Raw genomic sequence first — 41,035 nt, 5'->3', positions numbered from 1 at the left:
CGGCTCGATCCGGCGCATCTGCGCCTTGGACAGCAACAGCAGGTCATTCATCCCGGCACCTCCGCCGACAGTGAATCAATCCGCCGCCAATCACGCAACCATTTAATAGGTCCTGATCCTAGAAACATAGCCAGATTGCCCAGATCCTCACGCTGCATATCAGGTCGCCACCAAGGGTTTCATGACGTCATATCATAGACCCAAGTGATTTACCCTGTCTAATCCCCGAGAATGCTTCAACCTAGATAGAGGTCGCCGTCGTGCCGACGCTTGATCGTCATTCACGGGCTGATGTTGGGGCATCCGCGTGCCCCCTACTAACTTCGCGCAGGAGCAGTTGTGATGGACACTCGGTCGATACAGGGAATGAAGCGGCTTTGCCTACTGGGCGCGGTCGCCCTCTCGGTGCTGCCCGTGCAGCCCTTGCTCGCGCAACAAACGCCGGCACCGCCCACCGAGACGATCAGGACGGCCGCAACGCATACCCCGACCGAGCAGCAGGTCATCGACCTGTCGAAGACCAAATGGGACTGGATGGCGGACAAGAAGGTCGACTCCCTCGCGACGCTCTTCGACGACCGGGCCATGTTCACCCATATGGGCGGAACGTGGGGCAAGACCCAGGAACTCGCCACCATCCAGAGCGGCGGCATCTGGTACAAGAAGGCGTCGATCTACGCGGTTGATGTGCGGGTGTTCGGCAACACCGCAATCGTGCTGGAAGACCTCGACCTAAAGGCCGTCGTCGGTGGTCGCACCGTCACCAATCCCTTCATGGTCACGGAAGTCTACAACAGGCAGGCTGGCAAATGGCGTCTGGCACAGCTCACCTTCTCGCGCCTCGTTCGGCCGGTGAAGACGAGCGCTGGCGGCGATTGATCCCAACCGGGATCAGGATGGGAGACGAGACGATGAAGGTAACAACCGCAACCGCTGCCGCGCTGGCGATGGCCGTGCCGGTCGAGGCGCAGGATCGTCCGTCGGTTGCGCCCAGGAACATGCAGGCAATCGCGCCAGCGCTGGCCGGCTATACCGATCGAGTGCTGTTCGGTGACGTGTGGGTGCGTCCCGAACTGGCCCCGCGCGACCGCAGCATCGTTACCCTGTCGGTACTGATCGCGACCGGCAAGACTGCGCAAATGACGAGCCATCTCAATCTTGGCCTCGATAACGGCGTCAAGCCGTCCGAGGTGGCCGGCATGGTGACGCAACTCGCCTTCTATACCGGATGGCCGAACGCAGTGTCAGCCTTGAACGAGGTCGAGAAAGTATTTGCCGCGCGCCACGTCGACCTGACGCCGCTTGCAGCGGTGCCTCCGGCCACCGCGCCACTGCCCGGCTCCGATCCCGCGCGTGCTTCGACCGTCAACCGGACGCTCGCTCCGATCGCACCCAAGCTCGCGCAGCTTACCAACGACGTCGTGTTCGCCGACTTGTGGCGACGCACCGACCTGTCGCCGCGTGACCGCAGCCTCGTCACCATCGCCGCGCTCGCCGCAGGCGGTGATGGCGACCAGCTCGCCTTCCATGTCCAGCGTGGCATCGAAAACGGGCTGACGCAGCCGCAGATCGTCGAGGCGCTGACCCATCTCACTTTCTACGCTGGGTGGCCGAAGGCGAACGCCGCCATCTTTGTCGCGGGCAAAATATTCGCCAAGCAGGAGGTTGCCGCCATGCCGAACGTTCAGGTCATCCGTCCCGGTCAGGAGCCGAAATCCGGTCCCGCCGACTATTTCACCGGCAGCGTGTCGGTCGCATCGCCCTTTAAAGGCACCGGCGATGCGCGCCTCGGCGGCGCGACGGTGACGTTCCAGCCGGGCGCGCATACGAACTGGCACACGCATCCGCTGGGGCAATTGCTGATCGTCACCGCTGGACACGGATGGGTGCAGGTCGACGGCGAGGCCGCGCAGCCGATCGCGACCGGCGACACCGTCTTCATCTCGCCGGGCGTCAAGCACTGGCATGGTGCGGCTCGCGATAGCGCATTGACCCATGTGGCGGTGTCGGAAGCGCTCGACGGTACGTCCGTGACGTGGCTCGAACCGGTCGCCGACGATCTATACAACAAGCTGTAACGGGAGCGACGGCGATGATGACCGAGATGGAGATGTCGAGGCGAGGTGTTCTCGCCGGCAGCGCCGCAGCGGCTGCGCTGGCCGCGGCCCCGCAAGTGGAGGCACAGCCCGCAAAAGCGGCTGCTCCCGCGACCATGCCGGTATCGCTCACCGTCAACGGCAAGCGTCGTGACCTCAACCTCGACACACGCACGACGCTGCTCGATGCGCTGCGCGAGCATCTGAAGCTCACCGGCACGAAGAAGGGCTGCGATCACGGGCAGTGCGGAGCCTGCACCGTCATCGTCAACGGGGAGCGGATCAATTCCTGCCTGAGCCTCGCCGTCCAGCATCAGGGCGACGAGGTGAGGACGATCGAAGGGCTAGGCACCCCGGACAAGCTCCACCCGATGCAAGCCGCGTTCGTTCGTCATGACGGCTATCAGTGCGGCTATTGCACGCCGGGCCAGATTTGTTCGGCCGTCGCGGTGCTGGACGAGATCAAGCGCGGTGTGCCGAGCAATGTCCAGGCCGATCTTTCCGCGCGACCGCAGCTGACCAACGCCGAAATGCGGGAGCGGATGAGCGGCAATATCTGCCGTTGCGGTGCCTATTCCAACATCGCCGAGGCGATGGCGGAAGTCGCGGGAGCAAAGGCATGAAGCCCTTCACCTATGAGCGCGCAAGGACCCCGGCCGAAGCCGCTGCCGCTGTTGCCCGTCAGCCCGGAGCAAAGTTCCTTGCCGGGGGCACCAACCTGCTCGACCTGATGAAGCTGGAGATCGAGACGCCCCGGCATCTGGTCGACGTCCAGGACCTGAAGCTCGATCGGATCGAGCCGACAACGGATGGCGGCTTGCGGATCGGCGCGCTGGTCACGAACACCGCGCTCGCTGCCGACACCCGCGTCCGTCGCGATTATGGCGTGTTGACCCGCGCGATCGTGGCAGGAGCTTCCGGCCAGCTTCGCAACAAGGCGACCACGGCGGGCAACCTGCTTCAGCGGACCCGGTGTCCGTATTTCTATGACCCCAACATGCCCTGCAACAAGCGCAAGCCTGGGTCGGGCTGCGCCGCGATCGGCGGCTATTCGCGCCAGCTCGCCGTGATCGGTTCGAGCGACCAGTGCATTGCCACCTATCCCGGCGATATGGCCGTGGCGATGCGCGTGCTGGATGCGACCGTGGAGACGGTCAAGGCGGATGGCACGACCCGCGCTATCCCGATCGCCGATTTCCACCGTCTGCCCGCGACAAGCCCCACCTCGACAACAACCTCGAAGCCGGTGAGCTGATTACGGCGGTGACGCTGCCCCGGCCGCTGGGCGGCACGCACCATTATGAGAAGGTTCGCGACCGGGCCTCCTATGCCTTCGCGCTCGTCTCGGTCGCGGCCGTCATCCAGAAGGACGGCAGTGGACGTGCAGCGTTCGGCGGGGTCGCGCACAAGCCGTGGCGGATCGACGCGGCCGACGCTTTGATGACTCAGGGGGTCGCAGTCGTGACGGCCAAGGCGTTCGCGAACGCCCGACCGACAGAGGACAATGCGTTCAAGATACCGCTCGCGACGCGAGCGCTTGCAGCCACCATCGCGGAAGGCAAGTCAGCATGAAGTTCGACACGCCAGCAGGCACCAACCCGATCGATCGGGCAAAGGTTGTCGGCAAACCGCACCCGCGTATCGAGGGGCCGCTGAAGACGACCGGACGCGCCGTCTATTCCTACGAGAACCACGAGGCCGCGCCGAACGCCGCCTATGGCTATGTCGTCGGTTCGGGCATCGCCAAGGGCCGCATATCATCGATGGATATGCGCGAGGCCAAGGCCGCGCCGGGTGTCCTCGCCATCGTGACGGCCGATAATGCCGGCCCGATCAAGAAGCAGGGGTTCTACGTCGCCAAGCCGCTCGCGGGGCCGGAAGTCGAGCATTACCATCAGGCTATCGCGCTGGTCGTCGCCGAGACGTTCGAGCAGGCGCGTCATGCCGCATCGCTGATCCGCGTCGATTATGCGCGCGAGCAGGGCGCGTTCGATCTTGCCGCTGCACGGGCTGGCGCAAAGCCGCATCAGCGTCAGCCGGACGTTCGCATCGGCGACTTCGACACGGCTTTCGCATCAGCTCCCGTGAAGGTGGATGCGACCTACACCACCCCCGACCACAGCCACATGATGCTGGAGCCGCACGCCACGATCGCGCGCTGGGACGGCGATCACCTGACGATCTGGTCGGCGCAGCAGATCGTCGGTTGGGCGCGGCGCGACCTGGGTAAAAAGCTCGGCATCCCGCAGGACAGGATCCGCGTCGTCGCGACCTACATCGGTGGCGGATTCGGTGGAAAGGGTAGCGTCTGTTCGGACGCGATCCTCGCGGCGCTGGGCGCTCGCGCGGTCGGCCGGGCGGTGAAGGTGACGTTGCCGCGCCCGCTGATGCCGAACAATACGTCGCATCGTCCGGCCACGATCCAGCGCGTCCGTCTGGCGGCGGGTCGCGACGGCAAGCTGGTCGCGGTCGGTCACGAAACCCTATCGGGCAATCTGCCGGGAGGCGGCCCGGAGATTGCGGCTGCGCAGACGCAGTTGCTCTATTCAGGGACCAACCGTCTCAACCTCACCCGGCTCGCAACGCTCGACCTGCCCGAAGGCAATGCCATGCGCGCACCGGGCGAAGCGTCGGGCCTGATGGCGCTCGAAGTGGCGATGGACGAGCTGGCCGAAAAGCTGGGGATGGACCCGGTGGAGCTACGCGTCATCAACGATACCCAGGTCGTACCCGGCGAGGAAGGCCAAACGCCGCGCCCCTTCTCGATCCGTCAGCTCGTCCCCTGCCTGCGCACGGGTGCCGAGCGGTTCGGGTGGAAGGACCGTCCGGCTAGGCCCGGCAGTCGCCGTGAAGGCCGCTGGCTGATCGGCATGGGGATGGCATCCGCTATTCGCAGCGCGCCGATCATTCCGGCCAGCGGGCGTGTCACGCTCGACGGCAACGGCATCGTGACCGTCGAAAGCAACATGACCGACATGGGGACCGGCAGCTACACCATCATCGGCCAGACGGTCGCGGAGATGATTGGCCTGCCGCTCGATCGCGTCGTGGTAAAGCTCGCCGACTCGAATTATCCCGAAGCCTTCGGGGGTGGCGGACAGGGTGGTGCCGCATCCGCCACGGCCGGTGCCTATGCCGCATGCGTCAAGCTGCGCGAGGCTGTGGCGACAAAGCTCGGGTTCAACTCCGCCGACGCTGAGTTCGTCGACGGCGAGGTACGTGCCGGCAATCGGCGGGCGCCGCTCGCCCAGGCCGCGAAAGACGGTGCGATCATCGCTGAAGACAGGATGGAATATGGCGACCTGTCGCAGCGGTTCTCGCAGCAGACCTTCGGCGCGCATTTCTGCGAGGTTGCGGTCGACGCCTATACCGGCGAAATTCGGATCCGGCGGATGCTGGCCGTCTGCGCGGCGGGACGCATCCTCAACCCCATTACTGCCCGCAGCCAAGTGATTGGCGGCATGGTCGGCGGTGCGGGCGCGGCGCTGATGGAAGAGCTGGCCGTCGACAAGCGCTTCGGCTTCTTCGTCAATCACGACCTCGCCGGATACGAAGTGCCGGTCCACGCCGATATTCCGCATCAGGAGGTGATATTCCTGGAGGAAACCGATCCCACCATGTCGCCGGTGAAGGCGAAGGGCGTGGGCGAGCTTGGTATTTCCGGCGTCGCCCCGGCGATCGCCAATGCGGTCTATAACGCCACCGGTGTGCGGATACGGGAATACCCGATGACGCTCGACAAGCATCTGACGAAGCTGCCGGAGATCGTGTGATGCAGGGCGCGGAGCGGTTCTCCCGTCGCGCCGTGCTAGCGATGGCGGCTCCGGCAATGCTGTCATTGGTTGGCACAGCATGTATCGGGGAGCCAAAGCAGCCGGACGCCCGCGTCGGCAAGACAATGGTCGCGTATCTCACCCGCTCGGTCCATCCGGCGTGATCGCACTGGCTGTTCGGGATGACGCCAGCCGATGCACCATCTCAGTTCCTTTGGATCGGACACCAGGCTATCTGATTGCCCCGAAGGGGATCGGCGACTGCGCTGACCGTCTGCTGAATCGCTGCCGAGCGAGGCTGCAAACTCCCGGCCAATTGTTGCAATATGTGTCCGCCTGGAAATCTTCCGGCCACCGCGCTTCCGTTGATACCTACCATGCCACAGCCAGCCAAGGACACCGTGCATCCGACCACCACCCTGCTGATCGTCGATGACGATCCCGGCATACGCGAACTGACCGCGGCGTTCCTGCACGGTCATGGGTATCGGGTCGATACCGCCGCCGATGGAGCGACGATGCGCGCTGCGATGGCGACGCGGAAGTACGACCTGATCGTCCTCGACGTGATGATGCCCGGCGAGGATGGGCTTTCGATCCTGCGGTCGATGGACAGGTCGCAGGGGCCGGCAGTGATTATGCAGTCGGTTATCGGGACCGACATCGACCGGATCGTCGGATTGGAGATGGGCGCCGACGACTATATCGCCAAGCCTGCCAACCCGCGAGAGTTGCTGGCGCGAATCCGGTCGGTCCTGCGCCGCGCGACGGGCGGCGAGACGGCAGAGGCAGCTGTTCCGGTTCGCCACTATCACCGGTTCGCCGGATGGCGGCTCGATGCCACCGGTCGGCAGTTGTTCGATCCAGACGATGTCGCGATCAACCTTTCCGACGGTGAATTCCGCCTGTTGCTGGCGTTGATCGAACATCCTCGGCGGGTGCTGAGCCGGGACCAGTTGCTCGATCTGTCACGGGGGGTAAATGCCGAGCATTTCGACCGCGCGATCGACGTGCAGATGAGCCGCCTGCGTCGCAAACTCGCTCGCGATGGTAGGGAAGAACTCATCCGCACCATTCGCAACGAAGGTTATCTGTTCACCGCCGAAGTCGCATACGGATGAGCAAGCCGCGCGCTGCGCCGTCGATCGCGCTACCGATTTTTCTGCTGGTCATCGCTGCGATCTTCGCCGCGACGGCGGTGACGTTCGCCATCACGTTCGCCGGCCCCCCGCCCCGCCCCGCCCCGGTCGCGCTGCGCGATGTCGCCGCCGCGTTGCGCGGCGAACCGCTGGCGGACGCAACGCAGGCTGATCTCATCCTATCGACTGGCAGCGCTCCCACCGCCCGCGCGAACGAACGGCCGGACCGGAACCGCGACGCGCGGTTGCGGGCGATGATCGGCGGCGGCCAATTGCGCGGCTATTATGCCGAACCGGCATTGGGGAGCAGCGGTGCGTTGCGCGGCGGCTTCACGTTGGGCTGGCACGACGGGGAGCGTTGGCGGGTGGTGCGCAGCGCTCCCGACCGGCTGTTCCGACACTGGCTGTTGGTGACGCTCGGCGGGATGGCGGCGGCGATGCTGGCCATGGCGCTGATCGCATGGTGGATCGTCCGTGCGATCGCCCGGCCGCTGCGCGAACTGGCGGCGGGCGCGCGGGCGGCGCGGCCCGGTATCGCCCCGCCGCAGGTTGACGGACCGCGAGAGGTGCGCGCGTTGAGCGCAGCGCTGAACGCGATGCACGACCGCCTTGCCGGTCATGCCGACAACCGGACCGCCATGCTTGCGGCAATTGCGCACGATCTGGGCACTCCGCTGTCACGCATCGCCTATTGGATCGAGCAACTGCCCGAACCGGCCCGGCTGCGCGCGGTCGCGGATATCGAGGAGATGCGCGCGATGCTGGGCGACGTGCTGCGCTTCGCCCGTGACGAACGCCATGCCGGCCATGTAACCGTCGATCTTGGTAGCGTCCTCGATGCACTGATCGACGATCTGGCCAGCGCAGGTGCGCCTGTGACGATCGAGCTTGGCGCACGGGCGCTTGTCCGGGGGGACCCTGCCGGGCTACGGCGGCTGTTCGCCAATCTCGTCGAGAATGCGATACGCTATGGCCATTGCGCGCGGGTCGACTGGCAGGTCGGCGATGCCCAGGTGACGATACGCATCGACGATGACGGACCCGGATTCGATCCGACGCTCGGCGACCGGCTGTTCGAACCGTTCGTCCGCGGCGATCCGTCACGCAACCGCAAGACCGGCGGAGCGGGCCTTGGCCTCGCCATCGTCCGGTCGCTGGCCGAGGCGCATGGCGGCAGCGTGACGCTGTGCTACGGTACGCGCGGCGGGCGGGTCGAGGTTATATTGCCGCGCGTCTGATCCCCGTTGCAACATGCTGCAACATTGGGGCGACACGGCGAAATATGGCGGTGCGGTTGGAGTGTCAGTGTCCAGACACGGACAAGGAGACGCCACATGCCCCAGAAAGACGCCGCAGAAGACCATGACCTCGGGCTCGTCCATGACCTAAAGGTGATCGCTGCGATGGCGGATCGCCGCAGCACGCTGCGTCTGTTCGCCGGCGTCGGCACCGCCGCGCTTCTGGGCGGCTGCGGCAGTGATTCAAGCGGTAGCAGCAGCGGCACCGTTACGACCACCGCCACCCCGACCCCAACGCCGACACCCACCCCGACCGCGACTGCCACCACAACGCCGACCGGTGCCTGTCTGGTCGATCCGACCGAAACCGCCGGCCCCTATCCGGCGGACGGCACCAACACGTCGAGCGGATCGACCTCGAACGTCCTGACCGCCAGCGGTGTGGTACGCAGCGACATCCGGTCCAGCTTCCTGAACGGATCGACCACGACCGCATCCGGTGTCGCGCTCAAGCTGACGCTGACCGTGGTCAATGTGAACGCCGCCTGCGCACCGTTGGCCGGCTATCTGGTGTATTTGTGGCATTGCGATGCGCAGGGCCGATATTCGCTCTACGATATGTCGAGCGAAAGCTGGCTGCGCGGGGCATTGGTCACCGACGCAAATGGGCAGGTGACCTTCACCACCATCTTCCCGGGCTGCTACGCCGGACGCTTCCCGCACATGCATTTCGAAGTGTTTTCGAGCGCGGCGGTCGCGACCGGCGGACGCTATGCTTCGCTTACCTCGCAACTTGCCATGCCGACTGCGGCCTGTAGCGCGATCTACAGCGGGTCGGCACTCTACAGCAGCAGCGTTGCCAACTATTCGCGGGTCTCGACCGCGAGCGACAACGTCTTCGGCGACAACACAACGGCCCAGATCGCGCAGCAGACGCCGACGCTGACGGGATCTGCTGCGGAGGGTTATGTAGGAACCGCTATCATCGGTTTGGCGCGGTGACCCCGATACGGACGGGGCCTTTCACTCCTGTCCCGATGAAAGCGGCAGCGTTCGGCGGGGACAGCGACTACTGATCCGGGATCGGCAGCGTCCCCCGGCCCTCAATGTGCCGCCCCCGGTGCCGGCGCCCGTTTGGGTCGCGGGGCCAGCCAGATGATGAGCGCCGCACCGGCAAAGATGATCGCCGACAGCAGGAACATGTGGTTGATCGCCAGCGTGCTGCTTTCCTGCGTCACCGTCATTTCGATCGCACCGCGCGCCTGTTCGGCCGATAAACCCTGCGCCTGCAACGCCTGCGCGGTCGGATCGGCGTTCAGCCGGGACACGATCTCGCTGCGCGCGACGGTCATGTTGTCGCCATAGAGCGTCATCGACACCGATGTCCCGATCGCGCCCGCCATGGTGCGCAGGAAGCTCATTACGCCCGCCGCCGATGCTGTTTCCTTCGGCTCGACCGCGCCGAGCGCAATGGTAGTGAGCGGAATGAAGAAGAACGGCATTCCGAACCCCTGCACGATCTGGGGAAAGGCGAGCGTCCAGAAATCCGCGCCCGTCGTCCACTGGACCCGCAACAGATTGACCGCCGCGATCCAGAAGATGCCGAAACACACCAGCGCACGCGGATCATGCTTCTTCAGCATCCTGGCGACGAAGGGCGACATGATGACCGCGCCCACGCCGTTGAACGCGGTGGCATAACCGGCATAGGTCGAGGTGTAGCCAAGGCTTGCCTGCAACCATTGCGGGATCAGCACGACCGAAGCGAAGAAGGTCCCGAAAGCAAACGACAAGGCCGCGACCGCGACCGTGAACCCGCGATGGCGGAACACGCGCAGGTCGACGATCGGCTGCCGCTCGGTCAACTCCCACACCACGAACACCGCCGCGCCGACCGCCGCGACCAGCGCGAGGATGACGATGGTCGGGTCCTCGAACCAGTCATGCTCGCGGCCGATGTCGAGCATGATCTGCAGCGCGCCGATCCACAGGACCAGCAGGGCGAGGCCGATCTTGTCGACCTTCAGCTTCTCGCGCTTCGTCTCAGCGGTCTTCAGCAGGCGGAGCGCGCCGAATACGCAGAAGATCGCGACCGGAATATTGATGAAGAAGATCCAGTGCCACGACCAGCTATCGCTGATCGTCCCGCCCAGGATCGGCCCAAGGATCGGCGCGGTGACGGTGGTCATCGCCCACATCCCCATTGCCTGTCCGTGCTTTTCCCGGGGAAAGATGCGCAGCAGCATCGTCTGCGTCAGCGGCATCAGCGGCCCGCCGCACAGCCCCTGACCGATCCGCGCGACGACGATCATCGCCAGGCTGGACGACAGCCCGCACAGGATCGAGAAGACGCCGAAGCCGATCATCCCGAACACGAACGTCCTGACCGTCCCGAACCGCCCGGCCAACCATCCGGTTAGTGGCACGCAGATCGCCTCCGCCACCGCATAGGAGGTGATGATCCACGTCCCCTGACTGGTCGAGATGCCGAGCGACCCGGCGATATGTCCGACCGAGACATTGGCGATGGTCGTGTCGAGCACCACCATGAAGTTGGTGAGCGCCAGTACCAGCCCGGCGAACAGCAGCTTTGGCCCGGTAAAGGGTTTGAAATCGTCCTGGCCGGTCATGCCGACTGCTCCCCTGTGCGCTTCTTCGACCCGAACCGTTCGTCCTGAGCAGCCATTGAGCTTGTCGAAATGGCGTATCGAAAGACCCGTGCCACAGGTGCTTCGATACGGGTCTTCGACTGCGCTCAGCCCCTACTCAGCACGAACGGACGAATTGCGAAGCAGCCGTTCACCGCCCCGAAACATTCACCTCGGCGGTCATCGACAGCCCGACCCTGAGCGGATGTACCGCCAGTTCCGTGGGGTCCAGCGCGACCCGGACCGGCAGGCGCTGCACGACCTTGATCCAGTTGCCGGTCGCGTTCTGCGCCGGGATCAGCGCGAAGGCCGATCCGGTGCCGCCCGAGAAACCGACTACCCGGCCATGATATTCGACATCGTCGCCATACAGGTCGGAGGTGAGCTTCACCGGTTGGCCGGGCTTCACCTTGGTCAACTGACCTTCCTTGAAGTTGGCATCGACATAGGCGCTGTTGACCGGCACGATCCGCATCACCGTGGTGCCGGCAGCGACGCGCTGGCCGACCTGGATGGTGCGGTTGGCGACGACGCCATCGATCGGCGCGCGGATAACGGTGCGGTCTAGGTCGAGCTGCGCCTGCCGCACGCGCGCTTCCGCCGCCAGCACGTCGGGCGCGTTGTTGGTCGTGGTGCCCTGGATCAGCGCCTGGTTGGCGGCAAGGTTGCCTGCGGCCGCGCTCCGTTGCGACGTCGCTTCCGCCACCGCCGCCCGCGCCTGTTCCAGCGCGCCACGCGCCGATGCCAGCGAATTGGTCGCGGCGGTCAGTTCGTCGCCCGACACCGCGCCATTCGGGGCCAGCTTCTGCCGGCGGTTGAAATCGACCTGCGCCTTGTCGAACGCTGCCTGCGCCGATACCAGCTGGGCGCGGGCACCCAGCACGTCCGCGCCTTTCGCCTGCACCTGCGCCGACAGCGCGCCGCTGGTCGCGGTGGTCTGGCCGAACTGGCGGCGCGCCTTGGCCAGATCGGCCTCGGCCGTCGCCAGCGCGATGCGCGCGTCGCTATCGTCGAGCCGGACCAGCACGTCGCCGCGCTTCACATTCTGCGTTTCCGACGCGCCGATCGCGATCACCTGTCCGGCGACCATCGGCGTGATCTGTGCGGTTTCGGCGCCGACATAGGCATTGTCGGTCTCAACATAATGACTGCCGACCAGCGTGTACCACCCACCATAACTCGCGCCGGCGATCAGCACGACGGCGGCGATGCCGGCCAGCCACTTTTTGCGCTTGGTTGGCGCAGGGGTGTCCGATGCGGCCTTGGCATCGGCGAAGCTGCGGTCGGCGGGATCGGCATCAGCCATGGGTCGGGTCCTTATCATTGCGCTGTGCAGTGGCCGGGGCGGTGAACCCGCCGCCCAACGCCCGGACGAGCGCGACATCGAGGGTAAAGGCGCGGGCCTGCAGTTCGGTGACGGCGCGGCGCGCCTGCAACACGCGGTCCTGTGCGACCAGCACGTCGGTGAAGCGCGACAGCCCGCCTTCGTAACGCAGCCGCGCGACGTCGTACCCGGCCTGCGCATCGGCCAGCGACTGTTGCGATTCGTTCAGCCGCGTGGTCAGCGCCCGCTGGCTGACCACCGCATCGGCGACCGCGCGATAGGCGTCGGTGACGGTGCGGTCATAATCGGCGACCGCCGCGTCGTAGCTGCCGCGCGCCATGCGGTACCGCCCCTGCAACTCGCCGCCGCGAAAGATCGGCAGGTTGAATGCCGGGCCGACGCTACCTGCGGTCGACCCGCCCTTGATAAGGTTGCTCAAACCCAGCGATTGCAGGCCGAACACCGCCGACAGGCTGATCGATGGATAGAAATCGGCCCGTGCGACCTTGATCCGGCTCGCCTCCGCCTCGACCCGCGTCCGTGCCGCGACGATGTCGGGCCGGCGCGCGATCAGGTCGGTGGCGGCGTTGGCGGGCACGCCGCGCGCAGCGATCGTCGCGGCGGGCGGGATAATCGACAGGCCACGATCCGGCCCCTTCCCCAGCAGCGCGGCGATGCGGTTGCGGGTCAGCGCGATTGCCTCATCGGTCGCGGCGAGATCGGCACGCGCGGCGGGAACTGCCGACTGCGCCTGTTTCAGCTCGGCGCGCGTGTCCAGGCCACCGGTCACCCGGTCAGCGGTCAGTGTCGCGGTCTGTTGCCGCACCTCCAGCGCCGACTGCGCCACCGCGCGTTCGGCGAACAACCGCGCGAGGTCGGCATAGGCATCGGCAACATTGGTCGACAGCGTCAGCGCGACCTGCGCCCGGTCGAGTTCCGCCGCAGCCTGGTCCGACCGCGCCGCGGCATAGGCCGCACGGTTACGGCCCCACAGGTCGAGGTCGAAGCCCAACTCGCCCTGTACCCGCCCGGTGTCGTTCCAGCCCTTCGGCACGAAATCGGCGGGGATGCCGTTGTTGTAGCTCTGCTTGGTCGCCGCGACATTGCCGGCGACGCCCAATGTCGGCAACCGCGCGGCCCCGGCCTGCTGTGCATAGCCTTCCGCCTGCGCGACGCGCGCGGTCGCCGCGGCCAGGTCGGGCGATCCGGCCAGCACCTCGGCGATCAGCGCGTCGAGCTGGCCATCGCCATAGCCACGCCACCAGTCCTGTACCGGCCATGCTGCATCGCCGGTCGCGGCGAGGCTGCGGTCGGTGGCGAACGAAGCCGGCGTCGCGACGTCGGGTGCGGTGCCAAGATGCGGCACCGTCGCGCAGGCGGACAGCAGCAAGACCGACAGCGGCGCTATGCGGCGTGCTGCATCCCGGGAGGTAGATCGGATCATGGCGAAAACCGTACTATTGGGTACGCTTCGCCGAATGGTCCTGCACCTTGCACCTGTCAACATTTTTCTGTACCCGGCAGTACAGTTTATGATCGAAGCCGAATGTCGTCCGCTGGGCAAACGCGAAGCCCGCAAACAGGATCGCCGCGACGCGATCGTCGCCGTCGCGCGCCGTTCTTTCCTCGAGGACGGCTATGCCGCGACATCGATGTCGGGCCTGCTCAAGACGCTGGGTGGGTCGAAGGCGACGTTATGGAGCTATTTCCGTTCGAAGGAGGAGTTGTTCGGGGCGGTCATCGCCGATGTCACCGCCGCGTTCCGCCAACAGGTGAAGAGCGAGTTGCTGACGCCGGGTGAGATGCAGGCGACGCTCGTCAATTTCTGCCGCAGTTTCATGAACAAGACCGCGCATCCGGACGCGGTCGCGGCCTGGCGCCTGGTCGTCGCCGAAAGCGGCCGCTTTCCTGAAGTCGGCCAGATTTTCTACCAACAGGCGGCGGGCCATATTGAACGCGCCCTGGCGACCTATATTAGCGAACAGATCACCGCCGGACGCCTCCGTGACGAGGGTGCGACCGACATGGCGCGGGTGCTGATCGGCATGACCGCCGCGCAACAGAACCGCCGGCTGTGGGGTGTCGCAGCGGCCGGATCGGAGGAGATGGACGTGCTGGCCCGCCGGTTCGTCGGCTATTTCCTTCGCCTCTTCGCGCTGCCGCCGGTCACGGTTCCCGTCAATTCCTCTCCCGATTGATCGACGGCAGGCGGTGGACCGGCAAATACTCGTCCGTGAAGGACGACGACCCGTTCGCCCGGACGCCAGGGCGCGACCCGGTACATGATCCGCTCGAACAGATCGGAAGCGAGATGGCCCGCGAGCCATGTTTTCAGCCATGGAAGGGGTTGGGCATCGAACCAGTCACGATCGACCGCAGCGAACTGCCGCACGAACGGCACGATCGCAGCGTCGGCCAAGCCCATCTTGACGCCGCCAAGCTGTCCGGCAGCGCCTATGCGTTGTTCCAATTCGTCCAGAAACAGCAGGCCAAGTCGGCGATGCTCGGTTGGATCGGAACCGTGACGATCGGGATATTTGTACCGGTCGAGGTGGTACTTGAACACGCCGTCGTTGCTGGCGATCAAAGCGGGATCGTCGCCCGCCAGCCAGTTTTGCGTATCGTGCGACTTTAGCGCCCAACGCATGATCGAGAGGCTTTCGTCGATCACTGCGCCATCGGCCGTCTGCAGCACCGGCACGGTGCCTTTCGGCGAAATCGAAAGCATCGCCTCCGGCTTGTCGGCAAGCCGAACCTCGCGAAGTTCGTATCGCACGCCGCTGACGGCCAACGCCCATCGCGCCCGCATCGCATAGGGACAACGACGGAAGCTGTAGAGGACGGGGTCGACCATCGCGCTGCTATGCGTTGCAAGCGGGGCATTTGAAAGGTTCGCGTGCTGTGCGCATCGGCAACCTTGCACGGGTCAGTCTGTTACGGTCGTTCGATATGGGACGTGCCACGCGCAACGCTCGTGGTTATGCTGCAGCCAACGCGGGAGGACGCCTGTGACCGGAAAATGCCGCCAGCCGGGAATCGCATGAAACGGCGCAGCTTGCGTATGGGCTTCGCGGGCCTGTTCGCAGGGCTTGTGGCGGCCTGTTCGCCGCTCGGCACGTTCGACAGGCTGGTACCGAAGGATCGTGGCGGTACAATCGTCGCAAAAGGCCTCGCCTACGGCTCGGACCCACGTCAGCAATTGGACGTCTACGTACCGCGAGGCGGTTGCGGACAACCACGACCGGTCGTGGTGTTCTTCTATGGCGGCGGCTGGAACAGCGGTACGCGGGCAGGATATGCGTTCGTCGGTCGCGCGCTTGCCGCCCAGGGCTTTTTGACCATCATTCCGGATTACCGATTGGTCCCAGAAGTCCATTATCCCGCCTTCGTAGAGGACGGTGCCGCGGCCGTGCGCTGGGCGGCCATGAACGCCGGGAAGTATTGCGGCGATGGCAGGTCTGTCGTGGTGATGGGGCATTCGGCAGGCGCGTATATTGCCGCCATGCTGGCGGTCGACCCTCGCTGGCTGAGGGGCACACGGGCGGCGGTTCGGGGGTTTGTCGGCCTCGCCGGTCCCTATGACTTCGCACCGTTCGACGTCGATGCGAGCCGTGCCGCCTTCGGTCAGGCGTCCGATCCGGCGGAAACGCAACCCGTGACATGGGCCAGCGCGGGCGATCCGCCCGCGCTCCTGCTATACGGTACGGACGATACCGTCGTACTTCCACGCAATAGCATCGCTCTGGCCGCCAGGCTGCGCGCGGGCGGCGTGGCCGTGGAGCAACGTGCGTATCGCAAGCTCGGTCATGTCGGCATCCTGCTCGCGCTCGCCCGGCCGTTTCGTGGACGTGCGCCGGTCTTGGCCGATGTTGCTACGTTCATCCGGTCAACCGCAAATCCGAACGGGACCGCCATCCCGTAAGGTTGGACGAGCGGAGTGTCAGCTGTTCAATAGGCACGATAGATTCTCTCCACCCTTGGTAAAATCGATCATTCCACGACGTCGAAGACGAAAGCGGTGCCAACGAAGTCGCCCTTGAGCGGCGCGCGCAGACCGCGCTCCATCCAATAGGCGCCGCTGGCACGGGCAGGCGTACCTTCCGGCAGCTTGCCGCCACCAAGGATGCGGACGGTATAGGTTCGGGCCGGGTCCAACCCCTGCGGATGCTCGGCGACCGGATTGTCGCGCCACATCGACGAATGCAGCATCTGGAACATCACGCCCTGCCGCCGGTCCTGCCCGACATACATCGTCGCCGACGACGCGTTGTCCTTGGTCGGCGGGTCGATGCGATAGAGTTGCCCGCGCTGCACGGTCTGGCGGATGGTCTTGTAGGCCGCGACCCACCTGGCCGCCGTCGTGAAGTCCTCCGCCTGCCATTTGTCGAGATTGGCGCCGATCCCCAATCCGCCCTGCATGGACGACAGGAAACGATAGTCGAGCGAGGTCGCGCGGGTATTCGCCCAGTTCGGGCTGTCGGTCACCCATGCCATCATCACCGACACCGGATAGGCTTGCGTGAAGCCGTCCTGGATCATCAGCCGGTCGGCAGGATCGGTATTGTCGGACGGCCACACCTCGTCGGAAAAGCCGAGAATGCCGAGGTCGACCCGGCCGCCGCCGCCCGAGCAGCCCTCGATCTCCAGCTTCGGATGACGACGGCGCAGTTCGGACAGGATATGGTACAGGTTGCGGACATAGTCGACATAGACACGCTGCTGATCCTGCACCGGTACCGCCGGCCATCCGGCTTCGGTCCAGTTGCGGTTGTAATCCCATTTCAGGAAAGCGATGTCGTTCTCGCTGACCAGCTTGTCGAGCACGCCGAGCAGGTGATCGCGCACGTCGGTCCGCGCGAGATTGAGCACCAGCTGGTTACGCCCTTCCGTTCGCGGGCGATCGGGGTAGTGCAGCACCCAATCGGGATGGGCACGGTATAGGTCGCTGTCGACGTTGACCATTTCCGGCTCGACCCACAGCCCGAAATCCATGCCGAGCGAATGCACCTTGTCGATCAAGGGCTTCAGGCCGTTGGGAAATTTCGTCCGGTTGACGGTCCAGTCGCCCAGCCCCGCCTTGTCGCTGTTGCGCGCACCGAACCAGCCATCGTCGACCACGAAGCGTTCGACGCCGATCCGGGCTGCCTTTTCCGCCAGGGCTTCCTGGCCCGCCTCGGTCACGTCGAAGGCAGTGGCTTCCCAGCTGTTGTAGACGACCGGGCGCGGCTTGGCGCGGTCGCCGCCCGGCAGGATGTGTGCGTTCTGAAACCGGTGGAAGGTGCGCGACGCGCCGCCCATGCCGCCATCGGAATAGCCGGCGTAGAAGATGGGCGTGTCCAGCGTCTCGCCGGGCTTAAGCGACCACGAGAAGTCATAGGGATTATACCCGCCCATGACGCGGACGCGACCGAGATTGTCCTGCCCCACGCTGATTCGGAACGAACCCGACCATGCCAGTGCGCCGTACCAGACCGGCCCGGCGTCCTCGCTGGTAACGCCCTCGCGTCCGATCGCGAAATAGGGGTTGTTGCCATGACCGGTCGAACCGCGCCGACTTTCCAGCAGCGTCAGCGCCGGGGTGATCGCGACGTCCTTCTTCGTCCATTCGGCAGCATGGCGACCGGTCAGATAATGCAGTCGGTAATCGTCACCGACCGGCAGCGTGAACACCGCCGATGCGATCTGGTCGATCCGCACGGCGCGGCGATCGCCGTTGCGCACCGTTGCCGACCGCGCCAGCACGCCGGTTTCCGGATCGATCGTATAGCGCAGCGTGACCGTCAGCGGTCGGCGAATATCGGCGAGTTCGACCAGCAACGTCTCACCCTGCACGCGGTGTGACTTGTATTTCAGCACGAGGTCGCGGTTGCCGTCGGCAAAGATGGTCTTGATGCCGGGATCGGAAACCAGCCCCTCCCCCTGCCCCGGATATTCCTGCAACGTTACCGATCCTGCTGGATCGAAACCGGACAGTTCACCCGGCGCCTTTACCAGCACCGGATCGCCGGTTTTCACCGGGTCGGTCGATACCAGCGGATCGCCCGCCGCCAGCGATGCCCCCCAGTAGAGCGGTTGCAGATAGCCTTTGTCATCGACTCCCAACGCATAGGTGACGCCGCCGCCATCGAGGCGAAAGACCCGGGCATCCTGTAGAGCCGTTACCTTGGCATAGGCTGGCACCGTCGCGGAAACCCCGATCAGTCCAGTCAGAAACGCGCGGCTCAGCTTCATCGCAACCTCTCCTTCCAACTGCTATTCTGCAATCGTTTGCGAAAAAATATATGATAATTGCCGAGGAGCAAGCGATTTGTGATCCAACCGTATTTTCGTACGCCGATCCTTCGCACGGACCGCTGCCGTCGTCCCGATCGCGACGCCCATCGGGTTGGAGCGGACTGCGGCCGTTCCGCCTTGCACAGCAAGGACGCAAGGCCCCTCGCCCCGTCCGGCATTCGATTGCGATACTGCAGCCTCGAACCTAGGATGGCGGAAATGCGCTCTCAAGCGCGTGAACGCTAGAGGACGCAGGGGTAGGTATGAGCGATCAGGGTTCGGCCATTCGATCCGTTGCGATCGTCGGCGGCGGCACCGCAGGCTGGATGACCGCAGCAGCATTGTCGCACGCACTGGGGTCGCGCTGCGCGATCACGCTGGTCGAATCGGAGGAAATCGGCACGGTCGGTGTCGGCGAGGCGACGATTCCGCCGATCAAGCTGTTCAACGATACGCTGGGCATCCGGGAAGCCGATTTCCTTCGCGAGACGAAAGGTACGTTCAAGCTCGGGATCGAGTTCGTCGACTGGGCACGACGCGGCCATCGCTATTTTCATCCCTTCGGCACGTTCGGCAAGCCGTTCGATCTGGTCGCGGTGCATCAGCATTGGCTGGCGGCGCGAGCCGCTGGATCAACGGTGCCGCTGGACGACTTGTCGATGGCGTGGGGCGCGGCGAAGCGGGGGCGGTTCGCCGGGCCGATGGGCGATCCGCGCAGCGTCGCCTCGACGTTCGACTATGCCTATCATTTCGACGCGGGCCTCTATGCCGCGTTCCTGCGCCGCTACGCCGAGGCGCGCGGCGTCGTCCGCATCGAGGGGAAGGTCGCCGACGTTCCCCTTGATGGCGAGACCGGGAACGTGGCCGCCGTCACGCTGCATGACGGCCGCCGGATCGACGCCGACCTGTTCGTCGACTGCACCGGCTTTCGCGGGCTGCTGATCGAAGGTGCGCTCGCGACAGGATATGAGGACTGGACGCACTGGTTGCCCTGCGACCGCGCGGTCGCGGTGCCGTGTGCGACCGGTGGCGACGGCATGACCCCCTATACCCGGTCGACGGCGCGAGAGGCGGGCTGGCAATGGCGCATTCCGCTGCAACACCGCACCGGCAATGGCTATGTCTATTGCAGCCATCATCTGTCCGACGACGAAGCCGCAGCGACGCTGATGGCGAATCTGGACGGCGCGGCGCTGGCCGAACCGCGCTTCCTGCGGTTCACCACCGGCCGGCGCAGACAGTTCTGGAACCGTAACGTCGTGGCGATCGGCCTGTCGAGCGGGTTCATGGAGCCGCTCGAGTCGACCAGCATCCATTTGATCCAGACCGGGATCGCCAAGCTGCTCGCCTATTTCCCGACGCGCGCATTCGATCCGTTGCCGATCGCCGAATATAATCGCGTCGCGATCACCGAGTATGAGCGTATCCGCGATTTCCTGATCCTGCATTACAAGCTGACGCAGCGCGACGACGCCCCGCTGTGGCGCGACTGTGCCGCGATGCAGATTCCGGAAACGCTGGCGCTGAAGATCGCCCATTTCCGGCATGGCGGGCGATTGGTCACGCGCGACATGGACCTGTTCGGACCTCCTAGCTGGGCGGCGGTGCATCTCGGCCAGCTGAACGATCCGCTGTCGCTCGACCCCCTGCTCGACACGTCCGACGATGCCGCTGCCAGCCGGAGCTTCGTCGATCGCCTTGCCGGCGCGATCGGCGCGATGGCCCAATCGATGCCCGCCCATGCGGCATATCTGCAACAGATCGGCGCAGCCGCAGAGTGAGAACCAAATAATCTATGCAAACCTTTGCATTGCCCGTTGCAAACGATTGCGGGTATGATAATGGCTGAATCGTAGCCCCCGTCAGTGGGGCGTTCAGGAGGGTTTGCCATGAAGATGCCGGTTCTGCTTGCCTGCGCGTCGCCGATCGCCATGTTGGTCGCCACGCCTGCACTTGCGCTCCAGACCGATGCGCCAGCCGCACAGACGGCGGGCGAACAGCCGGGTGCGGCCCCCGATGCGGCAGAGGCAAGCGACGAAATCGTCGTCACCGCCAGCAGCGGCGAACGCTCGCGGTTCCGCAGCTCGATCTCGGTCAGCCAGATCAGCAACGAAGCGATCCAGAATTTTACGCCGCGTTCCGAAGCCGAAGTGCTGCGCAACATCCCCGGCCTTCAGCCGAGCGACACCGCGGGCCCGGGCGGCAACGCCAATATCGGCGTGCGCGGCATTCCGGTGTCGACCGGCGGTTCGGAATATGTCGCGTTGCAGGAAGACGGCTTGCCCACCGTCCTGTTCGGCGACATGAACTTCGGCAACAACGACTACTGGCTGCGGTTCGACCAGAACGTCCAGCGCGTCGAAGCGGTGCGCGGCGGCTCGGCCTCGACCTTCTCCAGCCAGGCACCGGGCGCCGTCATCAACTATCTGAGCAAGACCGGTGACAAGGCCGGTGGTCAGGTCGCGTACAGCAACGGCATCGGTTTCCGCGAACATCGCGTCGATTTCGATTACGGCGCGCCGATCGACGACACGCTGCGCTTCCATGTCGGCGGCTATGCCCGCAACGGCGGCGGCCTGACCAACGAGCGGTTTAACATCCTGCGCGGCTATCAGATAAAGGCGAACATCACCAAGGACCTGCCCGACGGTCGCGGTTTCGTCCGCCTGTATTTCAAGCGTCTGGACGAGCAGGCCCCGACCAACACCACCACCCCGTCGATCGCGACGCTGGACGGCAACAAGGTCACCGGCTTTGCGCCGCTGCCGAACTTCGACGGTCGCGACGGGTCGTCCTATTCGATCTATAATCGCCGTTTCCAGTATCTCGACTATGACGGCGGCGGGGTTCGCTCTGCCGAGGTGCAGGGCATCCACCCGCGCGTCACCGGTCTGGGCGCACAATTCCACTATGACATCGACGACAATCTGACGATCGACAACGTGCTACGGTATCAGTGGATCAGCGGCAATTTCACGACCCAGTTCATCAACGTCGCCACGCGGACCGGTGCCGGTGGCGTGATCGGATCGACGGTCAACGGCCAGCAGGTCGGGTCGATCCGCTATGCCGCTGGCCCGAACCAGGGACAGCTCTACACCGGCACCTATCTGAACAATAATCCGAACATCAATACGTTGATGAAGAACATGAACAACTTCGCCAACAATCTGGCGTTGAACGGCAAGTACGACGTTGGCGGTGGCAAGGCGACGTTCTCGACCGGTGTGTTCGTGATGAAGCAGAACATCGAACAGGACTGGCACGTCAATCGCAACTTCGCCGAGCTGAACGGCGAGAATGCGGCGCCGCTCGACCTGTTCTCGACCACCGGCACGCAGCTTACCGCCGCGGGCCAGGCCGGGTTCAACGACAATTGGGGCAGCTGCTGCGCCCGTCGCGTCGACCTCAGCTACACCGATGTCGCCCCGTTCCTGCAGGTCGGATACGAAACCGGCGGACTGAACCTCGACGCGTCGGTGCGGTACGATAACGTCAGCGGCAAGGGCACGGCACAGGGCGGTGTCGCGGGGCCGACGACGCGGGTCTCGGACGCGCTGGGTTCGGCACTGATCCCGTCGCTGGTGCTCAGCCCCACCGTGGAAAAGATCGACTATAGCGACAACTATGTTAGCTGGTCGGTGGGTGCGCTCTATGCGTTCAGCGGCAATACCAGCGTGTTCGCGCGCGTCAGCCGTGGCGGTCGCTTCAACGCCGATCGCCGCGTGCTGTCGGGCAACTTCAACGCCGACGGGTCGCTGAATGCGCAGGGCAAGTCGACCTCGGTCAACTTCCTCAACCAGCAGGAAATCGGACTGAAGCAGCGCGGCAGCTTTGCCGGGGAAGCGTCCTACACCGTCGAAATCACCGGCTTCCGTTCGACGCTGACCGAGAACAACTACGACTTCACCCGCATCAACAATCCGGCGCCGAACAACGACCCGAACATCTCGAACGGCTATCGTTCGTTCGGTATCGAGTTTTCGAGCCGGGTGAATTACGGCAACTTCCACCTTGCCGCCGATGCGACCTATTCCAATTCGAAGATCGTCAGCAGCGTGACGCCGGCACTGGTCGGCAATCGTCCGGGCGGACTGCCCGAATTCCTCTACGTCATTTCGCCATCCTATGACGCGGGCGTGGTCGCATTAGGTGTCAGCGTTAACGGGCAGACCAGCACGCCGTCGGACGACTTCAACCTTTACTCGATCAAGGGTTCGACCTTCGTCAACGGCTTCCTGACCGTGCGCCCGGTCGATCGCATCGAACTGGGCCTGAACGTCAACAACCTGTTCGACAAGCTCGGTTTCCGTGGTGGTGGCAGCCTGAACCCGATCCTGTCGTCGACCAGTGCCGTGTTCAACAACACCGCCCTGTACGGCCGCACGGTCACCGGTTCGATCCGCTACCGTTTCTGATACTCCCACACCTTGGGGGCGGCATGGTTTCGACCACGCCGCCCTTTTTTTGCGCGGCGCGACATTCGGCCGATTCCCATCGCCGCGCGGTGCTAGGGCAACCAGCGTTGCGACCATAACATCCGCGCCGCGTTCCATATCGAACAGGCGATGGAGCGTCGTGCTGCTGCGGCGAAGGAGGGTCGAAGCATATGTTGAAATGGTTGTTCGGGGGGCGTGATCCAGTCTCCGGCCCGGCTTCCGATTCAACGGGGCCGCTGCCGGCAAGGTTGCCGATCGGCGCGGACGGCAATCCGCTGCACAGGCTGTTCGACGCCTGGCATCTGCCGTGGCGCGAACCTCGCGAGCAGGTCGAAGCGCGCGAAGGGATTCGCCGCGATTCGCTATACGATGACGATGTCATGTTCGTGCGCGATGCCGCGGTGCCACCCGGCGTTTTGCAGCCATGGAACGCGGGCATATTCGAACGCTTTGCCCCGACGCTGCCGATCACGCGCTTCACCGCGATCGCATGGTTCTACGGCGATGCGGCGTCCAACCTGCGACATATGGCAGCCGATATTGCCGCTCTGATCGGCCCTGCACCGATCGGACCGGAATATAATACCGATGTTTGCAGGTGGGAGGCAGGCGCCGCCGGACTGCAACTGATGACATGGCCACCAGAACGCCAGTCACATGGTCTGACGAATAACGCGTTCGACCGCGAACCGCGGCTGCGCACCGCAGTCCACCTTACCGTCACCACCGGCTTCCGCCTGCCATTGTCGTTGCGAGAGGACGCCTGGGTGCGCGCGTTCCAGCCAGTCGCCTTGGTGAATATGCAGCGTACCTTACCACTGGACCGGATCGCCGTTACCGCACCAAGCGAGACCGAGATCGAATATGCCCGCGATCCGGGCGATCACCTGCCGCACATCGGCAACCGCATCGGCTATCCGCCCGACGTCGCCGCGCTGATCTTCTGCACCGACCAGTTGTTCATCGTGCCGCGTGAGGACGTGCTGGGGTTCGCGGTGACGCGGATGCGCCGCGCCAAGGGGGCGGGCGGTTCGTATCTGCAGGTGCGTTGTCGGACGCCGTGTCCGGTCGCCGACAAGACGCTGTTCCTGACGCAGTCGCCAGATCCAGACGGTGTCACCGCGTTGGGTCGATCGCTGGCGGCGACCTTTGATCGTCCTTGCGAGGTCGGTCCACTGCACGACGACATATGAATGTACGTGTTTTGGACCGACGATCCATCCGTCCCAGCGATCCCTGATCTTTCGGGCGCGGCGACCGGGCGACCTGCGGGAAACTGAGAGGTCGCGCCTATTGATGCAAGCGTCTGTGTCGTGATCCCAATCCCATCCGCATGTTCGGCTCGCTCCTTGTAAACGCCTGCGCAATCGGTAAGCCTTTGGCAACGGCGGCATAAAAGCACGGCGATTTTTTAGGAGAACCACCATGCGCATGGCATTCGGCATCGGCGCGGCCCTCGTGCTGCTGGCGTCGTCCGTTCCGGCGCAGCCGGCAAGGGAACGCGTGAACGTCCTGACGGCGCAGGAACGTGCGCAAGGGTGGCGCTTGTTGTTCAACGGACGCGACCTGTCGGGATGGCGCTCGTTCGATGGTACGCCGCCGGCAAGGACTTGGACGGTGCGCGACGGCACGCTGGCCCTGACCAAGGCCGATGGACAGATGAGCGGCACCGATCTGGTGACTGCCGACATGTTCGGCGCGTTCGAACTGACGCTCGACTGGAAGGTAGAGCGCGGCGGCAATAGCGGTATCCTGTATCTCGCGCGCAAGACGCCGGACGCGCCCCTGCTGTACCAGACCGGGCTGGAGATGCAGGTTCTGGACGACGAAGGGCATTCGGACGGAAAGATACCGACCCACCGGGCAGGTGCGCTCTACGACATGACGGTGCCTCCCGCCGGTATCTCGCGTCCAGCGGGAAGCTGGAACCACGCGCGGTTGCTGGTCGAGCGCGGACGCATCCGGCAATGGCTGAACGGTGCGCTTACCGCCGATGTATCCTATGGCGATGACGCATGGCGCAAGCGGGTCGCCGCCTCGAAATTCGCCAAGATGCCGTCGTTCGGCACTTTTTCCAGCGGTGTCGTCGGCTTGCAGGACCATGGCGAACCGGTCGCGTTCCGCAACATCAAGCTGCGCCGGATCGGTGCGTCGGCGATGGGAGCGGGCAAGTGACCATGGCGGCGGCCGACGCCGTGATCGACGTCGTCATCGTCGGATCGGGCGCGGCGGGCGGGATGGCGGCGTACAGCCTGACGAAGTCCGGCCTGCGCTGCCTGATGCTGGAGGCGGGACGGAATTACGATCCGCAGGCCGAGGTCAACATGTTCGCCCCCGAAAGCGACGCGCCGCTGCGCGGCGCGGGCACCCCTGACAAGCCGTTCGGGTATTTCGACGCGACGGTCGACGGTGGCTGGCAGGTCGACGGCGAGCCGTACACCATGAAGGAAGGAACCGACTTCCGCTGGTATCGCCCGCGGATGCTGGGTGGCCGGACCAACCATTGGGGGCGGCACGTCCCGCGCTTCGGACCCTATGATTTCAAACCCTTTTCGCGCGACGGATTGGGGGTCGACTGGCCGATCGGCTATGACGACGTCGCCCCCTTCTACGACCGGGTCGAACGGATGATCGGCGTCAATGGCGGGTCAATCGGGCTGGAGAACCACCCGGATTCGCCGGCGAACTGCCTGATGCCGCCGCCCAAACCACGCGTGCCGGAGATGCTCATTACGGCGGCGGCCGAGAGTCTCGGCATCCCGGTTCGCGCGGCGCATACTGCCGTCCTGACGCGCGACATGCCCGATCCGGTTGCGCCGCGCAGCGCCTGTTTCAACGCGACACCCTGCACGCGCGGCTGCACCATCGGCGCGATGTTCCAGACGACGACCTCGCTGCTGCCGATGGCCAAGGCGACCGGCAAGCTGCGCGTGGTGACCGATGCCATGGTATCGCGGGTGGTGATGGGGTCGGGCACGCGCGCCGCCGGCGTCGAATATGTCGACCGCAATACCGGTATGCGCCACCGGGTAACGGCGCGCGCGGTCGTGCTGGCCGCCGGCACGGGCGAGACCACGCGGCTGTTGCTCAATTCGGGACGGGACGGCCGGGGCCTCGCCAATTCGTCCGGCGAACTCGGGCGCAACCTGACCGATTCGACCGGTGCGTCGTTCCGCGCCTATATTCCGGGGCTGGCGAACCGTCCGCGCTATAACGAGGACGGGATCGGCGGGCAGCATATCTACATCCCGTTCTGGCTGTACGAACAACAGAAGCGCGGCGAGCTGGATTTCGCGCGCGGCTATCATTTCGAGATCAACGGGCGGTTCGGCATCCCGCCCGAAACCGCGCTGCCACGGGTCTGGGGTCAGGCGCTGAAACAGGCGGTCCGTGCGCGATCGGGTGCGACGATCGGACTGGTGCTGCGCGGCGAGATGATCCCCAACAAGGACAGTTATTGTGAGATCGATCCGGGCGTGAAGGATCGCTTCGGCATCCCGGTGCTGCGCTTTGCGTTCAAATGGTCGCAGCATGAGGTCAATCAGGTGGCGCATGGCCGGCGTGCCGCACATTCGGTGTTCCGGCGGCTGAACGGCACGATCCTCGATCCCGATCTTCCACCGGAGAAGATCATGACCGCAGGGGGCGAGATCATCCACGAACTGGGCACCGCGCGGATGGGAGCGGACAGGCGATCGTCGGTGGTCGACGGCTATGGTCAGACCTGGGACGTCGACAATGTCGTGCTGATGGACGGCGCGACATTCGCGTCGGGGCCGCACAAGAACCCCACGCTGACCATCCTCGCGCTGGCGTTGCGGGCATCGGAACGGCTGGCCGCACGCCTGAAGTCGGGAGCGCTCGCATGACCATTACCCGCCGCACGACGCTGCAATGGTTCGCTACGGCTACCACGCTATCGCTTGCGTCGTGGACGCCTGCGTTCGGCACAGTCGCGACCGGAGTCGGAACGCCGCCACCATTCGACGTGGTCGACTGGCCGGCAAAGGTCACCCCCTTGCCGCCGGCCAAGGGCTATGGCCGCGATCCCGACCTGACCGATCCCAAGGTCCCTTGGCCGCTGACCTTTACCAAGGCGCAGCGCGCCGCCATCGACGTGCTCGGTGACATGATTCTGCCGTCCGATGCGGCGTCGCCGGGTGCCGGCAAGCTAGGCGTCGGTGCCTTTATCGACGAATGGATCAGCGCGCCTTATCCGCGCCAGCAGGACGACCGAACCACCGTCCTCGCCGGGCTTACGTGGCTCGACGCGCAGAGCCGGGCGCTCCACGGTGCAACCTTCACCGCGCTGACGGCGGCGCAACGCACCCAACTGCTCGACGCGCTCACCGTCGCCGCACCCGCCCCCGCCATGGCGAAACCCGTCGCGTTCATGGATCGGCTACGCAACCTGTTCGTGCTCGGCTTCTACAGCCTGCCCGAAGGGAAGGCGGATATGGGTTTCATCGGCGACCAGCCGACCGAAGGCCCCTATCCCGGCCCGAGCGATGCGGCACTGACACACTTCAATGCATTGATGAAGGAACTGAAACTGGACGGCAAAGTGCGAGCGTGAGATCGAGCATAATGCGGGTTGATCCAGAAAAGACCGCTCGGAACGCTCTGCGTTGCTCACAGCATCTGCCATTCGTGCTATCCTATTAGTCGAACGCCATGTTGCGTCCTCCGTCCCCAGAGCGCCGGATTGCGAGGGGCAGTCACCGATCTGAGGATCGTAAAGATCGGCGTTCACTTGCCTGACCATGACGTCTTGTTTCTGGAAAGGCCTAGCCCCTATCGCTTGTATCGATGGCTCAGAAATTCAAAGGCTGGGAGCGCTTCTGTCCGGCGATAATCGAACCACGCGGCGTTCTCCCAGTTTGATCCTTTACCCCAGCGCGTTCCGCATCGGGTCGATACCCAATTGGGTTCCCAATAGACGACGCCGATGCCGCCGCCGTCGACGACGGTCTGGGTCAGGTCGATAAGGTAGCGGCGCTGCCCATCCGGGGTCGCCGGATACCCCGCGACCAAGGTGTCGGGGCCGAGCAGGTTCGGCGACGTGTCGGCATTCTCGTTGGTGAACGGATAAGCGGTTTCCACCACGATCACGTCCTTGCCAAAGCGCTGCCGGACACGTGCGATCGTATCGCCTAACTCCTTCATCGAACGCGTCGACCATTTCTTATAGTAGCTGATACCGATCACGTCGAAGTCGCGGACACCAGCCTTCTCGGCGGCATCGAACCATGGTTCGACATTTTCGGGTTGCGCGATGTGAAGCATGATCTGCGGGGCAATCCTTGCGGCCTTGCCGGCATCGCGGACCGCACGCAGACCGGCGTCAAACAATCGTGCATTGCGCGCCCAGTCGATCGCCCGCTCTTTCACACCTCCCATCAGTTCCGGGTTGGTCTCGTTACCGACCTGCACCATCTCGGGCATCAGCCCTTGCCCGTCCAGGCGGGCGAGTACGTCACGCGTATAGGCGTAAAGGGCTTCGGCCTGCGCTGCCGTGTCCTTCCCTGCCCAAGCCATCGGTACACGCTGCTTGTCGCCATCGGCCCAGTCGTCGGAGTAGTGAAAATCGAGCAGGACCTGCATCCCGGCCGCCTTGGCACGCCGGATCGTCTTGGTAACGTCGGCCAAGTCCGAATAACGGGTCCAGCGCGCATCGTTCCAGATGCGCACCCGGACGATGTTGCCCCCCTCGCGCGCGAGCAACGCAAAGGGATCGACCGGCTTGCCCCGGCTCCGATAGACGGCTCCGCAATCCTCCATCTCGTTCACGTAGGAAAGATCGGCGCCCAGATAGAGGCCGCCTTTGGGTGCGGGTACTCGCTCGCCAGCGAATGTCGGCGAGGTGGCGAGGACGGCCAGCGCCGCCGCGAGAAGGGACATGCGCATCAGAACTGATATCCTATGCCGAAAAGAAAGCGACGGCCGAACCGTTCGTGCCGGCCCTGCAAGCGGCGATCGCCATAATAGGTCTCGAACGGTTCGTCCGTCAGGTTGTTCGCCTGAAGCAGCAGCCTGACCCCATCCAGTCGCGATCCCTTGGCAAACTCGTAGCTGGTTTGAAAATCCATGACGGATTCCGGTGCCGTAAAGAGAATGCGATCGGTATCGCCCAGTTCGGTGGCATAGCTTGAGCGATAGCGGAACGCGATCCGGGCTTCGAAACCCGCTTTGCTGTAGTATAGCGTGGCGTTACCGACATGCTTCGACAGGCCGGGCAACTGGATCGCACCGATGGCGTTGTCGTCTTCGCGAACGCTGATGTTGCTGTCGGTATAGCTGTAGTTCAAATATACGCCGAGGCCATCGAACGGGGCGGGAAGGAACGTCAGCGCCTTCTGGAACAGCACCTCGACGCCCTTGATCGTCCCGCCCGATCCGTTGACCGGTTGCCGGAACGTTCCCTCCAGATCGGGACCACCCGCCGGATTGGCGACGGTGATCGGCGTCACCTGCTGCACGATAAAGGTACTCAGGTCCTTGTAGAAGCCGGAGATCGTGAGCGCGCTGTCGCGGTCGAAATACCATTCGACCGTTGCGTCGAGCTGCTTGGCCCGGAACGGCTCGAGCAGCGGGTTCCCGCCGAACGCGGCAGGAGCGCCGAAGGTGAACAGTCCGACACCGGCGCTCAGATCGTCGAGCGGCGGGCGTGAAATCGCCTCGCTCGCGCCGAACCGCAACTGCAGCTTGTCGCTCGGCCTGAACGTGAGATTCAGGTTGGGGAGCCAGTCGGTAAACGCGTTCGCCACGGCGATCGGCGTGACGGTGCTGACGACCGAACCGTCGGGCTGCTGCGTCTGCCGCAAGTCGACGCTCTTCGACAACGTTTCGGTACGGATCACCCGCAACCCAAGGTTGCCGGTAAACGGCAGGCCGAACAGGCTGCCGTCGAGATCGAGCTGCTGATAGCCGGCATAGGTTTTCTCGGCGACCTTCCAGCTCGACCGCCGGTCATCGTCCGACGTCGTCGGCGCGATCGGGCCGAACAATCGTTCGACAGCGGCATTGATGTCGATCGATTGTACGGTCGGCAGCCCGGCAAAGGCTCCCGAAAAGGCGTAGGGTCGGTTGAGCAGCGCGGACGGCGTGGCGGCACGCGCCGCCGGGTCGATGAACCCGAACTGCGTGCGTTGGGTATAGTCCTTGCTACGATCGGTGTACCGGGCGCCGAACCGCAGCCCGGCGAGCGGCCCCCGCGCGATCTTGCGGTCGGCATCCACGCTGCCCGTCCACAACGAATCGTTGATGCGTGGAGCACCCCCGCCGTTCGACGGGATCTGGAAGTCGGCGACCCGGAACACCGACGGATCGGAAAGATCGGCGCTCACCCGCATCTGCGGAACCGAATTGCGCCTCGACGTGAAACTGGTCGTGGGGATGACGCCGAACGGCTCGGTACGCAGCGTCAGGAACTGCTGGTCGCGGTGGGTCGTCGAATATCCGAGGTCGCCGGTGATCGTCCACCCACCGGGCCGCCACGTCGCGTTCAGCCCGCCCGCATAGAGATCGTCCTTGAAGAAGAATGATTCGTTCACGCCCCGCACGACCTGGCCGAAACTGGTGTTCGCGTTGGTCGTGGTGATGCCGGTGACATAGTCCTGGCTGCTGCCGCTGGTGTCGAGCGTCACGCCGCTCCCGCCCGACAGCGTGTTGCCGAAAGGCAGGTTCTCAACCCGGAAACCACGCTGGGTCTCCTCGAACTTCACATGGCTGTAGAAGACGTCGCCGTTCAGCTCGAACCGGTCGCTCGGACGCCATTGCAGCGCCGCGAGGGCGCCATGGCGGATGTCGTCACCTCCGCGAGCAAGCCCCTCGAACCCGAAAGGAATATTATCGTTCGACTGCCCGTTACCGGTCAGGTCGGCAAAGCTGTTGGTGTAGCGGAAGATGTTCGTGCGTACCGTCGCAACCGACTGCCGACGGCCCGAATAACCAACCGCCAGCCCCAGCGTATCGTCAAAAAGCTGCGTCACTAGCGATGCACTGGCGATGTATCCCCAAGGGTTCGTGTCCTGAACGTCCTCGGCCAGATCGCTGTAGATCGCGCGTGCGTTCAGCACCACGCGCGTATCCTTGTAGTCGAGCGGCTTGAGCGTGCGCAGATCGACTTGCCCGGCGATGGCCCCTTCGACCTGCGCGGCGGTCGGCGACTTGAAGACCGAAGCACCGTTGATCAGTTCGGCGGGATATTGCTCGTAGCGGACATTGCGGCTTGCCTCGGCGGAGACGATCTCGCGACCGTTGAGGAGCGTGTTGACCAAATTCGGTCCCAAGCCGCGGATCGATATCTGCGTACCGTTCCCACGGTCACGGTTGGTGGCCAGCCCGGGAAGGCGCGCCAGCGACTCCGCGATGCTCGCCTCGGGCAGCTTGCCGATATCCTCCGCCGCCAGCACTTCCTGCACGCGGTCGGCATTGCGCTTCTGGTTGATCGACGTCCGGAGCGACTGGCGGATGCCGGTGACCACGATGTCGCCGCCGGTCTCCTCACCGCCATCGGTTCCCGCTTGCGCCGTTCCGGAATCGGTCGCGTCCGTCACCTGCGTCAAAGCGGCCGGCTTGTAGGGCGACGCGCCGAGGACGACATAGGTTTGCGGTCCGTTACGCTGCGCTCTCAGGCCAGTGCCTTCAAGCAGCCGGGATAGGGCGGCGTCGGCGGTCATCACGCCCCGCACCGCATTGGTGCGTTTGCCACGGCTGAACGATCGCGCAGCGATGATCTGGATGCCTGCCTGCCTCGCGAGTGCGGCAATCGCCGTCTCCGCCGCCTGTGCCGGAATCTCGAATTGCTTCGCCTGTGCGGCTGCAGGCTGGCTTGCGACGAGTATGACAGCGCCCGTGCCCAACAGCAGTTGCCGGTTCAACCCCCTCATAATCCTCTCCCCTTTTATAGCGGGCTATTGCCCTGCCATCGAAGAGACCCTGGCAATCGATTTCCCTCCGCCGACCCGAATTATTATTTTTCGTTTGCCCCGATCCGGATCGTCTGTTCGTCGTTCGTATCGATCGCGACGTTGAAGCTGGACTGGATCGCACGCGCGAAACCTTCCGGATCATCCGTCCGAAACAGCCCGTCGATTTGTTCAGCTGCCAGAGACGCGTCGGTGAGCACCAGCTTGCGACGATTATACCGGTTGAATTCGCCGATTGCTGCGGAAAGCGTCTGGCCGTTAAGGTCGATCGCGCCGGTTCGCCATGCCAGCGCCCGATCGACCGCCGAGGGCTTCTCCTCGTATAGCTCGACGGCAGCGTTGTCGGCGACGAAGGCGCTTTGCCCGGCGGACAATTTGGTACGGTATCCGGCGGCCTGCGCGGTCCATACCTCAACGACGCCTTCGGTGACCAGAACATCGGCACCATGGTCGCGACGCCGCACCGAGAATGCGGTTCCAACAGCCTGAACCAGCACCGGCCCGGCTTCGACAACGAACGGGCGTGCCGGGTCCTTGGCGACCCGAAACCATGCCTCACCCCGCGTGAGTGTCACCATACGGCGGCGCTCGGCGAGCGCCACCTTGACCTCGGAAGCGGTATTGATCGTCGCGCTCGAACCGTCGGCCAGGGGTACGCGTCGTATCTCTCCCAATTGGGTGCTGTAGGTGGTTCCCCGGGTCAGCACGAACACGCCGCCTGCCAAGGAAGCCGCCAGCGCCCCTCCTGCTACCTTGAGCATGGTGCGTCGTTTCAGCCGGACCTCGATCTTCCCGGAACCGGCCGGCGCATCGAGCGCGATCCACGCTGCCTGCGCCTGAAGCAATGCACCGCGCCTCCGCGGGTCACCGCTTAACCAGCGCCCCAGTTCAGCCTCGTTCACATCGCTCCAGCCTTCGGCGTCCATCTGCGCGACCCAGGCCGCTGCCTCGTCGGCGACCGCTGCCGTATCTTGCATGTTCATCAGTGACGTCCTCCATGCCGCTCGGTGGTTGTCACGCGCTCGTCCGCATCCTGCTCTGCGCGGCTCCAGGCTTCCCTGAGAGCACGGACGCCGAGCCAAACCTGTTTCTCGACGGCCTTTTCCGTCGTGCCGAGATGCTCCGCGATCCGACGCTGCGACCACCCATCGATCTTGCGCAGATGCACGATCCGTCGACAGCGCTCCGGCAGGTGGGCGATCATTTCCAGTGCGCGGGCGTATGCCATGCGACCGGCAACCATTTGTTCCGGAGAGGGGCGGTCGTCGTGCAGGGCATCCACCTCGGCGATGATCTCCAGCGGCACGATCCGTTGCCGTTTGAGCCGACGGACGAGCAGGTTCCGGACGACCGAGAAGAAATAGGCATAGGCGTTGTCGATATGATCGACGTCCTCCAGCATCGCGAGGCGGCAATAGGCCTCCTGGATGATATCGTCGGCGTCCTCGGCCATCGTTCCCGAGCGTCGCAGCCACTGCCGGACACGATGCTCGTGCGGCAGAACCTCACGCGCCACCCATTTCGCCAGCGCGAGGCGACGTTCCCTGATTTCCTCACCATCCGCGCGCATGTCCGCCACCCCCACCCGACCCGATCGAGGTCGTCGATAATGGTAGAGACCCGAAGCGCAAATATCCTTCCTCGGCGGGTGCGCCCCCCTCTTCGATCGCCAGCGCGGCAGCGTTCGAACGTCCCCTTTCGCATCATCATCATGACAAATGTCACCCGATCCGCATGACAGCCGGCACTGCCATCGCTCCGCGACCACGCCCATGACGGCGGTATCACGACAGGGAGTTGCCGCCGTGCAAGTCGATCTTTCCGCCATCGCGACACTGACCGATGTGTCCAAACGCCTGGGGTCCACCCCCGTTCTCGACCGTTTCTCGCTCACCATCCGAGCGGGCGAAGTCACTGCGCTGCTGGGTCCCAATGGCGCGGGAAAGACGACGACCGTCGGCCTGCTGACCGGCCGGCTGCAACCCGATGCGGGCACCGCGCGGCTGTTCGGGCTTGACCCGGCCCGTCCGGCGGCACGGATGCGGATGGGGGTGATGTTGCAGGCGTCGGGCCTGCCCGACGTGCTCAGCGTGACGGAGGTGGTTACGCTGCAATCTGGCTATTACGCCGATCCGCGGCCCGTATCCGAGACGCTGGAAATCGCGGGCCTGACCGACCTTGCGCAGCGGCGTTGCGGTGCGCTGTCGGGCGGGCAGGCGCGGCGGGTGCAATATGCGTTGGCGATCTGCGGGCGTCCGGCGCTGCTGGTCCTCGACGAACCGACCGCGGCGATGGACCGCGCGTCGCGACAGGCGCTGTGGGCGACGGTGCGCGCCGCTGCCGACGACGGTGCCGCCGTACTGCTGACCAGCCACGATCTGGAAGAGGCCGATGCGCTGGCCGACCGCGTGCTGGTGATGGACCATGGCCGGATCGTCGCCGACGACAGCCCGGCCAGGCTGCGCGCCCGCGAAGGAGGGTCGGTCATCCGCTGCCGCACCGCGCTTGCGCCCGCGATCGTGCAAGCGCTACCCGCCGTCCGTGAAGCCGGGGCCGATGGCGGCGACTGCCGCATCGTCACCGCCGATGCGGTGGCGACGGTACGCGCGCTGTGCGCCGCCGATCCGACCCTCGCCCAGTTGCGCATCGCCGATGCCGCGCTGGAGGACGCCATCGCCATCCTGCTCGCGCCCGATCGGAGCAACGCCGCATGACCGCCACCCTGCCCGCCGGCATCTGGCGCCGCGAAGCGATCGCCGAACTCAAGCGATCGTGGCGGTTGCCGCAATTCCTGTTGCCGACCGTGCTGACGCCCGCTGCCTTCTATGCGCTGTTCACCCTCGCGATCGGTCAGTCCCCCTCCCCGGCCATCGCCGCCGCCAGCCTTGCGGGATACGGCGTGTTCGCCGCGATCGGTCCCGCACTGTTCGGGTTCGGCGCGGGCGTCGCCATGGAACGCGAACAGGGCCTGATTGAACTCAAGCGCGTGTCGCCGCTGCCGGCCGCCGCGTTCGTTGCCGCCAAGCTGGTCGCGGCGGTCGCAGCCGTCGGCGCCGCCGTCACGCTGATCTACCTTGCCGCGATCGTTGCCGGGGTGCGGCTGTCGGCGGGGCAATGGCTGGTGCTGGCATTGCTACACTTCGCCTCCACCCTGCCGTTCGGACTGATCGGCCTTGGGATCGGGATGCGGATGAGCGGCAAGGGGGCCGTGGCGATCGCCAACGCGCTGTTCCTCGGTTCGGCGGTGGTCGGCGGCCTGTGGATTCCCTCGACGATGTTGCCGGGCTGGATGCGCGCGGTCGGCGAGTTCGCGCCTTCCTATCACCTTGGCCAGTTGGCGCGGGGCATCGTCGGCACGGACACGATTGGCAGCCTGCCCGCCCATGCCATGATCGCGGTCGCCATGACGGCGGCGGCGGGGGTATGGGCATGGACCGGTTGGCGGCGGAACCCGGCTTGACGCCGCCCCCCTCGCCACGCGACGGTCGCTCGATGGTGGTCGCGTCGCGCAGAAGCTGGATCGAGGGGCCGTTGCCGTGGCTCGCCTATCTGCCCTTCTATGCGATGCCGTGGTTCTGGCGTCCGCCGGGGGAAACCGGGCTGGTCCTGTCGATCGCCGGGATCGCGCTGTTCCTTCCGGTCTATCTGCGGGCCTATAGCGCGGGACAACGCACGCGGATGGTGGCCGCGGCGATCATCCTGATGATTGGTTGCGGCCTTGCCCCCTTCGGCGGCAGTTGGACGGTGTTCCCGATCTATGCCGCAGCGATGGTCGGCTATCTGCAACCGCCGCGCCGCGCGATCGTCGCGATCCTGACCATCGCGATCGTGACGGGCGGCGTCGGTATCGCGCTGGAACAGCAGCTTCTGTGGTGGCTGCCGGGCGTGCTGCTGGCGATGATGACCGGGTTCGGCACCTTTTCGCGCGAGGCGTTCTACAACCGGACGCAGGCGCTGCTGGCTTCGCAGGAGGAGGTGCGTCGTCTGGCGGGCACCGCGGAACGCGAACGCATGGCGCGCGACCTGCACGATGTGGTCGGCCGCACGCTGACCCTGATCGCGTTGCGCGCCGACCTTGCCGCGAAGCTGGTGACGCCCGATGCCGCCGCCGCGCAGGCGGAGATGCGGGCGGTGGCCGATATCGCCCGCACCGGCCTGTCCGATGTCCGCGCCGCGTTGTCGGGGACCGGCGGGGGCAGCCTCGGCCACGAACTCGACCTGTCGCGCGACGCGCTGAGCGCCGCCGGGATCGTCGCGACCGTGACCGGCGACCCCCACTCTATTCCGCCCGATGCCGGCGCGGTGCTGGCGATGACGGTGCGCGAGGCGGTGACGAACGTTATCCGCCATGCCGGGGCGGTTGCGTGCCACATCGACCTGACCACCGACGACACCATTGCCGGCGTCCGGATCGTCGATGACGGGCGCGGCGGTTCGTTCCGCGAGGGACACGGCCTGACGGGGATGCGCCAGCGCCTTGCCGCCGCCGGCGGTACGCTGGACGTCGCATGGGTCGGACCGGGCACCTGCGTCGACGCCCGCGTGCCCGTGGGCGCGGCATGATCCGGATCGTCATCGCCGAGGATCAGGCGCTGGTGCTGGGCGCGATCGCGTCGCTGCTGGCGTTCGAGGGCGACATGACGATCGTCGGCCGCGCGCTGGATGGCGATGCCGCGCTGGCGCTGGTCCGCGACCTCGCGCCCGACATCCTGCTGACCGATATCGAGATGCCGGGGCGCAGCGGCATCGACGTCGCCGCGCGGCTGTCGGCCGAAGGGCTCGCCACCCGCGTCGTCATCGTCACGACCTTTGCCCGGCCCGGCTATCTCGCCCGTGCGCGGGCGGCGGGGGTACGCGGCTATCTGCTGAAGGACACGCCGGTCGAACGCCTCGCCACCGCGATCCGCACTGTCCATGGCGGCGGCCGGGCGATCGCCGCCGACCTTGCCGCCGAAGCGTGGGAGGCCGGCCCCGACCCGCTTACCGACCGCGAACGCGACGCGCTGCGGCTTGCCGAGGAAGGATTGCCGAACCGCGAGATCGGGCTGCGCCTTTCGCTGTCGCCGGGGACGGTCCGCAACTATCTTTCCGAAGCCGCTGCGAAACTCGGTGCTGCCAACCGGATCGAAGCAGGGCGCATCGCCCGAAACAAGGGATGGCTGTGATTCACATGCGCTTGTTGCGCATACGCCAGGGCCGATCGACATTCACATCCCATTTCGTCACCCCGGACTCGTTCCGGGGTCCACGGCGCGCCAATCGGTGCGGCAGGCGCCTCTATCGACCGCGATTGCGGCTCGGTGGACCCCGAAACACGTCCGGGGTGACGAAGGGGCTGGCGGCGTCGATCAGGAGCGACATCGGGCGTAGCTGAATGTCGATCGGCCCTGGAGGCAGCATGGGTTCCTGTCCGCGCGCATCCTTGTCACGGCGACACGAGGTCGTCGGGCGTCGTCGGTCCGCCGATCAGCTTCTCGAAGGCCGCCCAGCGCGCGGCAGGGGTCTTGCCCGCTGCCGCCATCGTCCTGGCGACCATGGCGCGACCCAGATAATAGTTGAGGACATAGCTGCGATAGGTGTCCACGAACCGTATGCCGCGTTGCGCCTCTTGCGGGGTTCGCAGGGCATAGCGTTCCATCAGTGCAACCGCCCGGTCGCGATCGATGCGCCCGTCGATATAATCGCGGGCGATCACCAACGATACCGGCGCGAGCTTCGCCTGCACGGCCTGAACCTTTTCGAACAGCGCCACGTCGGACGGATTAAGCCCGGCAAGCGGGAACAATGTTCCGCGCTCGAAAGCGATGCGTTCATCGTCCGAAAATGCCAGATCCGGACCATAATCGGCCGCCCCCTCGGCAATCAGCGCCATCGGCGAAAAGAGCGGGAACAGCGTGTATTCGATCCAGCCCCGCCGCTGCGCCATGTTCCGTTCGTACAGGGAATATAGCACGTGATGGCCGGGATACGCCTCATGGCAGCCCAGCTTGATGACATAGTCCATCTTGAGCGGCACATCGAGATTGACCTGTACCAGACTGTGCGCATGGCCCTGGAAATAATTATAGCCGGCCCATGGCTTGTCGCGGACCATCTCCAGCTTGATCGCCTCACCCGGCGGCATCGCGATATGGTTCAGCGTCCGGCGGCGGCATTCGGCGATCGTTGCCTTGATAACCGTTTCCGCCTTGTCCGGCGGCGCGGTGTAGCGGTGGCTCAACTTCTCGATGCGATCGGCGAGCGTGCCCGGTCCGGCGGGGACGAGCCGGTCGAGTTCGGCCAGAACGGGATCGAAACTGGCCAGCGGCGGCGCGGCGAATGTCACGCCGAACAGCCCCCTGGTTTCCTGATCGAAGCTGAATTTCCTGCCCGCAACCATTGCCATGCGCGTTTGCGCGGCAGTGAGCTGGAACAGAAGCGCCGCGCGCCGCTTGCGTTCGTCCGGCGCCAGGGTCTTCGGGTCGATCGCTGCCAGTCGCGCGTGCAGCTTCGCCGCATCGGCGCTCAGTTCGGACGGGGTGCGCCTGTCGAGTTTCGCTGCGGCGGCGAGGTCTTTCGGGCCGAAATAGGCATCGACATAATTGGGGTCGCGCTCGCCCGCGGCCAAACTCAGCGCCACATAATCCCTGGCGATCGCACCGACGGCATCGCTCGGTCCGCGCGCCGCTGCCGGAACGACGGCCAGCCCGGCAAGCATCATTGCCACGTACCACGTCACGCGTCGCATCCTGCCGTTCCCCCAACCCGATCGCCGACTATTTCAACCACGAGCGATCGAAATGGTCAACGACATGGCCGGCGGGTCGAGCCGCTATACGGCCTTCAGCCGAACATGATCCGGAGCGGGCCGCAGGATTTCGTTCAGGTTGCGGGCGAGATCGGCCTGTCGAAACGGCTTCGAGAGGACAGGAACGCCGGCCGGCACGTCCTCGCCCTTCGCCGCGTAGCCGGTGATGAGCAGTACGGGCGATCGATTGCCGCCCTGCCGCAGTTCCTGGATCATCTGCGCGCCGTTCATGCCGGGCATCAGGTAATCCGTCACGATGCCGTCGATCTCGATCCCGCCCCTGATCGCCGCGATCGCCTGTGAGGCCGAACTTGCTTCGGTCACGGTGTAGCCGATATCGCGAAGCATCTCGGCAGTCGCGGTGCGGACGATTTCCTCATCGTCCACCAGCAATATCCGGGCGGCGCTGCGGGCACGGACCGGTTCGGCGGAGCCGCCATCGGACTGGACGACGGCCTCGTCGGTTACCGGCAGCCACATGGCGATCGACGTGCCCCGCCCCGGCTCGCTCTCGATCCGCAACGTGCCGCCCGATTGCGCGGCGAGGCCATGGATCATCGACAGCCCCAGCCCCGTGCCCTTGCCGATGCCCTTGGTTGAGAAGAACGGTTCGGTCGCGCGCGCCAGCGTGGCCTTGTCCATGCCGGTGCCCGTATCGGCCGCGGTGATCCGGACATAGCCGCCCGCATCGAGCCCGAGCAGGTTCCGGTCGTCCACGACGATGTTCGTGGCGGTGATCGTCAGCTTGCCGCCGCCCGGCATGGCGTCGCGGGCGTTGATCGCTAGGTTCAGCAGCGCGAGTTCGAGCTGGTTGGGATCGACGCGGACGGGCGGAAGGCGTCGCGGAAGCTCGAAGACGATCCTGATCGACGGCCCCAGCGACCGCTGCAGCAGATCGGACATGCTTTCGATCAGCACACCGGCATCGACCGCCTGCGGTTTCAGCGCCTGCCGGCGGGCAAAGGCCAGCAACCGCTGCGTCAGGGTCGCGGCGCGCTCGGCCGCCTGCAGGGCACTGCCGATCAGGCGCTGCGCCTTTTCGTCCTCCTTGCTGCGACGGCGCAAGAGGTCGAGGCTGCCGACGATGGGGGTGAGCAGATTGTTGAAGTCGTGCGCCACTCCGCCCGTGAGCTGGCCGATGGCGTCCATCTTGTGCGATTGGGCCAGCTGCGCATCAGCCTCCTTGCGCTCGGTAATGTCGGACACGACGCCCGTCATGCGCACCGGCGTGCCGTCCGGCGCGTAGCGCATCCGACCTTTTGCGGCGATCCAGCGCTGGGTGCCGTTCTCGGTGCGAATGCTGCACTCGAAATCGATGCTTCCCGTCACCGGCGCAGCCTCGAACTGCGCGGCTACCATCGCACGTTGATCCGGATCGACGTGTCGCAGGAAGATCGCCACGTTCCAGTCGGGTGCCGGCCCGTCATACCCGAAGATGCGGTCGTGACGCAGGGTCCGCTGCGCGACTCCGGTGGCGAGATCGATGTCCCAGCTCCCCATGTCGGCAGCGTCCAGCGCGACCTCCAGACTGTCGCGCGCCAGTCCAAGCTGCGCGGTCCGATCCCGAACCGCATCTTCCATCGCGGCGGCAAAGTCGCGGACCTGATATTGACGGAGGCGCGCCTTGAGCGCCGATCGCACCGCACCGATCATCGCCTCCGCATGGAGCGGTCGTTCGAGCAACAGCGTGTTGCCGAGCGTCTGAAGCCGCTCGAGCGCACGTGCGCTGCGCGGCGCACGATGTCCGTTGGCCAGGACGATGAAGGGCAGGTCGGACCATGCCGGCTGTTCGGCGATCCATTCGGCCAGCCTGGCCGCATCGGCAGCCAGCAGCACTTCCTCGGTCAGCATGACCGCGCCGGCATCGACGGCAATCGCATCCAGCAACGCCGGTATGTCGGGACAGACCAGCACCGCGATGTCGTTCTGCCCGAACAGCTTGGCCGCGACGTCCGCATCTCGGCCGCGGGGGGCAAGGATCAGCAGCCGGTTCCTCACGACTGGTCAGCCAGCTCCGTCGTCGCGTCGGTACCCTGCCGCATCAGCTTCGATCCCTCGCCCGAGAAGGTCGGGATACCCGTCAGAACGCCGTGGAAGTCTCTCAGCGTTTCACCGACCGACAGGCCCTGCTCCGTGATCTGAAACTCGCGAATGGTCCGTTCGTGCCGCGCCGTGCGCGTCTTGATGACGGAGATGGCCTGACGAACTTCACCATGCGCTTCGAAATAACGCAATTGCATGACGGTATCGGCGAGGTAGCTGAGGTCCACGTCCGCCCGAATATCGCCGGTTACGCCATGCAGGCCGAGGATCAGCAGTGTCACCACGCCCGTCTGACCAAGGTAGCTCAACAGCTCATGCATCTGGAGCACGAGATGCTGTTCGTTC

Annotated in this window: 31 protein-coding genes and 1 pseudogene (1 of these 32 only partly in view); 20 read left to right on the top strand and 12 right to left on the bottom strand. The window is 65.2% G+C overall.

Annotated features, from left to right (window positions below):
• The first annotated feature begins 342 nt into the window (after window positions 1–342).
• The 8 genes and pseudogenes from ASE83_RS17300 (at window position 343) to ASE83_RS17265 (ending at window position 9,248) form a co-directional block, all read left to right on the top strand.
• Window positions 343–879, top strand: a complete 537-nt coding sequence (locus tag ASE83_RS17300; RefSeq protein ID WP_200921928.1) for a nuclear transport factor 2 family protein — start codon at window positions 343–345, stop codon at window positions 877–879.
• A gap of 32 nt (window positions 880–911) precedes the next feature.
• On the top strand, window positions 912–2,078 hold the full coding sequence (locus ASE83_RS19000; RefSeq protein ID WP_055793355.1) for a (R)-mandelonitrile lyase: 1,167 nt from the start codon (window positions 912–914) through the stop codon (window positions 2,076–2,078).
• Between the two features lie 14 nt (window positions 2,079–2,092).
• On the top strand, window positions 2,093–2,719 hold the full coding sequence (gene paoA / locus ASE83_RS17290) for an aldehyde dehydrogenase iron-sulfur subunit PaoA (protein WP_443024330.1): 627 nt from the start codon (window positions 2,093–2,095) through the stop codon (window positions 2,717–2,719).
• Window positions 2,716–3,668, top strand: a pseudogene (locus tag ASE83_RS17285) (FAD binding domain-containing protein). Before paoA ends, ASE83_RS17285 begins: the two are co-directional and overlap by 4 nt.
• Window positions 3,665–5,869, top strand: coding sequence for an aldehyde oxidoreductase molybdenum-binding subunit PaoC (gene paoC, locus ASE83_RS17280; protein WP_055793352.1), 2,205 nt, complete (start codon window positions 3,665–3,667; stop codon window positions 5,867–5,869). The pseudogene ASE83_RS17285 and the gene paoC overlap by 4 nt, the downstream one beginning before the upstream one ends.
• A 377-nt stretch (window positions 5,870–6,246) precedes the next feature.
• Window positions 6,247–6,990, top strand: a complete 744-nt coding sequence (locus ASE83_RS17275) for a response regulator (protein WP_055793348.1) — start codon at window positions 6,247–6,249, stop codon at window positions 6,988–6,990.
• A complete protein-coding gene (locus ASE83_RS17270) occupies window positions 6,987–8,246 on the top strand; it encodes a sensor histidine kinase (protein WP_055793345.1) in 1,260 nt (419 codons plus the stop codon). Before ASE83_RS17275 ends, ASE83_RS17270 begins: the two co-directional genes overlap by 4 nt.
• Window positions 8,247–8,342: 96 nt before the next feature.
• Window positions 8,343–9,248, top strand: coding sequence for a dioxygenase family protein (locus ASE83_RS17265; protein WP_055793342.1), 906 nt, complete (start codon window positions 8,343–8,345; stop codon window positions 9,246–9,248).
• Between the two features lie 101 nt (window positions 9,249–9,349).
• Here ASE83_RS17265 and ASE83_RS17260 read toward each other — a convergent pair whose 3' ends face one another.
• From ASE83_RS17260 to ASE83_RS17250, 3 genes are all read right to left on the bottom strand, one after another.
• A complete protein-coding gene (locus tag ASE83_RS17260) occupies window positions 9,350–10,876 on the bottom strand; it encodes a DHA2 family efflux MFS transporter permease subunit (RefSeq protein WP_055793339.1) in 1,527 nt (508 codons plus the stop codon).
• A gap of 169 nt (window positions 10,877–11,045) precedes the next feature.
• Window positions 11,046–12,200 carry an HlyD family secretion protein gene (locus ASE83_RS17255; RefSeq protein WP_055793338.1) on the bottom strand — a complete coding sequence of 385 codons (1,155 nt, stop codon included), beginning with the start codon at window positions 12,198–12,200 and terminating at the stop codon, window positions 11,046–11,048.
• The gene (locus tag ASE83_RS17250) at window positions 12,193–13,584 is read right to left on the bottom strand and encodes an efflux transporter outer membrane subunit (protein ID WP_235513052.1); all 1,392 of its coding nucleotides are present in this window, start codon (window positions 13,582–13,584) and stop codon (window positions 12,193–12,195) included. The genes ASE83_RS17255 and ASE83_RS17250 overlap by 8 nt, the downstream gene beginning before the upstream one ends.
• Between ASE83_RS17250 and ASE83_RS17245 the strand changes: the two genes are divergently transcribed.
• Window positions 13,532–14,416 carry a TetR/AcrR family transcriptional regulator gene (locus ASE83_RS17245; RefSeq protein WP_235513049.1) on the top strand — a complete coding sequence of 295 codons (885 nt, stop codon included), beginning with the start codon at window positions 13,532–13,534 and terminating at the stop codon, window positions 14,414–14,416. The genes ASE83_RS17250 and ASE83_RS17245 overlap by 53 nt on opposite strands.
• On the opposite strand, the gene ASE83_RS18285 is transcribed toward ASE83_RS17245, so the two are convergent.
• The gene (locus tag ASE83_RS18285) at window positions 14,353–15,072 is read right to left on the bottom strand and encodes a glutathione S-transferase (protein ID WP_082443106.1); all 720 of its coding nucleotides are present in this window, start codon (window positions 15,070–15,072) and stop codon (window positions 14,353–14,355) included. The two genes, ASE83_RS17245 and ASE83_RS18285, sit on opposite strands and share 64 nt — an antisense overlap.
• A 186-nt stretch (window positions 15,073–15,258) precedes the next feature.
• Between ASE83_RS18285 and ASE83_RS17235 the strand changes: the two genes are divergently transcribed.
• On the top strand, window positions 15,259–16,140 hold the full coding sequence (locus tag ASE83_RS17235; protein WP_055793325.1) for an alpha/beta hydrolase: 882 nt from the start codon (window positions 15,259–15,261) through the stop codon (window positions 16,138–16,140).
• A 68-nt stretch (window positions 16,141–16,208) separates the two neighbouring features.
• Here ASE83_RS17235 and ASE83_RS17230 read toward each other — a convergent pair whose 3' ends face one another.
• Entirely contained in the window at window positions 16,209–18,449 is a 2,241-nt protein-coding gene (locus tag ASE83_RS17230) for an alpha-galactosidase (protein WP_082443105.1), read from the bottom strand.
• 305 nt (window positions 18,450–18,754) lie between these two features.
• Here ASE83_RS17230 and ASE83_RS17225 point away from each other — a divergent pair, with 305 nt between their 5' ends.
• The 6 genes from ASE83_RS17225 (at window position 18,755) to ASE83_RS17200 (ending at window position 27,506) form a co-directional block, all read left to right on the top strand.
• Window positions 18,755–20,272 carry a tryptophan halogenase family protein gene (locus ASE83_RS17225; RefSeq protein WP_055793322.1) on the top strand — a complete coding sequence of 506 codons (1,518 nt, stop codon included), beginning with the start codon at window positions 18,755–18,757 and terminating at the stop codon, window positions 20,270–20,272.
• Between the two features lie 108 nt (window positions 20,273–20,380).
• Window positions 20,381–22,909: a TonB-dependent receptor domain-containing protein gene (locus ASE83_RS17220; protein WP_055793320.1), complete on the top strand. Its 2,529-nt coding sequence runs from the start codon at window positions 20,381–20,383 to the stop codon at window positions 22,907–22,909.
• Window positions 22,910–23,178: 269 nt separating this feature from the next.
• Window positions 23,179–24,123 (top strand): hypothetical protein, encoded by a 945-nt coding sequence (locus ASE83_RS17215; RefSeq protein WP_055793316.1) that lies wholly within the window; start codon window positions 23,179–23,181, stop codon window positions 24,121–24,123.
• 232 nt (window positions 24,124–24,355) lie between these two features.
• Window positions 24,356–25,105 carry a 3-keto-disaccharide hydrolase gene (locus tag ASE83_RS17210; protein WP_055793312.1) on the top strand — a complete coding sequence of 250 codons (750 nt, stop codon included), beginning with the start codon at window positions 24,356–24,358 and terminating at the stop codon, window positions 25,103–25,105.
• A 2-nt stretch (window positions 25,106–25,107) separates the two neighbouring features.
• On the top strand, window positions 25,108–26,799 hold the full coding sequence (locus ASE83_RS17205) for a GMC oxidoreductase (protein WP_055793309.1): 1,692 nt from the start codon (window positions 25,108–25,110) through the stop codon (window positions 26,797–26,799).
• On the top strand, window positions 26,796–27,506 hold the full coding sequence (locus tag ASE83_RS17200; protein WP_055793306.1) for a gluconate 2-dehydrogenase subunit 3 family protein: 711 nt from the start codon (window positions 26,796–26,798) through the stop codon (window positions 27,504–27,506). Before ASE83_RS17205 ends, ASE83_RS17200 begins: the two co-directional genes overlap by 4 nt.
• Before the next feature lie 218 nt (window positions 27,507–27,724).
• Here the strand turns inward: ASE83_RS17200 and ASE83_RS17195 are convergent, their stop codons facing one another.
• From ASE83_RS17195 to ASE83_RS17180, 4 genes are all read right to left on the bottom strand, one after another.
• Window positions 27,725–28,837, bottom strand: a complete 1,113-nt coding sequence (locus ASE83_RS17195) for a glycoside hydrolase family 53 protein (protein ID WP_055793303.1) — start codon at window positions 28,835–28,837, stop codon at window positions 27,725–27,727.
• Complete coding sequence (locus ASE83_RS17190) at window positions 28,837–31,821, bottom strand: TonB-dependent receptor (RefSeq protein WP_235513045.1); 2,985 nt, start codon at window positions 31,819–31,821, stop codon at window positions 28,837–28,839. The genes ASE83_RS17195 and ASE83_RS17190 overlap by 1 nt, the downstream gene beginning before the upstream one ends.
• An 83-nt stretch (window positions 31,822–31,904) precedes the next feature.
• Entirely contained in the window at window positions 31,905–32,843 is a 939-nt protein-coding gene (locus ASE83_RS17185; protein WP_055793297.1) for a FecR family protein, read from the bottom strand.
• On the bottom strand, window positions 32,843–33,430 hold the full coding sequence (locus ASE83_RS17180; protein WP_235513043.1) for an RNA polymerase sigma factor: 588 nt from the start codon (window positions 33,428–33,430) through the stop codon (window positions 32,843–32,845). Before ASE83_RS17180 ends, ASE83_RS17185 begins: the two co-directional genes overlap by 1 nt.
• A gap of 235 nt (window positions 33,431–33,665) precedes the next feature.
• On the opposite strand from ASE83_RS17180, the gene ASE83_RS17175 reads away from it, so the two are divergent.
• The 4 genes from ASE83_RS17175 to ASE83_RS17160 are packed head-to-tail and all read left to right on the top strand — an operon-like array spanning window position 33,666 to window position 37,025.
• Window positions 33,666–34,574 (top strand): ABC transporter ATP-binding protein, encoded by a 909-nt coding sequence (locus ASE83_RS17175; RefSeq protein ID WP_200921926.1) that lies wholly within the window; start codon window positions 33,666–33,668, stop codon window positions 34,572–34,574.
• Window positions 34,571–35,320, top strand: a complete 750-nt coding sequence (locus tag ASE83_RS17170; protein WP_055793291.1) for an ABC transporter permease — start codon at window positions 34,571–34,573, stop codon at window positions 35,318–35,320. Before ASE83_RS17175 ends, ASE83_RS17170 begins: the two co-directional genes overlap by 4 nt.
• On the top strand, window positions 35,317–36,423 hold the full coding sequence (locus ASE83_RS17165; RefSeq protein WP_200921925.1) for a sensor histidine kinase: 1,107 nt from the start codon (window positions 35,317–35,319) through the stop codon (window positions 36,421–36,423). Before ASE83_RS17170 ends, ASE83_RS17165 begins: the two co-directional genes overlap by 4 nt.
• Window positions 36,420–37,025: a response regulator transcription factor gene (locus ASE83_RS17160; RefSeq protein WP_055793407.1), complete on the top strand. Its 606-nt coding sequence runs from the start codon at window positions 36,420–36,422 to the stop codon at window positions 37,023–37,025. Before ASE83_RS17165 ends, ASE83_RS17160 begins: the two co-directional genes overlap by 4 nt.
• A 260-nt stretch (window positions 37,026–37,285) precedes the next feature.
• On the opposite strand, the gene ASE83_RS17155 is transcribed toward ASE83_RS17160, so the two are convergent.
• From ASE83_RS17155 to ASE83_RS17145, 3 genes are all read right to left on the bottom strand, one after another.
• Complete coding sequence (locus tag ASE83_RS17155) at window positions 37,286–38,578, bottom strand: hypothetical protein (RefSeq protein ID WP_156360189.1); 1,293 nt, start codon at window positions 38,576–38,578, stop codon at window positions 37,286–37,288.
• A gap of 93 nt (window positions 38,579–38,671) precedes the next feature.
• The gene (locus ASE83_RS17150; RefSeq protein ID WP_055793285.1) at window positions 38,672–40,645 is read right to left on the bottom strand and encodes a hybrid sensor histidine kinase/response regulator; all 1,974 of its coding nucleotides are present in this window, start codon (window positions 40,643–40,645) and stop codon (window positions 38,672–38,674) included.
• Window positions 40,642–41,035 carry the final stretch of an ATPase domain-containing protein gene (locus tag ASE83_RS17145; RefSeq protein ID WP_327196642.1) on the bottom strand. The gene runs 1,379 nt beyond the window's last position, so the window shows 394 of its 1,773 coding nt (coding positions 1,380–1,773); its start codon lies off the right edge, out of view — the gene reads right to left on this strand; it ends in the stop codon at window positions 40,642–40,644. Before ASE83_RS17145 ends, ASE83_RS17150 begins: the two co-directional genes overlap by 4 nt.

The sequence above is a fragment of the Sphingomonas sp. Leaf32 genome, assembly GCF_001421765.1.
Lineage (GTDB): Bacteria > Pseudomonadota > Alphaproteobacteria > Sphingomonadales > Sphingomonadaceae > Sphingomonas.
The sequence above is the reverse complement of the archived record's forward strand: the minus strand, read 5'-3'. Positions and strand labels throughout refer to the sequence as shown.

What these genes read in the sequence shown, in the direction of transcription:
- ASE83_RS17300 (WP_200921928.1), top strand. Translation starts at nt 343, where the DNA reads ATGGACACTCGGTCGATACAGGGAATGAAGCGGCTTTGCCTACTGGGC.
- ASE83_RS19000 (WP_055793355.1), top strand. Translation starts at nt 912, where the DNA reads ATGAAGGTAACAACCGCAACCGCTGCCGCGCTGGCGATGGCCGTGCCG.
- paoA (WP_443024330.1), top strand. Translation starts at nt 2,093, where the DNA reads ATGATGACCGAGATGGAGATGTCGAGGCGAGGTGTTCTCGCCGGCAGC.
- paoC (WP_055793352.1), top strand. Translation starts at nt 3,665, where the DNA reads ATGAAGTTCGACACGCCAGCAGGCACCAACCCGATCGATCGGGCAAAG.
- ASE83_RS17275 (WP_055793348.1), top strand. Translation starts at nt 6,247, where the DNA reads ATGCCACAGCCAGCCAAGGACACCGTGCATCCGACCACCACCCTGCTG.
- ASE83_RS17270 (WP_055793345.1), top strand. Translation starts at nt 6,987, where the DNA reads ATGAGCAAGCCGCGCGCTGCGCCGTCGATCGCGCTACCGATTTTTCTG.
- ASE83_RS17265 (WP_055793342.1), top strand. Translation starts at nt 8,343, where the DNA reads ATGCCCCAGAAAGACGCCGCAGAAGACCATGACCTCGGGCTCGTCCAT.
- ASE83_RS17260 (WP_055793339.1), bottom strand. Translation starts at nt 10,876, where the DNA reads ATGACCGGCCAGGACGATTTCAAACCCTTTACCGGGCCAAAGCTGCTG.
- ASE83_RS17255 (WP_055793338.1), bottom strand. Translation starts at nt 12,200, where the DNA reads ATGGCTGATGCCGATCCCGCCGACCGCAGCTTCGCCGATGCCAAGGCC.
- ASE83_RS18285 (WP_082443106.1), bottom strand. Translation starts at nt 15,072, where the DNA reads ATGGTCGACCCCGTCCTCTACAGCTTCCGTCGTTGTCCCTATGCGATG.
- ASE83_RS17235 (WP_055793325.1), top strand. Translation starts at nt 15,259, where the DNA reads ATGAAACGGCGCAGCTTGCGTATGGGCTTCGCGGGCCTGTTCGCAGGG.
- ASE83_RS17230 (WP_082443105.1), bottom strand. Translation starts at nt 18,449, where the DNA reads ATGAAGCTGAGCCGCGCGTTTCTGACTGGACTGATCGGGGTTTCCGCG.
- ASE83_RS17225 (WP_055793322.1), top strand. Translation starts at nt 18,755, where the DNA reads ATGAGCGATCAGGGTTCGGCCATTCGATCCGTTGCGATCGTCGGCGGC.
- ASE83_RS17220 (WP_055793320.1), top strand. Translation starts at nt 20,381, where the DNA reads ATGAAGATGCCGGTTCTGCTTGCCTGCGCGTCGCCGATCGCCATGTTG.
- ASE83_RS17210 (WP_055793312.1), top strand. Translation starts at nt 24,356, where the DNA reads ATGCGCATGGCATTCGGCATCGGCGCGGCCCTCGTGCTGCTGGCGTCG.
- ASE83_RS17205 (WP_055793309.1), top strand. Translation starts at nt 25,108, where the DNA reads ATGGCGGCGGCCGACGCCGTGATCGACGTCGTCATCGTCGGATCGGGC.
- ASE83_RS17200 (WP_055793306.1), top strand. Translation starts at nt 26,796, where the DNA reads ATGACCATTACCCGCCGCACGACGCTGCAATGGTTCGCTACGGCTACC.
- ASE83_RS17195 (WP_055793303.1), bottom strand. Translation starts at nt 28,837, where the DNA reads ATGCGCATGTCCCTTCTCGCGGCGGCGCTGGCCGTCCTCGCCACCTCG.
- ASE83_RS17190 (WP_235513045.1), bottom strand. Translation starts at nt 31,821, where the DNA reads ATGAGGGGGTTGAACCGGCAACTGCTGTTGGGCACGGGCGCTGTCATA.
- ASE83_RS17185 (WP_055793297.1), bottom strand. Translation starts at nt 32,843, where the DNA reads ATGAACATGCAAGATACGGCAGCGGTCGCCGACGAGGCAGCGGCCTGG.
- ASE83_RS17180 (WP_235513043.1), bottom strand. Translation starts at nt 33,430, where the DNA reads ATGCGCGCGGATGGTGAGGAAATCAGGGAACGTCGCCTCGCGCTGGCG.
- ASE83_RS17170 (WP_055793291.1), top strand. Translation starts at nt 34,571, where the DNA reads ATGACCGCCACCCTGCCCGCCGGCATCTGGCGCCGCGAAGCGATCGCC.
- ASE83_RS17160 (WP_055793407.1), top strand. Translation starts at nt 36,420, where the DNA reads ATGATCCGGATCGTCATCGCCGAGGATCAGGCGCTGGTGCTGGGCGCG.